This window comes from Leptospira alexanderi serovar Manhao 3 str. L 60 (assembly GCF_000243815.2).
Classification (GTDB): domain Bacteria; phylum Spirochaetota; class Leptospiria; order Leptospirales; family Leptospiraceae; genus Leptospira; species Leptospira alexanderi.
In genome coordinates, this window is sequence record NZ_AHMT02000015.1 from 60,001 (window position 1) to 117,671 (window position 57,671).

At 41.6% G+C, this 57,671-nt stretch carries 42 protein-coding genes and 6 pseudogenes (2 of these 48 only partly in view); 37 read left to right on the forward strand and 11 right to left on the reverse strand.

All coding sequences use genetic code 11. The features are described from left to right. A protein-coding gene (locus LEP1GSC062_RS04155) for a J domain-containing protein (RefSeq protein ID WP_010578565.1) crosses the window boundary here: on the reverse strand, positions 1-220 show its start. The gene continues 410 nt to the left of window position 1, outside the view; only the first 220 of its 630 coding nucleotides appear in the window; its start codon is at positions 218-220; its stop codon lies beyond the left edge, outside the window. A 104-nt stretch (positions 221-324) separates the two neighbouring features. On the opposite strand from LEP1GSC062_RS04155, the gene miaB reads away from it, so the two are divergent. From miaB to LEP1GSC062_RS04170, 3 genes and pseudogenes are all read left to right on the forward strand, one after another. Then, positions 325-1,674 carry a tRNA (N6-isopentenyl adenosine(37)-C2)-methylthiotransferase MiaB gene (miaB, locus tag LEP1GSC062_RS04160; RefSeq protein WP_039941185.1) on the forward strand — a complete coding sequence of 450 codons (1,350 nt, stop codon included), beginning with the start codon at positions 325-327 and terminating at the stop codon, positions 1,672-1,674. A gap of 131 nt (positions 1,675-1,805) precedes the next feature. Beyond that, positions 1,806-3,611 carry an LptF/LptG family permease gene (locus tag LEP1GSC062_RS04165; protein ID WP_425268426.1) on the forward strand — a complete coding sequence of 602 codons (1,806 nt, stop codon included), beginning with the start codon at positions 1,806-1,808 and terminating at the stop codon, positions 3,609-3,611. A 36-nt stretch (positions 3,612-3,647) separates the two neighbouring features. After that, positions 3,648-4,477: pseudogene (locus tag LEP1GSC062_RS04170) on the forward strand (hypothetical protein). Positions 4,478-4,632: 155 nt separating this feature from the next. Here LEP1GSC062_RS04170 and LEP1GSC062_RS04175 read toward each other — a convergent pair. Beyond that, entirely contained in the window at positions 4,633-5,436 is an 804-nt protein-coding gene (locus LEP1GSC062_RS04175; RefSeq protein ID WP_010578562.1) for an FcpA-related putative periplasmic flagellar protein, read from the reverse strand. A gap of 140 nt (positions 5,437-5,576) precedes the next feature. On the opposite strand from LEP1GSC062_RS04175, the gene LEP1GSC062_RS04180 reads away from it, so the two are divergent. Continuing rightward, a complete protein-coding gene (locus LEP1GSC062_RS04180) occupies positions 5,577-6,020 on the forward strand; it encodes a methylglyoxal synthase (RefSeq protein WP_004505577.1) in 444 nt (147 codons plus the stop codon). A 230-nt stretch (positions 6,021-6,250) separates the two neighbouring features. On the opposite strand, the gene LEP1GSC062_RS04185 is transcribed toward LEP1GSC062_RS04180, so the two are convergent. Beyond that, entirely contained in the window at positions 6,251-7,099 is an 849-nt protein-coding gene (locus LEP1GSC062_RS04185; protein WP_020983549.1) for a hypothetical protein, read from the reverse strand. A 163-nt stretch (positions 7,100-7,262) separates the two neighbouring features. Here LEP1GSC062_RS04185 and LEP1GSC062_RS04190 point away from each other — a divergent pair, with 163 nt between their 5' ends. Beyond that, entirely contained in the window at positions 7,263-7,697 is a 435-nt protein-coding gene (locus LEP1GSC062_RS04190; RefSeq protein WP_010576050.1) for a universal stress protein, read from the forward strand. Positions 7,698-7,699: 2 nt separating this feature from the next. On the opposite strand, the pseudogene LEP1GSC062_RS04195 reads toward LEP1GSC062_RS04190, so the two are convergent. After that, positions 7,700-8,262, reverse strand: a pseudogene (locus LEP1GSC062_RS04195) (SelL-related redox protein). A gap of 76 nt (positions 8,263-8,338) precedes the next feature. Here LEP1GSC062_RS04195 and LEP1GSC062_RS04200 point away from each other — a divergent pair. Beyond that, complete coding sequence (locus LEP1GSC062_RS04200; protein ID WP_010578559.1) at positions 8,339-9,052, forward strand: TerC family protein; 714 nt, start codon at positions 8,339-8,341, stop codon at positions 9,050-9,052. Here LEP1GSC062_RS04200 and LEP1GSC062_RS04205 read toward each other — a convergent pair. Next, positions 9,039-9,670 (reverse strand): annotated as a pseudogene (locus LEP1GSC062_RS04205) (acyl-CoA--6-aminopenicillanic acid acyltransferase); the annotation flags it as partial. The gene LEP1GSC062_RS04200 and the pseudogene LEP1GSC062_RS04205 sit on opposite strands and share 14 nt — an antisense overlap. A gap of 73 nt (positions 9,671-9,743) precedes the next feature. On the opposite strand from LEP1GSC062_RS04205, the pseudogene LEP1GSC062_RS04210 reads away from it, so the two are divergent. The 19 genes and pseudogenes from LEP1GSC062_RS04210 (at position 9,744) to LEP1GSC062_RS04310 (ending at position 32,727) form a co-directional block, all read left to right on the forward strand. After that, positions 9,744-11,102 (forward strand): annotated as a pseudogene (locus LEP1GSC062_RS04210) (IS256 family transposase). A 791-nt stretch (positions 11,103-11,893) separates the two neighbouring features. Then, positions 11,894-14,746, forward strand: a complete 2,853-nt coding sequence (locus tag LEP1GSC062_RS04220) for a DNA translocase FtsK (protein ID WP_039941121.1) — start codon at positions 11,894-11,896, stop codon at positions 14,744-14,746. Between the two features lie 289 nt (positions 14,747-15,035). Next, positions 15,036-15,447 (forward strand): annotated as a pseudogene (locus LEP1GSC062_RS04225) (HTH domain-containing protein); the annotation flags it as partial. 154 nt (positions 15,448-15,601) lie between these two features. Then, complete coding sequence (locus LEP1GSC062_RS04230) at positions 15,602-16,447, forward strand: LolA family protein (RefSeq protein WP_020983510.1); 846 nt, start codon at positions 15,602-15,604, stop codon at positions 16,445-16,447. A gap of 26 nt (positions 16,448-16,473) precedes the next feature. Beyond that, a complete protein-coding gene (locus LEP1GSC062_RS04235; protein WP_004497571.1) occupies positions 16,474-17,592 on the forward strand; it encodes a helix-turn-helix domain-containing protein in 1,119 nt (372 codons plus the stop codon). A gap of 6 nt (positions 17,593-17,598) precedes the next feature. Then, positions 17,599-18,918 (forward strand): 30S ribosomal protein S12 methylthiotransferase RimO, encoded by a 1,320-nt coding sequence (rimO, locus tag LEP1GSC062_RS04240; protein WP_010578553.1) that lies wholly within the window; start codon positions 17,599-17,601, stop codon positions 18,916-18,918. Further along, on the forward strand, positions 18,915-19,661 hold the full coding sequence (gene pgsA, locus LEP1GSC062_RS04245) for a CDP-diacylglycerol--glycerol-3-phosphate 3-phosphatidyltransferase (RefSeq protein WP_010578552.1): 747 nt from the start codon (positions 18,915-18,917) through the stop codon (positions 19,659-19,661). Before rimO ends, pgsA begins: the two co-directional genes overlap by 4 nt. Continuing rightward, positions 19,636-20,646: an anthranilate phosphoribosyltransferase gene (gene trpD / locus LEP1GSC062_RS04250; RefSeq protein ID WP_010578551.1), complete on the forward strand. Its 1,011-nt coding sequence runs from the start codon at positions 19,636-19,638 to the stop codon at positions 20,644-20,646. Before pgsA ends, trpD begins: the two co-directional genes overlap by 26 nt. Positions 20,647-20,701: 55 nt before the next feature. Continuing rightward, positions 20,702-21,031, forward strand: coding sequence for a preprotein translocase subunit YajC (gene yajC / locus LEP1GSC062_RS04255; protein ID WP_010578550.1), 330 nt, complete (start codon positions 20,702-20,704; stop codon positions 21,029-21,031). Further along, positions 21,028-21,807, forward strand: a complete 780-nt coding sequence (locus tag LEP1GSC062_RS04260) for an SRP-less Sec system protein (RefSeq protein ID WP_020983509.1) — start codon at positions 21,028-21,030, stop codon at positions 21,805-21,807. Before yajC ends, LEP1GSC062_RS04260 begins: the two co-directional genes overlap by 4 nt. A gap of 9 nt (positions 21,808-21,816) precedes the next feature. After that, entirely contained in the window at positions 21,817-23,745 is a 1,929-nt protein-coding gene (gene secD, locus LEP1GSC062_RS04265; RefSeq protein WP_010578548.1) for a protein translocase subunit SecD, read from the forward strand. A gap of 2 nt (positions 23,746-23,747) precedes the next feature. Further along, positions 23,748-24,686: a protein translocase subunit SecF gene (gene secF, locus LEP1GSC062_RS04270; RefSeq protein WP_010578547.1), complete on the forward strand. Its 939-nt coding sequence runs from the start codon at positions 23,748-23,750 to the stop codon at positions 24,684-24,686. After that, positions 24,686-26,053, forward strand: a complete 1,368-nt coding sequence (locus LEP1GSC062_RS04275; protein ID WP_010578546.1) for a bifunctional diaminohydroxyphosphoribosylaminopyrimidine deaminase/5-amino-6-(5-phosphoribosylamino)uracil reductase RibD — start codon at positions 24,686-24,688, stop codon at positions 26,051-26,053. Before secF ends, LEP1GSC062_RS04275 begins: the two co-directional genes overlap by 1 nt. Next, complete coding sequence (locus LEP1GSC062_RS04280) at positions 26,038-26,643, forward strand: riboflavin synthase (protein ID WP_010578545.1); 606 nt, start codon at positions 26,038-26,040, stop codon at positions 26,641-26,643. The genes LEP1GSC062_RS04275 and LEP1GSC062_RS04280 overlap by 16 nt, the downstream gene beginning before the upstream one ends. A gap of 506 nt (positions 26,644-27,149) precedes the next feature. Continuing rightward, positions 27,150-28,355 (forward strand): bifunctional 3,4-dihydroxy-2-butanone-4-phosphate synthase/GTP cyclohydrolase II, encoded by a 1,206-nt coding sequence (locus tag LEP1GSC062_RS04290; protein ID WP_020983517.1) that lies wholly within the window; start codon positions 27,150-27,152, stop codon positions 28,353-28,355. 590 nt (positions 28,356-28,945) lie between these two features. Beyond that, positions 28,946-29,953: a sulfate ABC transporter substrate-binding protein gene (locus tag LEP1GSC062_RS04295; RefSeq protein ID WP_010578543.1), complete on the forward strand. Its 1,008-nt coding sequence runs from the start codon at positions 28,946-28,948 to the stop codon at positions 29,951-29,953. A gap of 28 nt (positions 29,954-29,981) precedes the next feature. Beyond that, a complete protein-coding gene (gene cysT, locus LEP1GSC062_RS04300) occupies positions 29,982-30,818 on the forward strand; it encodes a sulfate ABC transporter permease subunit CysT (protein ID WP_020983501.1) in 837 nt (278 codons plus the stop codon). After that, complete coding sequence (cysW, locus tag LEP1GSC062_RS04305) at positions 30,815-31,654, forward strand: sulfate ABC transporter permease subunit CysW (RefSeq protein WP_010578541.1); 840 nt, start codon at positions 30,815-30,817, stop codon at positions 31,652-31,654. The genes cysT and cysW overlap by 4 nt, the downstream gene beginning before the upstream one ends. 2 nt (positions 31,655-31,656) lie before the next feature. After that, positions 31,657-32,727: a sulfate/molybdate ABC transporter ATP-binding protein gene (locus LEP1GSC062_RS04310; RefSeq protein WP_010578540.1), complete on the forward strand. Its 1,071-nt coding sequence runs from the start codon at positions 31,657-31,659 to the stop codon at positions 32,725-32,727. A 150-nt stretch (positions 32,728-32,877) separates the two neighbouring features. Here LEP1GSC062_RS04310 and LEP1GSC062_RS04315 read toward each other — a convergent pair whose 3' ends face one another. After that, positions 32,878-34,278, reverse strand: a complete 1,401-nt coding sequence (locus LEP1GSC062_RS04315) for an OmpP1/FadL family transporter (RefSeq protein WP_051201226.1) — start codon at positions 34,276-34,278, stop codon at positions 32,878-32,880. A gap of 97 nt (positions 34,279-34,375) precedes the next feature. Between LEP1GSC062_RS04315 and LEP1GSC062_RS04320 the strand changes: the two genes are divergently transcribed. The 5 genes from LEP1GSC062_RS04320 to LEP1GSC062_RS04340 all read left to right on the forward strand — a co-directional run bounded on the left by LEP1GSC062_RS04320 (position 34,376) and on the right by LEP1GSC062_RS04340 (position 42,810). Next, positions 34,376-35,494 (forward strand): oxygenase MpaB family protein, encoded by a 1,119-nt coding sequence (locus LEP1GSC062_RS04320; protein ID WP_020983544.1) that lies wholly within the window; start codon positions 34,376-34,378, stop codon positions 35,492-35,494. Between the two features lie 3 nt (positions 35,495-35,497). Then, positions 35,498-36,163 carry a transmembrane-type terpene cyclase gene (locus tag LEP1GSC062_RS04325; protein ID WP_010578536.1) on the forward strand — a complete coding sequence of 222 codons (666 nt, stop codon included), beginning with the start codon at positions 35,498-35,500 and terminating at the stop codon, positions 36,161-36,163. A 2-nt stretch (positions 36,164-36,165) separates the two neighbouring features. Next, positions 36,166-41,448: a trifunctional serine/threonine-protein kinase/ATP-binding protein/SpoIIE family protein phosphatase gene (locus LEP1GSC062_RS04330; protein WP_020983575.1), complete on the forward strand. Its 5,283-nt coding sequence runs from the start codon at positions 36,166-36,168 to the stop codon at positions 41,446-41,448. Positions 41,449-41,692: 244 nt separating this feature from the next. After that, positions 41,693-42,337: a pyridoxamine 5'-phosphate oxidase gene (pdxH, locus tag LEP1GSC062_RS04335; protein ID WP_020983505.1), complete on the forward strand. Its 645-nt coding sequence runs from the start codon at positions 41,693-41,695 to the stop codon at positions 42,335-42,337. Between the two features lie 236 nt (positions 42,338-42,573). After that, positions 42,574-42,810 (forward strand): hypothetical protein, encoded by a 237-nt coding sequence (locus tag LEP1GSC062_RS04340; protein ID WP_020983546.1) that lies wholly within the window; start codon positions 42,574-42,576, stop codon positions 42,808-42,810. A gap of 180 nt (positions 42,811-42,990) precedes the next feature. Here the strand turns inward: LEP1GSC062_RS04340 and LEP1GSC062_RS04345 are convergent. Further along, positions 42,991-43,394 (reverse strand): annotated as a pseudogene (locus LEP1GSC062_RS04345) (hypothetical protein). 132 nt (positions 43,395-43,526) lie between these two features. On the opposite strand from LEP1GSC062_RS04345, the gene LEP1GSC062_RS04350 reads away from it, so the two are divergent. Beyond that, positions 43,527-45,509: an acetoacetate--CoA ligase gene (locus LEP1GSC062_RS04350; protein ID WP_020983578.1), complete on the forward strand. Its 1,983-nt coding sequence runs from the start codon at positions 43,527-43,529 to the stop codon at positions 45,507-45,509. Between the two features lie 73 nt (positions 45,510-45,582). Beyond that, positions 45,583-46,599 (forward strand): substrate-binding periplasmic protein, encoded by a 1,017-nt coding sequence (locus LEP1GSC062_RS04355; RefSeq protein ID WP_020983508.1) that lies wholly within the window; start codon positions 45,583-45,585, stop codon positions 46,597-46,599. A 470-nt stretch (positions 46,600-47,069) separates the two neighbouring features. Here LEP1GSC062_RS04355 and LEP1GSC062_RS04365 read toward each other — a convergent pair whose 3' ends face one another. From LEP1GSC062_RS04365 to LEP1GSC062_RS04375, 3 genes are all read right to left on the reverse strand, one after another. Then, on the reverse strand, positions 47,070-47,723 hold the full coding sequence (locus LEP1GSC062_RS04365) for a lytic transglycosylase domain-containing protein (protein WP_039941190.1): 654 nt from the start codon (positions 47,721-47,723) through the stop codon (positions 47,070-47,072). Positions 47,724-48,312: 589 nt separating this feature from the next. Continuing rightward, the gene (locus tag LEP1GSC062_RS04370) at positions 48,313-49,440 is read right to left on the reverse strand and encodes an MBL fold metallo-hydrolase (RefSeq protein WP_010578529.1); all 1,128 of its coding nucleotides are present in this window, start codon (positions 49,438-49,440) and stop codon (positions 48,313-48,315) included. A gap of 23 nt (positions 49,441-49,463) precedes the next feature. Then, positions 49,464-50,294, reverse strand: coding sequence for an SDR family oxidoreductase (locus LEP1GSC062_RS04375; RefSeq protein WP_010578528.1), 831 nt, complete (start codon positions 50,292-50,294; stop codon positions 49,464-49,466). 109 nt (positions 50,295-50,403) lie between these two features. On the opposite strand from LEP1GSC062_RS04375, the gene LEP1GSC062_RS23565 reads away from it, so the two are divergent. Then, positions 50,404-50,559, forward strand: a complete 156-nt coding sequence (locus LEP1GSC062_RS23565; RefSeq protein WP_020983569.1) for a hypothetical protein — start codon at positions 50,404-50,406, stop codon at positions 50,557-50,559. A 1,106-nt stretch (positions 50,560-51,665) separates the two neighbouring features. On the opposite strand, the gene LEP1GSC062_RS04385 is transcribed toward LEP1GSC062_RS23565, so the two are convergent. Continuing rightward, complete coding sequence (locus LEP1GSC062_RS04385) at positions 51,666-52,985, reverse strand: sterol desaturase family protein (protein ID WP_010578526.1); 1,320 nt, start codon at positions 52,983-52,985, stop codon at positions 51,666-51,668. Between the two features lie 673 nt (positions 52,986-53,658). On the opposite strand from LEP1GSC062_RS04385, the gene LEP1GSC062_RS04395 reads away from it, so the two are divergent. From LEP1GSC062_RS04395 to LEP1GSC062_RS04410, 4 genes are all read left to right on the forward strand, one after another. Continuing rightward, a complete protein-coding gene (locus tag LEP1GSC062_RS04395) occupies positions 53,659-54,720 on the forward strand; it encodes a saccharopine dehydrogenase family protein (RefSeq protein WP_010578524.1) in 1,062 nt (353 codons plus the stop codon). Between the two features lie 164 nt (positions 54,721-54,884). Continuing rightward, the gene (locus tag LEP1GSC062_RS04400) at positions 54,885-55,472 is read left to right on the forward strand and encodes a hypothetical protein (protein WP_020983490.1); all 588 of its coding nucleotides are present in this window, start codon (positions 54,885-54,887) and stop codon (positions 55,470-55,472) included. After that, positions 55,448-57,055 carry a TolC family protein gene (locus LEP1GSC062_RS04405; protein WP_010578522.1) on the forward strand — a complete coding sequence of 536 codons (1,608 nt, stop codon included), beginning with the start codon at positions 55,448-55,450 and terminating at the stop codon, positions 57,053-57,055. Before LEP1GSC062_RS04400 ends, LEP1GSC062_RS04405 begins: the two co-directional genes overlap by 25 nt. Positions 57,056-57,075: 20 nt before the next feature. Next, on the forward strand, positions 57,076-57,671 hold the 5' portion of the coding sequence (locus LEP1GSC062_RS04410) for an efflux RND transporter periplasmic adaptor subunit (protein WP_010578521.1). 589 nt of this gene lie beyond the right edge of the window; the window shows 596 of its 1,185 coding nt (coding positions 1-596); its start codon is at positions 57,076-57,078; the stop codon falls past the right edge of the window.

Here is a 57,671-nt window from a genome sequence, read left to right on the forward strand (position 1 = left end):
CATAGTTTAGAGTTTTATCGTATTCTTCTCTCGATTCCGGAGAACTTAAGGTCAGGTAGGCTCGGGTTCCTTCTTCCCGATCCAATTCCCTGGAAGGATTCCAAGGATCTGACTCCAGTTTTTCCAAATACTCCCGATACGCGGTTTCGATTTTCTCGAAGTCGGAATTCCGGGAAACATCCAAAAGCCTATAATAATCCAGTTTGGTATTCACTGCCATGGGATTTTTTGAAAGGAAATTCCGACTTTTTGTCCGATAGGTCCCTTTCTCCTATCTATGGAAAACCCCTTTACAGCCGGTCCTGCAAGCAGAAATTCAGTCCTATGAGCGTTCTGGAACTGGAAAAAAAGACAGGAAAAGTCTATATTGAGACATATGGCTGTCAAATGAATGAATACGACTCCGGAATCGTTTCCAGTTTGATGAAAGACGCTGAATATTCTTCTTCTCCCGACCCGGAGAATTCCGACATTATCTTTTTAAACACTTGTGCGATCAGGGAGAATGCCCACGCAAAAATTTACAACCGCCTTCAGTCGCTCGGATATCTGAAAAAAAGGAACCCGAAACTTGTCATCGGAGTTCTAGGGTGTATGGCTCAGAATTTAGGAGACGATCTTTTCCATCAGGAGCTTCCCCTCGATTTGGTCGTAGGACCGGATAATTACAGAAGCCTTCCCGAACTGATCCAAAGAATTCGAAGCGGGGAGAATTCCATCTCTCTCACCCGTCTTTCGAAAATCGAAACCTACGACGAAATCGAACCAAGGGTCGTCAACGGAATCCAAGCCTTTGTCACCATCATGAGAGGTTGTAATAATTTTTGTACTTTCTGTGTGGTTCCTTATACTCGAGGAAGGGAAAGAAGTAGGGATCCAAAAAGTATCGTCCGAGAAATTCAGGACCTCACGGAGAAGGGAATTCGTCAGGTCACTCTATTGGGACAGAATGTAAATTCTTACAAAGAACAAGGACGGGATTTTGCCGGTTTGATCCAGATGCTCCTCGATGAAACTTCCATCGAAAGAATCCGTTTTACTTCCCCGCACCCGAAGGACTTTCCGGTTCATCTTCTGAAGTTGATGGCGGAGAATCCCCGTTTTTGTCCGAACATTCATCTTCCTTTGCAAGCGGGAAACACGAGAGTGTTGGAAGAAATGAAACGTTCTTATTCCAAAGAAGAATTTTTGGATGTGGTTCGTGAAATCAGAAACATCGTTCCCGATGTGGGAATTACGACTGACATCATCGTAGGTTTTCCGAATGAAACCGACGAGGAATTTGAAGACACTCTCGAGGTCGTTCGTGAAGTGCAATTCGATATGGCGTTCATGTTCAAGTATTCCGAGCGTGAAGGTACGATGGCTCGAAAGAAACTTCCCGACAACGTTCCCGAAGAAACAAAGTCCGCAAGACTTACCAAACTCGTCGACCTACAGACTTCAATTTCCCACGAACAAAATCGCGCTCGAATCGGAAGAGTATATTCCATTTTGATTGAAAACACTTCCCGCAAGTCGGAGAAACAACTCTGCGGTAGAACTCCTTGCGGAAGAATGACGGTGTTTCCTCTTCCCGAAGATAAAAACGCCGTCGATATGATCGGCGTTACGGTTGGTGTTCAAATCGAAAGCGCGACCAGTGCGACTCTGAAAGGAAGGATCCTTGCTTGAAGAATGGCGACAATCGGAAAAAAGCCTCCGCTAAAAAGCGGACGGAACGCGCGTCCTCAACCGAATCGAATTCTCCCGACAAGGAATCAAAGTTAAAAAAATTCTCCGACAACGATTCGAAGACAAAAAAAATTTCCTCTTTAAAGAAGAATGGCGATTCTTCTTCTCCGAAAAAAAACGCAAAGTCCAAGAGCGACACGAGTTCGAGTCGGACGACGGGGGCAAGTCGGGGTTCCGACGATAAAACAACCATCTCCAATCGCGGCGCGAGCTCTGAAACAAAAAGCGGCTCGAATCGGAACACTTCCGGTTCCAGTAGTTCGGCAAACACCGGAAAAGATCTGAGAACCGTTCGTTTGAGCGGCGTAGAGGACCTTCCTCCCGACTTTAAGGTTCATACGGACAAACGTAAGTTTTATATGGTGATTCCGATTTTGAATCGTTATATTTTAGGGGAAATCCTTTCCCCGTTTTTAGTGGCTCTTGCATTTTTTACTATGGTTTATATGGTTCTCGCTCTGCAAAAGATGATCGGTCTTTTTGTGGGAAAGGGAGTGGACCCGCTTCGTCTTTTGGATTACTTCGGTTATCTTCTTGCCAATACTCTTCCGATGACAATTCCGATGGCCTGTTTGATGAGTGGAATCATGGCCGCTGGAAGACTTTCAGGGGATTCGGAAATCACAGCGATTCGTTCTGCGGGAGTCAGCTTCCCGAGAATTTATATTAACTTTCTTGCGTTCGGCTTGGTGATGGCTCTGGTCGTGGCTTATCTGAACTTCTATCTTTCTCCCGAAAATACGAGAAAGATGAACGAGTTCAACAAATGGGTTCTTGCGTATAATCCTTTGCTTGCGATCACTCCGGGACAATTCAGTGGAGATAAAACGCAGGACCTTTTCGAAAAACGCGCCCGCACAATGTATACGGACGGAATGAATTCCGACACAGGTCAACTCAAAGGGGTTCAGATCCGAGAATGGGAAATTTTTCTCGAAGGAAACGAATACTTCAATCTCGGCGGAAAGATGATTCCGATGGGTGGCTCTCGGATCATTCAGATCATCAACGCGGGTAGGGGAAATCTCGTGGAGAAAATCGGACCCGACGGAGAATACGAAAAATCCATTCGCCTTAAAGACGGTTGGATCTTGGAATGGAGCGATGATCGGAAGAGTTTTTCCGTTACCGATTTTAGAAACGGAGATATGGATTATAATATTCCTAAAGGGAAGGAAAAGAAGACCTTGGAGTTAAACGTAAAACCGGAAACCTTCTCTATGCCGGTCCTCTTTCAGATTCGAAATAACATAGAAAGCGAAGGTCTTGAAAAAATTCCGGGACTTGAAACCTTAAAAGAAATGGGTGTAGAGATAAAAGGTTTAGTCGGATTAAAGCAAATGGTGGAGCAGATGAAGATCGATCTCGCCATGGGAGCGGCTAACGGAACTTTGACGCCGGATCAGATGACTCAACAATATTCCGTTCTGACCCAGTTGATGGCTTTGATGCAACAGGGTAAAAAGGTCTTAACGGATTTTAACGTGGAAATTCACAGAAGAATCGCGATGCCGATTTCTTGTTTGATTTTTTTCTTTATCTCATTCCCTTTGGGGCTCGTAGTCAAACGTTCCGGAAAAGGAATGAGTTTTACGCTTGCAGTCGTTTTCCTAATGATCTACTTTACATTTTTTACCTTGGGGAGTACGATTTCCTATAACGATAAGGTTCCTGACTGGATTGGTCCTTGGAGTGCCAATATTTTGATCGCGCTTTTGAGTATCAACGTTATGATCAAAAGAACCGACATGGATCTGCCGAAACCGGTTCAAAAGGTTTTGGATAGAATTTCTGATCAAAAATCAAAATTGACAAAGAGATTGGAAAGTTTAAGTATATGGGGAAAAATAAAAAAGATCATAAAAAGAGGTCCCTGACCTGGGGATTAGTCGGTTAGTGTTAGAATGAATATAATGAGTCAGAAAAACGCAATCATTTGGCATCTTACTTCAGGGAAAGAGTTCCCGATTCAAATTTGGAAACATCCTCGCATTAATATCGAATTGAGTAAGGTTTCTCTCGACGACCTTGGTGCGATTGATTTACTGAAGTCCGATATTCATGTTTTTTCCTTTCCGTAGGTTTGGGGGAATGGAATGAGATTCGAGAATTTATCAGAAAATTCGAACTTCATCCCTACGCAAGTTTAATCTTGGTTTATTCCGACGACGCTGAGAAGATCAGCAGAACCGTTCCTGAAAACAGTAAGATCGAAGTCCTCGAACATCCGGTTCATCCGAGAAATTTAAGACTTATCTTAGATAGGACAATTCAATCCGAATTTTATAAACTTGCCGCAAACGAAATTGGTAATAGTTGTTTGACGAACATCGGATTTTTTGAAGGGGTTTTCGAACTTGCTCAAAAAGAATACAAAGATGCGACTAAAGCGAATGAAGCCTTACAAGCCATTTTGGAATTCGAATCCAAAGTCAAGAAGAACAACGAGGAAATCAATAAAGCCCTGGAAAGAGTGAACGAACTTAAGAACAAGGAGTTACTCGCTCTTCACGAACGTCTGAAGGTTTCCGAGATCTTGGATTCCATGAAAACTCAGGAATTGAAAGATGCTCTTGATTTTAAAAAGGCGACCGAACAAGCGTTAAACTATTCTCATATAGAAGAGATCAAGATGGATAGAATTCTCGAAGCTCAGGATCGTCTTTTTGCATACACTGAAAAAGAGATCAAAGATCTGATCGAAGAGAATCGAAATCTGAAAAAACGTCTCGGAATTCAGTAACGGTTTTTGCAAAGACATAGAAGCGCTCACAAAATCGCGCCGAATCCAGAATTGTTGGCTTTTTTTCAAGAAAATCTAATATTCTAAATTTTGAAACAAACTTATTACGGTATTCTTTTCATGCGTCCGAATGGTAGGGACAAAACTTAATTTTTTTAGTCTTTAAAAAGTTCTTTGGAAAATTCCTGATAATCCGCGGAATTCTTTCCGAATTTAAATTCCGCATATAAGAGTCCGTGTTTTTTCCGGAGAATATCGTATTTTTCCTGAGCTTGGTCGTCCCGATTTTTTTTGGAAAGGCGGTACGCTCTTTCGTAACAATTTGCAAGAAAACCATGGGCTTCCGAGTCTTCGTAGTATTTGTTTCCGATTTGAATATATCTTTCCAAAAGATCCATGGCTTGTAGAAAATTTTTTAAGGCAAGTTGGTGTTTGATGTATTCTCTATAGACGTTTGCCTGTAGATCGCGATACGTTTCGGTGTCCTTGACCTTCGGATTTTGAATTCTTTCCAAAGAATTCATCGAGGAAACTAAAAGATGAATGGAATCCGATCTGGATTTGTTTAGGTCTCTTGCAAGAGATCTTTCAAAATTTTCGCGTCTATTTTTCTTTTGCCATTCGTAACGATCCGCTTCGAAGGTTCGTTGGTCGAATTCTTTCCGTTTCGCATTTACGAGGTCGTTCGTTTTTTTAAAACGATCTATGGAGTTTAGGAAACTTTCTTTCGCTTTTTCGAAAAGACTTTTGGAATTTTCCTCGCTTGCGTCTCCCAAGATGTCCAGGTCTTCGAATTGAAGAGAATCTTTTCCCCAATTGGATTCTCCGTCGCTTCCGTCCGGGATCAAAATTTCGATCTTCTTCTCATTTGGCGCTTGTTCGCTTCTGAGTAAAAAGGGAGAATGGAACAAAAGAATTAAAATTGTAAGAAATCTAAAGTAACATAAAGAATGCTTCATCTGAGATCGGAACAAAGAAAAAGCGCGAAAAAAATCACGGATTGACTTTGAAAAAAATATTCTAGGTCAATTTAGGATTGGTCTGAAATTTGCGTCATCAAAAAATTAGATCGAAAATAAACAAGAAAGAGTGATAAAAAATGAAAGAAGTTTCGGTACCAGCAACCAAGAGGATTGCACTCGTTGCACACGATAATCGCAAAGAGGATTTGGTATCCTGGGTCAAAGCCCATAGGGAAATCCTTTCTAAACATCGTCTATTCGGAACGGGAACGACGGGAAAATTGATAAGCGAAGAAACAGGACTTCCGGTTACCAGGTTTCTTTCCGGACCGTTGGGAGGAGATCAACAGATCGGAGCTAAAATCGCGGAAGGGGAACTGGATATTGTTGTCTTCTTTTGGGATCCGCTTACCGCTCAACCTCATGATCCGGACGTAAAAGCCTTACTCAGGATCGCGGTGCTTTATAATGTGCCCATGGCTTGTAATCGTTCCACGGCTGATTATATGATTAGTTCTCCTCAATTCACGATATCCTACGAAAAAGTTCTTCTGAACTTTGAATTGTTGTGCGAAAGTTAAAACGAAATTTGTGTTCGTCAGGGTTTTAGTGGATAGATTTCAGGGATCAGATTTCAGTGTAGCGTCCTAGAAAAAGTTGTCAGGAGAAGGAGGTCCCATGACAACAATGTAAATCTATTCTTAAAATGTGGGAACTACAACCAATCGCGATTTTACGTACAAATTCTGAAATTGTAGGAATTTCTACTTTTAGAAAATTCTTTCTCATTTTCTCCACGAACTCACGTTAGTTACGCAGACTTTTTTTTCTCATTCGGAAATGTGACAAACTTCAAGTCTTTACGAGAATTTTTCAAAGAATTCATAGTTTGTAAATATAATCTTTTGATTACGGAATGCTTCCAGCCGAACCAACGAGAAATTTCATCGTAGGTATAAATCATTTCGACTCTCAAAAGTTTTTTCCTAAGTTTTTGTTTTGCCTTGGAAGAAAAACTCGCGGCGTTTTCCCGTTTGGAAAAAAGAATTTGATGAGACACTTCCATCCTTTCCAAAAGGGCCAATTCTTGGCTGCGAGCTATAAATCTTTTCTCCATTCTTTCCTTTAAAAAATCCTGAACCGAATTTCCGGATACGGAAAGTATACTTTTCAAAAGTAGAATTTCCTTTCTTTCCAGAAACAAATTGTGTTTGAGTTTGAGTATCAGAACGCCTCTTGGGTCAAAAGTTCGTAAAATTTCTCGCAGGAAAATTCTATCCTGAGGAATCTCCGTTCTATAGTCGGGTTCGTAAACGACCGATCCTGGCAAGCCGTCCGGTTCCAGAAAGAACGGTTCCGTTTTTAAAGATTGAATTTCCTTTTTCCACTGATTCAATATGAGATGCTTTAAAAATACGATAGCATACGCGGAAAAATTTTTGAATCCTCGGGTCTCGTAAAGTTCCGAAAAATATTCTATTTTTTGAATGAACTTGAGCAAAACCTCGTTCCGTCCGTCCTCGCTTAAAGAACATTTACGAACCGCGATTCTACGAATCCAAAAGTGAGCTTGCTCTATCAAAGCTTTCGAATTGCCAAAGTTTTTGTATTCTAAATAAGAATTTATGAATATACGATCTAAGTCAGTTTTTTGTTGCATGGCTAAAAAAATCCGTTTCAAGTCTTACTTGTCCAAGTTTTTATAGGAATCCCTATTCTCCGGTTGTTCAAAATCGAGTCTTACAAGTCTAAAATTCCTAATTTTTTGATTGGAAAACGGCTTTAGGAGGATTACACTTCTTGCGAAGAGAAAGAGAAAAAATATGCAAAGATTCATCAAAAAAATCTTAGTCCCCGTAGACGGTTCGGAGAGTTCCAAAAAGGCTCTGGAAGTGGCAATCGCTATCGCAAAAGCGGCAAACGCGAATCTTACGGTTTTGGAAGTTATCGAAGAATTCGGCCCTCTCCCCGGTTATTACGAAAAAGCTCCCGAAGGAAAAGATAGAGTGAAATGGATTTCGGAACAAAGATTCGAAAAGATTCATTCTCCTTTGGATGAGTCTCCCGACCTCAAATGGGATCGTCTGGTTCTGGAAGGTTACCCCGCGGACACAATCGTAGAAACAGCTTCAAAAGGAAATTATGATATGATCGTAATCGGTTCGAGAGGTCTTTCCGCGGTGGGAAGATTTTTAGTGGGTTCGGTTTCGGATCGGATCGTCCATCACGCGACTTGTTCGGTTACGGTCGTCCGTTAAAACTAAGCGGGTAAAACTCCAGGATTGAATTCCGGTCCCGGTAAAAGTGTCACCCCCGGTAGATTTTTCCAATCGGGATGATCTCCTATATGTCTGTATCTATGTTCCCATACGATACGATCCCGAACCACAAGAAACACTCCGGGCATCTGCAATGTGTTGCTTCCCGGGATTCCGTAAAAATGTCCTTTGAGTGCGGCTCTTGCGGTTCCAATCAATACTTCGGGACTTGCAAGTTGAACTATGTTGGCGGTTTTTAGTTCCAAGTCTTGATAGAATTTTGTTTCGGGATCGGAAACGACACAAGCGTCTTTCCAAACTCCTTCAAAGAATCTTTCACAGTCTCCTAAATTTCCCGGAAAAAAAACAGGATCGGCGGATAAGAAAGACAGGTTTCGAAAATTTCCTTCAAATCGGCAATCGCCTCCCGACTGAAGATACATCCCGAATGTCTTAAAAATACCAAAAGACTGGGACGGGGAGGTAAACAAGGTAGTATTGTCTTATTCCTCAGATGAATTCCGACCGCTTCTCTCGTTTCGAAACTTTCCGGAAGAAACTTCATACCTACAAGTATGCCCCCTTAAATTCCTTTGTAAATCGATTGATTTCTTCGTTTTCGAAAAATTAATTGCATCTGCATGGAACTACTCACACTCGATAAAGTTGTCGCAATTCTGACCCTTACCCTGATGGAAATCGTTCTTGGAATCGATAATATTGTTTTTCTTTCGATCGTTTCCGGTAAACTTCCCAAAAATAGACAAAACCAAGCAAGAAATCTCGGTCTCACGTTAGCTCTGGGATTTAGAATCGGCTTGTTATTCGCAGTCAGCTGGATCGCATCCTTGACTGCGCCTCTTACCACTATCGCCGATTTTGCAATCTCAGGCAGAGACTTGATCATGCTGGGAGGTGGTCTGTTTTTAATCGCAAAGAGTACAAGTGAAATCCACGGTAAAGTGGAAGGAATCGAAGAGGAAAAGCCCAAAAAGGAAAAAATCTCTTTCTGGGGAATAATCCTTCAATTGATTCTTCTTGACATCATTTTTTCCGTGGATTCGATCGTGACCGCGGTCGGGCTCTCTGGCCAGTTTCAAGTAATGGTAGCGGCTGTTATTCTTTCAATGATCGTTATGCTCGTCTTTTCCGGAACGGTCAGCGATTTCATCAACGAACATCCTACGATGAAAGTTTTGGCACTTTCGTTTCTGATCATGATAGGTGCGATGTTATTTGCGGACGGGCTTCACTTTCACATTCCGAAAGGATACGTGTATTTTTCCATGGCCTTTTCACTTGGTGTGGAATTGATCAATATGAGAATTCGTAAGGCAAACGCTAAGAGACTATGATGCCCGCTTTTCGATTCCAGTAAGTCCACTGCAGTCTATAGAAGGGCGCGAATGTTTTTTTAGGTCGATTTTTTCTCAGTTCGATTAACAAATTCTCTCCCCAAAACCTATATTCTTGAAGAGCCGTCTTAACGGCTCTTTTACTCAAAAGATCCAATGCTTGAGTTGGGTTTGAATTTTTTCCAACTTTTTCAATTCCAAAATCCATTCTTTTTCCAAAGCGGCAATCCGAGGTTGCACGAGTCTTTTGGCATCGGGATAAATACGCTGGATCTTTCTGTAGAACTTCTCGTGGGTCCACCAAAGGGAAGTATCCAATTTAGAACCGGGTTGTTCAAAACTCTTTTCTAAAAAACTCGTTCCTGAAAACCCCGCTGGCAGAAAAAAAGAAATGGTAGGAATCGAAGTTCCGGTAAACCAAAAACGGTTTTTAGAAAGATTCGGTTTCAATTCGGCGACTAAAGAAGCTGTAGTTCCGTTAGGCGTAATTGGGCCGGTGGCATGAAGACATACCGAGCCCATATTCGAGGAAGTAGGATAAAAGTCCTCCGTTTGCAACGGTTCTCCTTCCATTCTGAGTATTTCCTTCGCGGCATTTGCGTCTAAATTCCCTTTTTTGAATGCCCGAGGGTGTCATCTCGATTGTGTAAATGACTTGTGAAAAAAGAAAAAGTAACAAGGATAAAGCAGTATGAGCAAACCGAAGAATCGAGCGGAAGAACTACTCGATGAATTAATCAAAGGTAAAACCCCCGAAGAGCTGATCGGAAACGAAGGCCTCTTAAAACAACTCACCAAATCACTTGTTGAACGAGCGATGCAAGGAGAGATGACGCATCATCTTGGGTATGAGAAAAATTCCTCGACTGGAAATAACACAGGCAATTCAAGAAATGGAAAAAGTAGCAAAAAGCTCAAAGGAGACTTTGGGACAATTGACTTGGAAGTTCCTCGAGATAGAAACGGAAGCTTTGAACCTCAGATAATCCGGAAAGGACAGACACGATTTACCGGCTTCGATGAAAAGATCATCTCGATGTATTCTCGTGGAATGACAACTCGAGAAATATCTCAACACCTGAAAGAAATTTATCAAGTTGAAGTCTCGACGGATTTAATTTCTCAAGTAACGGATTCCGTAATGGAAACAGTGATCGAATGGCAGAATCGCCCCTTGGATAAAGTGTATCCGATTCTCATCATGGATGCGTTGATCGTGAAGGTTCGAGATGGCAACCACGTCGTGAACAAAGCCTTCTATTTGGCTTTAGGAATCAATCTACATAATAGAGTGTCCAAAATTCTGCGTCTAAACGGGGATTTGTGCTAAAATTGGCGGTACTCCTTTATGTAGAGATCAGTAGGAATCAATCTACAGGGCACAAAGGAGATTCTTGGGATCTGGATAGAACGCACCGAAGGGGCAAAGTTCTGGCTTCAGATTTTAACCGATTTAAAAAATCGAGGCGTTGAAGATATCTTAATTGCTTGTGTCGACGGATTGAAAGGATTTCCGGATACAATCATATCAGTTTTTCCTAATGCACAAGTTCAACTTTGTATCGTTCCTATGGTTAGGAATTCTTTGAAATGGGTTTCTTACAAACAGAGGAAAGAGTTGGTAGTCGACCTAAAGGCCATCTACAAATCTCCATCGGAAGAAATTGCTAAGAAAAGCCTTGATGATTTTTCAACCAAATGGGACAGTCAATATCCGATGATCAGCAAGTCTTGGAGAAGTAATTGGGATTCGGTGATTCCTTTTTTGGCCTATCCACCTAACATTCGTAAGGCGATATACACTACAAATGCTATCGAATCCATGAATATGGGCTTAAGAAAGATTATCAAGAATCGGGGTTCGTTTCCGAACGATGAGGCGGCAATCAAGCTTCTCTATTTAGCTTTGAATAATATGTCTAAAAAATGGACCATGCCGATTCAAGATTGGGATGACGAGCGATCCTTAGAGAGCCGAGTCGCTCGAGTTCAAGCGATGAACCAGTTTGCGATTCTTTTCGGAGATCGATTGAAATTGGATTCGTTTTAAGAAAGTTATTTACACAGGATTGCTGACACTACCACGCAAATCCGACTTTTAGATGCAGATTGACGCTCTATTATACAACTCTTATTAGAAGCTATCTCACCTTTATCTTTGTTTGAAACGTTGATTCCAATTATTCTAAGATGTTTTTGAGATAGCTTCTAGTTTTTAACGGCTCTCATTTCTATAAAAAAATAAGCTAACAAAGTCGGTTTGTTTGCAACGAGCTTGAATATTAAGTTTATTAAATTTCTCGTTTTTTAATGTAAATGAAACTCTTGCGACGAAGTATTGATTTGAATGTTAGTCAATTGATTTTCCTTCCATGTCCATCTTGCCTGTTTTACGAGCATATTCTTTCTTGAAATAGTTTTCTTTTATTATTTCTATTTTTACCTTAGAACCAATCCCAAAACCTCAAAAAGTATCCTAAACGTCCGGCAAGTTTCTAAAAAAATGTAGTAGCTCCATAGAAACTGTCGTATTGATGGTTTTTCCCGTCGTTTAAAAATACAGTAGTTTCCACATTCCTATTTTGGTTTTCCGGTCGGCAGTATTCAGATACCACGGACTTACAACCTTGATTTTTCTGTCGGAGTTCCGACGGTTTTCCAAAACGTTCTGTGTCGGATGCGTACACAATTCAAGTGAAGGGAATGATTCATGGTTTCAAAAAATAAAAAACGTAGGATTGAATTGACGCAAAGTCGAAAGAAAATCGGTTCTTTTTTTACTTCCAAAAAATCGAAATTAAGTCTCTTTTCTTTTTCGGAATTTATCCCGATAGAAAAAATATGGAATCCAAAGACCTCAAATCTACCTGGAATTTGCAAAATGGAAAGATGATTCTTCCTTATGTATTACTCTTTGCCGGGATTATACTGACTTTGTCTTTGGGTTCCTTCGATGCGGGAGAGCATGGGGTAGAGCGCAACTTTTTTGGGCGATTAGGATTCTATATTTCTTATGGAATGTTTTTTATGTTCGGAGCGGCCTCGTTTTTGCCCGGATTTTTTATGATCGGTCTCGGGGCGCTTCGACTTGTCAAAGAAGGATTGGAATTAACGAATCGACTTTTGTCTCTTCCCATATTTTTATTATGTTTCGCCATAACCCTTCAAATCACCGGACATGTTTCTACGATTCCTTTCGCATCCCAAGGCGGGTTTGCGGGGCAACTTCTTTCTTCGGGTTTGGAATTTGTTTTCGGTACGACCGGTAAGGTTCTCATTCATCTCATTTTTTATTTTTACGGTTTAATACTTTTGTTAAACGAATCACCTCTTCATTTCGTGGGGAGGATTCTCGGAACGGCGGGGGCAAAATACAGGAAAGGATTACAATACGGTTTCGGAAAGAGTGGAGAAAATCTCGGATCTCTTTTTCAATCGGCGGTTGAAAAATTTCAAAGAAGGAGAACTAATCTTCCTTGGTTTTCTGCTCATACAATACATTCTCCGAAACAGTTTCAGCAAGAGACACTTCCTCACAAACAAACTCAGGGACAAAAAGAAACATCTCCGTTACGGGATGCGCTTCATTCCACTTTTGGAAAAGAAGGTAGGCTTTCCGATCTATTATCGAAGGTAGATGTGAGTTCCATGGTGACTTCGGAAACTTCTCGGATTCGTTTTCAAAATCGGGGAGCTTTTACCGGAAACTTCGAAGAACAGGGTAAGGTGTTTCGTTTTCAATCCGTTTCTCCTTCCCTTTCGGAAAAAATTCGGGAACAAAAGACCTTTCCGGAAACATCTTCCGGTTGGGAAATCATAGATTTTAGAACTTTCGATTCTTCGGGTATAAAACCTAATGTTACGTTAGTCTCTCCTTCTTCTAAGGAAATCGATTCTTCCGATTCGAGCAGAAGAAACGAATTGGATCAAACGGATCGTTTTGTTCCATCGGAAGAAATACGGGACAAGGAGGAAGATTCGTTCAAAGAAACTGGAACGACCGGGAATTCCGGATTCGAAAAAGAATTTTCTAAAGAAGAACGCATTACTTTAGATTCTAAAGAAGTTTTGGAGGAATCTTTCGAAGAAAAGAAAATCTTGGATTCGGAATTCTCTCAGGGGGAAACTTCTCCCGAAAACATAGAAACCTCCGTCGCTTCAAAATCTCGGAATGTTTCCTTGATGGATCATACTGATTTGTCCTCAAGTTTTTCTTCGGAAAAAAAGGAAGATAAGATAGAATCGGCTTTGCCATCTGTGACTCTCGTTCCAGAAGTCCGGTCCAAACGTTCCGTCTATCACGTTCCTCTTAAAAGTTTGAAAACGACTACTACGAAAATTCAAGATCCTTTATTTAAGATAGAATCGGACAAAGTAGCGCGTAAGATCGAAGAGATCATTCGCCAATATGGGTACGAATCTCAAGTCGTTTCTATGGAACGTGGACCGATCATCACACGTTATGAACTCTCTCCGCCTTTGGGAGTCAAACTCGGAAGAATTACTTCCCTTTCGGACGAACTTCGTCTTTATCTAGCGGTAAAGAATATCCGGATCGTAGCTCCGATTCCGGGTAAGTCCACGATTGGGATTGAGGTTCCGAACAGCATAAGAGAAGACGTGTTTCTCGGAGATATTTTACATCAAAATTTAAGTCTTCGTCCGAAAAAGGATCTTTCCATTCTAATTGGAAAAGATATTTCCGGAAAGTTAGTCGGCATCGATCTAAATAAACTTCCGCACTTGCTTGTTGCAGGAACGACTGGTTCCGGTAAATCAGTTTGTTTAAATTCCATGATTTCTTCTTTGGTGGTACATCTTTCTCCGGAAGAAGTCCGTTTTATCATGATCGATCCGAAGATGGTGGAACTCACTTTGTATGAGGATATCCCACATCTGTTGATGCCCGTTATCACCGATCCGAAAAAGGCGACTCGTGCCTTAGCTTGGGCGATTCAGGAAATGGAGGCCCGGTATCATTCCGTTTCCAAACTCAAATGCCGCGATTTTAAAACGTATAATGAGAAAGTGGAACAGGGCGCACATCGGGACGGCTACAAAAAGATGCCGTATATAGTCATTTTTATCGACGAGCTTGCGGATCTGATGATGGTTTCGGGTAAGGATTTAGAAGACGCGATCACTCGAATCACTCAAAAATCCAGAGCGGTGGGGATTCATCTTATTATGGCGACACAGCGTCCGTCCGTGGACGTGATCACCGGTCTCATCAAGGCCAACTGTCCTGCACGTATGGCTTTTCATGTGGCTCAGAAAACGGATTCTAAGATTATTTTGGATCAAAACGGCGCGGAGTCCCTTTTAGGAAAAGGAGATTTTCTTTATAAGTCTCCGACCGCCGCGGATTTGATTCGAATTCAATCTCCGTATGTTTCGGAGGAAGAGATCGAGAAGATTGTGGAAGAGGCGCGCAAGTTCGGCAAACCTTCTTATGTGGATTTCGATCTGGACGAAGAAACGGAAAGTTCGACGGTGGATGAAGAGGACGAACAACTTTTCGAACAAGCTTGGGAGATCGTTCGAACCGATCGTAAAGCTTCCGCAAGTTATTTGCAACGAAGAATGAGGATAGGTTACAATAAGGCCGCACGTTTGATGGAATTGATGGAAGAACGGGGATATGTCAGCCCTCAGATCGGTTCGAAAGGAAGAGAAATCTTAAGAGCGGGTTGATCGGATCGTTTCCTTGAAACTACAATCAGATTTTTTGATTTAGCCCTGAGAATTTTTTCGCATAATCGTTGTTCATTTGTGTAAAGATCCGCCCGATTGTGCTTCGAGAAAGGGTGGTTTAGACGATTGTCGTTTAAAATAATTTCCCAAAAAATAACGTTAGACGACATTTATTAAAATATTAGGATAAGTATGAATTATCTATAAAAGAATTGTTGAAAAATTCCATAGTTCAGATTAACAAAACCGCTTCAACTGTCCATTTCAATGAAACAGAAATAGATGGGGAATTAATTTTTCAACAACTCTAAAGGTTTTGAAAGAATCTAATCGACCTCTAACTCATATTGAAATATGGGAAATTGGAAAAGAAAAAGGGTATGATATACAGGTAAGTTCTAAAGGAAGAACTCGTGGCAACTATCGCGGTTAGAATTTACGTAGATATTCGAGATAACCCGAATTCTCCTTTCATTAAGTTAAAACTCCGCCCAACCAAATTTTTTTTAAGGGAGTTGATGTCGAAAGAACTAGAAAAATTAATTCAATCTGACGAAGGTAATTCCACTTCAACAAAAAAGAAAGAGTTAAAATTTGCCGAAAGAGATCTACATAAATATCTTTCTTATTATCTTTACAATTACCATTTTATATATTCTAAAACTATTTTTCATGAAAATTCAAATAAGAAAATTTTTTCGCATAACTTCGTCCGGTGAAAAAAATTGCAGAAATGTCCCGGCATTGTTTCGCGCAAATAGGCTACGAGCTTCTCAACGTTGCCGATGACAAAAACCCGGACTTGTGCTCTCTAAACCCGGTCCGGATTTTCGGTTGGATTTCACAGAGAGCCGCATGGGCAATCCTTCGAACGAAATTGTCTTGGAATCAAAATTCGACAGATCGGGGTCGGCCCAAATTTTAGAAAGTGACAAGGTTTCCAAGGTATCCGATGTTAGTAAAAAAATCCCGGGAGATCCGGTTTTTCTCATGAAAAAAACAATCATTCTCTCTTTTTATATTTTATTTTTAGTCTTAGAGTCCTCTCTTCTGGCGCAACCCGCGCATAATTGGAATTCTCCTTCCGAAGTCGTTAAACAGGTGAAGAAGAAGTTCAATGATCTGAATTCCTACAAGGCCAATTTTCAGATCCAAACCGTTTCCAATAGAAAGAGCAAAAATATGAGAGGGGTCTGTCTTTACAAAAAAGGCGGAAGAATTCGATATCAATTTAGTGATCCTTCCGGGGATGAGATCGTTTCCGACGGAAAAACTTTGTATATCTATATAGCCCGACTGAATGCAGTGGGAAAACAGGATCTTACACTCAATAAATCGAATAAATCCGGTCCAATCTTTTCCAGTTTTACGGATGAAGGCCTTTCCAGAATTTTTAGAAAGTACCACTATAAGTTCGATTCGATTGAACAACCGCAAACTTCTTCCAAGGATGGACGTAAATACTTCGTACTCAATTTGGAACAAAGGGAAAAAATAGGCGGTTTCGAAACCATGCTCCTTTACGTGGATGCGGAAACGTATTTTATTCAGAAAGCGGTCGCAAGCGACGGAAGAGGAAAGGAAACTACGGTCGAATTTTCCAACTTGGAAATCAATCCGGATCTGGAAGACGGACAGTTCAACTTTCATATCGGCGGAAACGCAAAAATTATAAACAACCCGCTTGTGTCGGAACAATAACCCTAAGTTCTAGAAGGAGAGAAACTTTGAATCAGAAAAGAGTAGGGCAAATTCTCCGCGAGGCGAGAGAAGAAAAAAAACTCAGTGTCAAAGATGTAGCAAAAGAAACCAATATCTCCGTGAAATACATTCTTGCGCTCGAGACCGAGGATTATTCCCAGTTTCCGGGTGAAACTTTCACCATGGGTTTTTTGAAAAATTACGGAAGTTATCTCAAGCTCGATACCGGACAATTGATCAACTTGTATCGGGGAGAAAAGATCGAAGAATCCCAAGCCCCGCTCGAAGAGCTGACTCGTCCGACCACTTCGTATTATACGAAAATCAATGTGGATAAGAACAAGATTTTTACGATTGCGTCCGTATTGATCATCCTTATTTCTGCATACCTCATCATCGATAGTTTTATAGACCCTTCTTCCGGGGACGATGCAGTAGAGGAATCCGGTAAAAAACTGGATATCCCCGAAAACATCGATTTCCTTACCCGCTCCATTCCGGAAAACCGAAGCGAGTCCTTTATTCTCACGCCCGATAAAGGAGTGAGTTTTTCCGTGAGCAATCAACAGTGTAAACTGTTTATCGACTCCGTGGAAAAGGGAGGGGCCTTAAATACGGCGGTCCTCGCATTTAACGTATATCCCGAACTCACCGTGTATAAATTCCGTCTGAATGAGGGGCAAGAAAAAGTCCTGAGTTATACAATTCCGGAAATTTCTAGTCTTAGACGTAATGTTCGAATCATCGCGCAGGCCGTGACTGAAAATTCCGCAAAAGTTCTTGTAACGTTAAGCGAAGAGGAACAAAAACAGGAAAACAAGAACAATACGATAGACAACACTAAAACGTTAGGCGACGTTCCAATCCAAGTGACTCTGTTTTTCAACAAGGTGAGTTATGCGGAATTTATCATCGACGGTCAGATGGGATTTAGAGGTCTTGTCCAAGCGAATGAAACCAAAAGTCTAGAGGCAAAAGATCGTCTTGAACTGAAAGTGGGAGACGGTTCCGCCGTGGAGATGATTCAAAACGGAAAACCTAAGATCACCTTAGGGCGCCCCGGAAAACTCGTGAAGAAAATATTCGTGAAAACGCAGAACCCTTATGATAGTACTCAGTCCATCATCAAGGAGTTGGGAGAATAGGATTTTTTGGACAAGAAGTTCTACATCACCACTCTCGGTTGTCCCAAAAATACCGCGGACTCAATGAGCATGCATCATTCTCTTTTGGAAGAGGGATTTACTCCGGCCACTTTTGCGGAAGAGTCCGATTTTCATTTCATCAATACTTGCACTTTCATTCAATCGGCTACGGAAGAAACGATTCAGACAATTTTGTCTGCGGCCCAGGTCAAAAAACAAAATCACCAGAAACTGGTCGTAGTAGGTTGTTTTGCGGAACGATATCCGGACAATATCAGTTCTGAAATTCCGGAAGTGGATCTGTTTTTCGGAACGGGCAAATATGCACAAGCTGGTAAAATACTGCGGGAAAAATTTCCGGACCTTTCCCCTCCGAAACGCGAATTCAACGATAGTCTATTAGAAAGATTGAAACTATCTTCCGGGATCGAAAATTATTCCAAACCGTACGCCTATGTGAAGGTTTCCGACGGTTGTAACCGTGGATGTTCGTTTTGTATTATTCCTTCCTTTCGAGGTAAGTTTCGGGAATCTCCCGTGGAAGATATTCTTCGGGATACGGACCGTGCGATCCGTGCGGGCGCTAAAGAAATTTGTCTGGTTTCCCAAGACACCGTATATTACGGAAGGGATTCCGAAGTCCTTTTGGATATGGTCCGCAAAGTTGCAGAGATCGATTCTCTGGAAATTTTAAGGCTCTTGTATTTGTATCCGGATAAAAAAACCGAAAAGTTGATTCGTCTAATGGGAGAAACTCCGAAAATCGCTCCGTATCTGGAATCTCCTTTGCAACATGTATCTTCCAAAATTCTGAAGTTGATGAATCGAGTCGGGGAGAGTTCCGCTTTCAAGGATCTTTTTGCCTTGGCGAGAGAGGTCAAACCCGGTCTCGAAATTCGGACTTCGTTTATCATCGGTTATCCCGGAGAAGAACCGGATGACGTGGATCAGGTTCTGCGATTTATTGAAGAAACGAGACCTGAAAAGGTAAATCTGTTTTCCTACTCTCCGCAGGAAGGAACCAAAGGCGCGGAGTTAAAACAAACTGTTCCTGAAAAAGAAAAATCGAAACGAATCAATCTGATCCGGGATGCGCACTTGTCGATCTTGGAGGAGATTCACGAATCTCGTATCGGTCAAACTTACGATGCGATTGTAGATTCTGTCGAAGACGGCCAGGCCGTTGTCCGCAGATTCCAGGACGCCCCCGAAATGGATGAGGTCGTGTATGTGGACGACGTTTCCCTGATTCCGGGTATGATCGGAAAAGTACGGATTGATTCCTTTTACGAATACGATATGAACGGAACCTGGATTTCTAAATGAATAAATCTATTTTCAATATTCCTAATCTTCTCACGATACTTCGCGTCGTAGCGGTCCCTTTTTTCGTATGGTTTCTATTCCAGAAAGAGCTGGAATATCATATAGCCGCTCTTGTACTTTTTTCCGCGGCTTCTCTCACCGATCTGATCGACGGTTATCTTGCCCGAAAATGGAATCAGGAAACCGAGTTCGGTAAATTTCTGGATCCTCTCGCCGACAAGATCATCGTAACGGGTTGTTTTATTACGTTTATATTTTTGCAGGAACAAATCGAGTTTTGGATGGTTTGTCTGATCATAGGACGGGATATGCTTATCACGAGTCTTCGTTATTTGGCGATCCGTCAGGGACAGTCGATCCGAACTACGATGCTCGGAAAGGTCAAGACCGCATTTCAGATGGGGGCCATCCTTTTGATCCTCATATTTTTTATTTTGGTTTCGAGCAAAAAGAGAATTTTGATCAACGAGGCATATGCTTCCGGAAAAACGAGCGGTCTCACAGTGTTTGAGATCGCTACTGGAAACGCGGTTTATTTTTTCCAAAATCTGGACAAGAACGCCGGACTTGGAGACGTTATTTTCGGTTTGGGAACTTTCGTTCCTTATTGGGGAATGCTCATTACTACCGCGATCACCGTGATTTCCGGAATTCGTTATCTCGTAACCAACAGTAAGGTTCTTCAACCTTCCCATATCAAAAGGATGTTTCAAAAAAATGGAACCAAGAGCAATCGTTCTTAAACTGATCGAACGCAAACATCTCAGCGCCGAAGAGGCCGAATCCTTTATGAATCGTGTAATGAAAGGAGAGGTTTCCGAAATTCTTCTTTCTTCTTTCGTAACCGCGATGCGTGCCAATGGGGAATCTGTAGATGAGGTTCTCGGTTGTACACTCGCTCTTCGTAAGAATGCGCTCAAACCCAAGACAGTATTTCCTTTTGATCTTTTGGATACCTGCGGAACCGGCGGGGACGGCCAAGGCACGATCAATATCAGTACACTTTCCGCGATCACTCTTGCTTCTTTGGGAGTTAAGATTGCCAAGCATGGAAATCGTTCCGTATCCTCTCATACTGGCTCGAGTGATATTCTCGCTCGTCTTGGATATCAGACCGAAACGACTCAGGAAGAAGTGGAAGCACATCTCATAAATCACGGGTTTACATTTTTATTCGCGCCGATGTGGCATCCGTCTGTGAAGTATGCGGGGCCGGTTCGTAAAGAACTCGGATTTAGAACCGTGTTCAATATGATCGGTCCTCTTTCCAATCCGTTTTCCCCGCAATTTCAGATCATCGGAGTTTACCAGCCGGAATTGATGGAACTGTTCATTAAGGTTTTACAATCCCTAGGTTTAAAACGGGCTTTGGTTTGTCATTCTCGGGATGGTCTGGACGAATTTTCAATCTTTCAGACCACAGATTATACTCTCTTAGAGAATGATGTTATCAGTCGTCATTCTTTTGATCCTATGACTCTTGGACTTTCTTCCTTAAAAAGAGAGGAAGTATACGCCGATTCCAGTGAACATGCGGAAATTTTGGCCAGAAGAGTTTTGAATTCCGAGCCGATCGCGGGAACACACGCGGTGGCTTTGAACGCGGGAGCGGGGCTTTTTGTGATGGGAAAGGTAAAAACAATCGAACAAGGTTATAGAGTCGCTTGGGAGGCCCTCCTTTCGGGAAAAACAAGAAAGTATTTCGAAGATTTAATTTCCAAAGAGTAAACGGGAAAAATACTGGTAAGAGTTTGACAAAAAAGACCGAACAGGAAAGTAAATCATGACTTTTAATTTCAGCATATTACTACAACTGGCGCAGGCCGCCGGAGAAGGGGATAAATCTCCTTTTTCCACTTTGCTTCTGATCCCGATTATGCTCGTGATTATGTATTTCCTGGTCATCCGCCCGCAGAGGAACGAAGAAAAGAAACGTAAAGAGATGATCGACAGTTTAAAAAAAGGAGACGAAGTGATTACTTCGTCCGGAATTCACGGTAAGGTCGTAGAGATCAAGGACAACAACGAGGTTGTCGTTCTCAGCATCGCAAAAGATACGAACGTATCCTTTACCGCGAGTACCGTTTTAAAAAAGAAACAAGCAGATAAATGAAAAAAGCCGCGGTCTCAATTCTGATCTTTGTATTTCTGGGAAATTTGTCTTTGTTTTCTCAGGATGGGGAAGAAATCGATTTTTTAGAAAAGGTTTCAGAACCCAAAAAGAAGACCGTCGGTAAAAAATCTTCAAATTCTGGCTCTTCGAACGGTTCTAAGATTTCCAAAAAAAAGGAAAAAAGAAAATTCAAAAAAAAGAAGTCTAAAAAGTTTTCTACTGTTCCGACCAATCCAGAAAATTCAAAGAAAAATACGGAGCCGGATAATAACGAGGGCAACTCTTCCGGAAACAATACTTCGAACGGTTCTCAGAATAACGGATCGAATTCTTCCAATACATCGAATTCCAATACACAAACCAAAGAGTCCGGTAACGTAGATGGACAATCGCTTGAGAGCGCTTCCAAAACCGGTTTGGGAGAACTACCCAAACCGTATTGGGTCAACGAAGAGATGAAGGTTCGCCCGAACAATCTGCCCGGTTATACCTCTTCTGTCGAATCCGAAACGTCGGAGCAGGGAGCTTCCTTTAGGAGTAGCCTTTCCGAAATATTGAAGTTAGGCGAAGACAAAAAAAAGGAAGAGGAAAAAAAGAAAGTTCAGGGAGGACAAAAGTCCGGTTCCTTTACTGGTTTTCTTTCCGAATATAAAAAACCAATTATCATTGTAGTATTTATTCTATTATTTGCTTTGTATCGATTGAAAGCGGGCAAATCGCGTGGCAATTCTAGTCGCAGATCCCCGGTTACGATCAATAAAATGAGAAGAGATTAGGAGTTTCCCTTGAAATCTGCGACATGGATTTTCCTGCCGCTTACTATTGTTTTAGTGGCTACGGTAATACTTTATCCCAACTTTGCGACTAGGGAGTTGGAACTTGCGATCAAAAAAGAATTTATTTCTCTCCCGCCAGAGCAAAAAAAGGCGGCTCTTTCCCGGTTTGAAGAACGTTGGAATCGGGAATACAAACAATCCGGCTGGACAATGACTCCCGCTCCGACCGCTTTTCAGGACGAAACTTATTTTTTGGTCAAAGGTAGATTCATCACTTCCGCGAAGATCAACCAAATCTCTCAGGAAAATCCGGAGCTGATTTTGGAAGCCAAAAACAAACTCCGTCCGACTTTCGTGGAGGAATGGATTACCAAAGGACGTCCTCTTACGATCAAACTCGGTCTCGACTTGCAAGGCGGGATGCGGGTCGCTCTGAAAGGGGATTTTGAAGACTACGCTTCCAAACTTCGTGAAAGTTATATTAAAGAAATTGAAACTTTACAAAAGACCGTGGCGGATCCTTCTGCCGACGAAAAGGAAAAGAAAAAGGCCAAGGATCGTCTGAGCGAGATTGAAAGTTATTTTGAACTTTCTCCGAGCCGAAAACTTTTGGAACTGGAAAAGGCGAAACTCATCATAGACAACCGTCTTACGAGCCAGAACCTCACCGAACCTCAGGTGCGGATTCAAAAGGATCAGGATTCCATCGAGGTTTCTCTTCCCGGTGTGACTAACTCTTCCCAAATTCTGGAAATCATCCAGAACACCGAAACCGTGGAATATCGACTGGAAGAACCCGAGAATTCGGCGGGGAACGGACTTACCTACGCGGCAATTATCCAGCAGGAAGAAAATAAACTTCTCGAACTGAAAAAAAGAGAAGAAACCGATATCGTTCAATATCAGAATATTGTAAAACAGAAATTAGGTAAGGCGGAACAGGATAAATTTCTACAAGCCTTGGAAGATAAGTATAAAATTCCCAAAGATAAGTACAGAATTTTCGCCTATTGGGCGAGGGGAAACAATCAAAATTCTCCTTTACTTCCGAGACGGTTCATCGTTTTGGAAAAGGCGATCGCTCTGGACGGAAGGGATATGAGAGATGCAAGGCCTTCCTTTGAAAACAATTCCTTCGGTTATATCGTTTCGTTTACATTGACCAGTTCGGGAGCCGAAAAGTTCTTCGAGATCACTTCCCAAAACAAAGGTAGAAATTTAGCTATTGTTTGGGGAGACAAAGTGGTTTCCGCTCCTACGATTCGAGGTGCGATTGCGGGCGGTGTAGCGCAGATCGACGGTTCTTTTGCCAAAGAAGAGGCGGCGGATCTTGCGAACGTAATCAGTGAAGGAGCGCTTCCAATTCCTCTCCGAGTTTTGGAAATGAGATTTATCGGACCCACTCTCGGGATCGAATCCATCGAAGTTGGTATGAAGGCGGTTCTGATCGGATTCGTTCTTGTCATGTTCTACATGATTTTGATTTATCGTCTTTCCGGTTTGGTGGCCAATGTCGCCCTTTTTGCGAACATCTTAATCCTCAGCGCTCTCCTTTCCTTGATGGGATTTACTTTGACTTTGCCAGGTTTTGCCGGAATCATTTTGACCGTGGGTATGGCGGTTGACGCGAATGTGATCATCTACGAACGGATCAAAGAGGAATTGCGGGCCGGTAAATCCGCTGCGGTTGCGGTGGCGCAGGGTTTTGACAACGCATTCTGGACGATCATAGACAGTAACGTAACCACGTTGATTTCCGGAATTTTGATGATCCGCCTCGGAAACGGTCCTATTAAAGGATTTGCGATTACGCTTTGTTGGGGGATCGTTACTTCTCTTTTTACATCCTTGTTCTTAAGCCGTTTGGTGATGGATCTTTTGGTCAATAAGTTGGGAGTTCAAAGACTCCAGCTCGGCTTTAAAAAATTGGAGTATTGAGAATGTTTGATTTTATAAAATACAAATACGTTTCCATCGGCTTTTCCTTGGTTCTGATCGTATTCGGTTTTGGTTATACGTACTTCGTTCACGGAGGGTTTGCGAATTCTTTGGATTTTAATGGGGGACTTAGGACCGTAATCGAATTCGATCAAAATACGGACCGTAAAAAATTGGAAAGCTATTTTACGGAAAATAAGATCGAAGCGGTGCTCTTACTCTTGGATAAGGAAAAACATCACTATCAAATCGATATCGGTCTCGGTTCTCTAGATTTCATTCTGCAAAAGTACAGGGAAAAGAACGGATTGAAGCCTACGGACAAGGTGGAGCTTTCCGGCATTGACGCCCTTATCTCTATCCTGATTGCGGATTTTGGAATTGATAAAAGTAATATACTCAGCGCCAATCAGGTCGGTGCAATCGTGGGAGGTGAACTTTCTTCTACCGGAATCACTCTGCTCGGACTTACAATGGCGATTATTCTTGCATATATCAGTTTTCGATTTCAATTCAAATTTGCTTTGGGAGCGATTGTGGCCTTGACCCACGATTTAATACTGACTGTTGCGTTTATCGGATTTTTCCAAATCAAACCGAGTGTTCCGATCATCGCGGCTCTTCTAACCCTCCTCGGATATTCGATCAACGATACGATCGTCGTTTTCGATCGAATTCGGGAGAATGCGTCTGGAAATTTGGATCAAACTTTCGGTCAGACCATCAATTCTGCGATCAATCAGACTCTGGGAAGAACATTTAACACCTCTTTTGCGACTCTGATCTCCATTGTTGCGATCATCATTGGAGGAGCGACCGAACTTTTCGACTTCGCTTATGTACTCACCTTCGGGATCGTTATCGGAACGTATTCTTCCATTTTTATCGCGGCCCCTCTCGTGGATATTTACGACCATATTGTACGAAAGGTTCGAGGCTGATGACCCCTCTCCCGGAAAAATTTCGGGAGGAATTGCGTAAACTTTCCTTTTTATCGACGGGCGAAAGTTCTCCGAATCCGCCCGTTTCTTGTCTTATCACGGACGTTGACAACACGCGTATCCTTGCCAAAGGTAGGACTTCTCCAACCGGAGGACCGCACGCGGAGAGAAATGCATATTACGAATTTGTAAAGAATGGATTTTCCCAAAAACCGCATAACGTTTGGGTGACTCTGGAACCTTGTACTCATAGTGGAAAAACCCCTCCTTGTTTGGATCTGATTTTAGAACACAAACCGAAGACACTTTACTACGGCCGAAAGGATCCGAACCCGCTCGTTCGGGAGAACGAAGGATTGGAACTTTGCCAACGGGGAGGAATTCTAGTTGTGGCCGAACCTGGTTTGAGGGAAATCGCGGAGGAAAGTTTGTTCGGATTTGTTTCTCGGATCGAAAGAAAAAAGCCTTCTATGATACTGAAGACCGCACTTTCCAAAGAAGGTTTTTTTTCCTCCAAAGATAAGTTTCCGATCCGTTTTTCAGGAAATATTTCTAATCACTTAACGTCGATTTTACGGGCAAAGTGCGACGCGGTGCTCGTCGGGCCGGGAACCTTGTTCCGCGATAACCCCGGTTTGGAATTTCGGATCGGAGAAAACAATGGACTGGATATCAGCCGCGGGTTCGAAGCGGAATCCGACTTGGAAAGGGCGGGTGTTTTGAAGTTCGAGTACGGTTCTTCCTTTAAGGGAGAGTTGAAGGATTTGGATCATGTTGCGGGAAAAAATCCGGGAAGTACAAATATTCCTAATAGAAACGAGGGATTTTTCGGGGCTTCCTACTTCCTGAAGAATGTCCTAAAATATGGATTTGAGCCGGAAATTTTGGAGATCCACCGGAAGTTCCGGGAACGATATCAACCGTATCGTGTTTTTGTTATATTCGAAGAAAAGAATATACCGAAGGGATGGATTGAAAAGCAAAAGGAGATCAACGGGAAAAACGGTTCTAAAAAATGCATTTTTCTCTTCAAAAGAGGGGCATTTTTTGAGGAAAGAACCAGAGAACAACTTCGATCCCTCACGGAAAAGGAAATTTATACCTTCGATCCGGAAACACTCGCGGAAGAATGTTTTGCATTTTTGTCTTCGATCGGAGTGAACCTGTTGCTTGTGGAGGGGGGAAATCTGATGTATGAAACGTTCTCCTCTAAAATGTGGGAGAACGATCTCATTCTGAAAATTCGATCTTCTCGTTCCGTTTCCGATGGGATAAAACCTTTGTTTGTTACGAATGCGGAGACCTTATTTTGGAAAGCGAACGTAGGAGAAGATATCTGGGAGGCGCACGGATGTTTACGGGTTTAGTGGAAGCCACCGGAAGGATTCTTGAAATTCAAGAAACAACCGAAGGAAGAGATTTTTTAGTGGAGACGAAGTGGACTCGGCCGGATCTCAAATTAGGCGATTCGATTGCGGTTAACGGTTGTTGTCAGACGGTTACCGAGTTTTTTGAAGGAGGAAACCGTTTTCGATTCTACGCCAGTTTTAAAACGTTAGAACTTACGAACTTCAAATTTCTAAAAAAAGACGCAGAAGTCAATTTGGAACGAAGTGCCCTTCCGACAACCCGTTTGGGAGGACATCTCGTGAGCGGTCATGTGGATGGGATCGGAAAAGTTCTCAGCAAGGAAGAAAGAGAAGGGGGAAGTGTGGTTTGTTATACGGTCAGAAACGATCTTTCCCTTTCGAAATACATCGCACCGAGAGGGAGCATTACCGTGGATGGGATTTCGTTGACTGTCGTGGATTCTCGTTCGGATGAATTCGATCTGGTTTTGATTCCCGAGACTCTTAAAAAAACGAATGCTAAGTCTTGGAGTTCCGGCACAATTCTCAACTTAGAAATCGACCTTGTGGCGCGTTATTTGGAACAACTTCTGAAATCTAAGGAATAGTTTTTGGTTTGAATGTAATCTAAAAATTCTCTAGCTTGATCTTAAATGTCGCGTAACATTTGTAATTTGTCGTCACGGAGATCTATGAGTCGAAAAAGCCTTGAGTTTTAGGATATGTTACAAGTTATTTTTGAAATAGATGTTGGAGTGTGATACCCTAAAAGACCTCGGATTTTGTTTTGTAATGGGCGGCCTGCGGATAGGAGCCGATTTTTAAGGACGGGTCTCAAATGATCCAAGATTCTCTATTTGGGTTCGAGTTTTTTCGTTTTCTTGTTAGGAATCGTTTTGAAAATCCATATCGTACGTTTTGTTTCGAGATTATTTCTCCATAAAAACGACTTGCAAGAGACTAAAAGTTCCTCTTTCACTAGACTCAAAGAAGTCTTATTTTAAAGAATGTAAGGTCTAAACGTTATATCATTTTTGACAAGCTCATGATAAGTTCGATATTTAAGTTTCTGTAGCCAAATTTCAGTCCAATAGAAGAGATGGTAAGAAGATCTATGATTCAACCCATTGAGAATGCAATTGAAGAAATCAAGTCCGGAAGAATGATTATTCTTGTGGATTCGGAAGACCGGGAGAATGAGGGGGACCTTGTCGTTGCGGCTGAATTTGCGGATAAGGAAAAAATCAATTTTATGGCTACGTTTGGCCGTGGTCTGATTTGTATACCAATGGAAGCAGAGCGTCTCAAAAAACTCGGACTCAACCGAATGGTGGACGATTACTCCTTGGGAGATAAACACGGGACTGCGTTTACGGTTTCGGTTGATGCGAAACATGGAACTTCCACCGGAATCTCTGCGCAAGACAGAGCGATTACGGTGCAAACTCTTTTGGATGATAAAACCGTCTCCTCTGATTTGATGCGTCCCGGACATTTGTTTCCTCTTCAGGCAGTTCCGGGCGGGGTTTTAAGAAGGGCGGGACACACCGAAGCGGCGGTTGATTTATCGAAACTTGCCCGTTTGTATCCTGCGGGTGTTATTTGCGAAATTATGAACGATGATGGGACTATGGCTCGTCTTCCGGATCTGGAAAAATTTGCAGAGAAACATGGACTGAATATTTATACGATCGAAGATTTGATCCGTTATCGAAGAGCGAAGGAAAATTTAATTCGCCTTGAAGTAGAATCCAAATTACCCACCGAATACGGAGACTTTACGATCCGAGCGTATTCTACTCTCATAGACGATAAGATTCATGTCGCTCTCATCAAAGGTGACATCAAAAAAGAAGAAACCACAATGGTTCGTGTTCATAGTGAGTGTCTGACCGGGGACATTTTTTCGAGTAACCGATGTGATTGTGGTCCGCAACTACATTCCGCTTTGGAAATGATTTCCAAGGAAGGAAAAGGTGTGCTTCTTTACATGAGACAGGAAGGAAGAGGAATCGGTCTGATCAATAAATTAAAGGCTTATAATATTCAAGATAAAGGATATGATACTGTCGAAGCCAATGAAAAACTCGGCTTTGCTCCGGATTTAAGGGATTACGGAATCGGAGCCCAAATTTTGAGAGAGATCGGTATCGTTAAAATGAAAATTTTAACGAACAATCCTCGTAAGATTATCGGTTTGGACGGTTACGGTTTGGAAGTTGTGGAAAGGGTTCCGATCGAAATCCAACCGGGTTCGGACAATCATAATTATCTGATGACCAAAAAATTAAAACTGGGGCACATGCTCGGTCTTGGTTGAACTTAGAACTTGTCCCCAAATTTCAAAATGTAGGAACCTTACTAGAGTGTTCCTACAAATAAAGTCTATTCGAAAACAATAAATTGCAAAGGGACGGTTTCTGTGGGAACTCCTACGTTTTATTACGGATTTGATTTTAAGGTTTGGGATAGGCTTTGAGTGTTTGAGTTTTTCATTAACGTGAGTTCGCTGGTTGAAAATGAGAAAAAATTTTCTAAAAGTATAGGAGTCTCTACTTTTAGAATTTGTTCGTAAAGTCGCGATTTGTTGTAGTCCCACATTTTAAGAATAGATTTACAAAGTTCAAATTCCAACTTCCGAATCATGGATTTCTTACGACCCTGCTCACGTTACATTAGAGTTGTTGAAAAATTAATTATCATTTGTTTTTGTTTCATTGAAATGGGCGATTGAAGGGGTTTGTTCATATCGACTATTGAATCTTTCAACAACTCTATTAAACAATCCTTGGCTTATAAGCTTACAAATTTCTTTACTTTTAGAGAAGATTTAAGAATATTGGATCAAATTATCTAATAAATTAGATTTTTTTTTCGTTTTGTTGTAGGGTTGTCCGAGGAGAGATCGAAATGAAATTCAAATCTTTAAAAATTCCCTTCGCATGTGTATTGTTCTTTGTTTCCTTTTCATTGTTTTCAGAAACCAAACTTTTAAACGTTTCTTACGATCCGACTCGGGAATTGTATTCTCAGATTAATAAACTCTTCATCGCACATTGGAAAAAACAAACCGGAGAAGACTTAGTCATCCGCCAATCTCACGGAGGTTCCGGTAAACAAGCAAGGGCCGTTATCGACGGATTGGAAGCGGATGTAGTAACCTTGGCGCTTGCGCACGATATCGAAGCGATTGCGGAAAAAGCGAAACTTCTTTCCACCGATTGGGAGAATTTGCTTCCCCATCAAAGTTCTCCCTATACTTCTACGATCGTATTTTTAGTCAGAAAAGGAAATCCGAAAGGAATCAAGGACTGGGACGATCTCGTAAAACCCGGAGTCGGAGTAGTTACGCCGAATCCTAAAACCGGAGGCGGGGCGCGTTGGAATTATCTCGCGGCCTGGGGTTACGCGAGAGAAAAATACGGGTCGGAAGAAAAAGCGAAAGCCTTTGTAAAAAGTCTTTATGCGAATGTTCTCGTTTTGGATTCGGGTGCAAGAGGTTCCTTAACTACGTTTGTTCAAAGAGGAATCGGAGATGTTCTCATTTCTTGGGAAAACGAGGCTCATTTGGCGCTCCAAGAAACCGCAAAGGATTCGAGCGTTGAAATTGTATTTCCATCTGTGAGCATTTTAGCCGAACCTTCCGTAGCCGTTGTCACGAAAAATGCGGAAAAACACAATACGCTCAAAGTCGCCGAAAGTTATTTGAAATTTTTATACACTCCGGAAGGCCAGGAAACGATCGCGAATCATTTCTATCGACCTACGGATAAGAAGATCGCGTCCAAATATAAGAGTTTATTCAAAAATTTGAAACTGTTCACAATTCGAGACGTTGCCGGTTCTTGGAAGGAGGCTCAGGAAAAACACTTCGCGGATGGCGCTATCTTCGATCAGATTACGGCTAAGACTAAATAAAAAACTCTTAAGTTCGAATGGAGAAATCGTGCCTACTTTGAATTTTAGAACCAAACCCTACGGAAAAACCGCTTTCGGTATTACGTTAGGCGTTACGATCACATACCTAAGTTTGATCGTCATCATTCCGTTAGGCGCTCTTTTTCTGAAAAGTTCCGGAATCGGCTGGGAAGGTTTTTGGAAACTTCTTACTCATGAGAGAATTTTAGCCGCCCTTTACTTAAGTTTCGGGGCCGGAGCCGTTGCGGCGATCATCAATTTGTTCATCGGATTTTTGTTCGCATGGGTTTTGGTTCGTTATCGTTTTCCCGGAAAATCCTTGCTCGACTCTCTTGTGGATCTTCCTTTTACATTACCGACCGCGGTTGCCGGAATCGCGCTCACTGCAATTTATACTCCGAACGGAGTCATCGGAAAACTTTTCGAACCTTACGGAATCAAAATCGCATATACTCCGGTCGGAATCGTGATCGCCCTCATATTCATCGGTTTTCCTTTTGTAGTAAGAACGGTTCAACCCGTTTTGGAGGAATTTCCTAAAGAGCTCGAAGAATCTGCGTATTGTTTAGGCGCCAATCGCTGGCAGATTTTTAGAAAAGTAATTTTTCCGGAACTCTTTCCTTCGCTCGTTACGGGAACTGCGATGGCATTTGCGAGAGGAATCGGAGAATACGGTTCCGTCGTTTTCATTTCGGGAAACCTTCCGGGGAAAACGGAAATTCTACCCTTGCTCATCGTTACGAAGTTGGAACAATACGAATACGAAGAGGCGACCGGAATCGCATTTGTCATGCTCGTAATCTCTTTTAGTATATTATTATGTATCAATATTATTCAGACGGTTACCGCAAGGAGAAAGGGATGAGACAGGAATCTTTACTCGTTCGAAGTATTCTTATCGGAGCGGTCTTTTTTCTGACCGGATTGATTTTGATCCTTCCCATCTATACGGTCTTTCACGAGGCGTTTTCGAAAGGCCTTTGGGCCTACTTGGAAGGAATTCAGGAACCCGATACCGTGTCTGCTCTCAAGCTGACTCTTTTGGTGGTTTCGATCGCGGTGCCTTTGAATACGATCTTCGGAGTCGTTTCCGCATTTTCATTGACCCGTTTCGAATTTCCGGGAAAGAGTTGGCTTCTTACGATCATAGATTCTCCGTTTTCCGTTTCGCCCGTGATCTCCGGTTTGATCTTCATTCTTCTTTTCGGAAGGCAAGGTTGGTTCGGGCCTTGGTTGGAAAAAATGGACATCAAAATCGTATTCAACATTCCGGGGCTTGTTATCGCGACCGTTTTTATCACTCTTCCTTTCGTTTCGAGAGAACTCATTCCCTTACTCGATTCGACCGGAATCGAAGAAGAGGAAGCGGGACTTCTTTTAGGAGCTTCCCCGATCAAAGTATTTTTTAAAATCGTAACGCCCGGAATCAAATACGGGTTGTTATACGGAATCATTCTTTGTAACGCAAGAGCGATGGGGGAATTCGGGGCTGTCTCCGTTCTTTCCGGTCATATCCGAGGACAAACGAACACATTACCTTTACAGATTGAAGTTCTATACAACGAATACAATTCGGTGGCCGCTTTTTCCGCGGCTTCTCTTCTCGTTTTTTTATCTTTAGTCACCCTCGTTGCAAAACAGATTTTGGAAAGTAAGATCAAAATCACCAGAAAAGAAAAATTGCTCCAAGAGGAGATATAGTAATGGGTATCGAAGTTAAGAATCTCGTAAAACGATTCGAAAATTTTACCGCCATCGATCGTCTTTCTTTGGAAGTTCCTGCGGGAGAGTTAGTCGCTTTACTTGGTCCTTCCGGTTCCGGTAAAACCACTTTACTTAGGATTATCGCGGGACTTGAGGACGCGGACGAAGGCCAGGTGATTTTTGAAGGTCTGGAAGTCAGTAAGAAAAATGCGAAAGATAGAGGTGTCGGTTTTGTATTCCAACACTACGCGCTTTTTAGACACATGACGATTTTTGAAAATATCGCCTTCGGTTTGGAGGTGAGAAAAAGATCGGAAAGACCGAGTAAGGAAGCAATCCGAGACAAGGTGATGAGTCTTTTAAAGCTCGTTCAACTTGAAAATTTTCATAACCGTTATCCTTCCGAATTGTCCGGAGGTCAAAGACAAAGGATCGCACTTGCAAGGGCACTGGCGATCGAACCTCGTTTTTTATTGTTAGACGAACCGTTCGGAGCTCTGGATGCAAAAGTCAGAAAGGAGCTGAGGAACTGGCTCAGGCGCCTTCACGACGAAATTCATATCACGAGTGTCTTCGTGACCCATGATCAGGAAGAGGCTTTGGAGGTTTCGGATAAGGTGGTCATTTTGAATTCCGGCAAGATTGAACAGGTCGGAACTCCGGACGAAGTTTACAATCATCCTATAAATTCTTTTGTGTTTCACTTTTTAGGCGATGTGAATCTTTTTCACGGTAGAGTGCAAGGCGGTCAAACACAGCTCGGAGAAATCAAGGTGGACACTCCCGAACATTCCGAAATTGAAAGCGCATCCGCAGTCGGTTACGTGCGTCCCTACGACGTGGAAATTTTGAGAGCGCCGATCGAAGCTCAAACGATTCCCGCGGAAATTCAATATATTCACTCGACCGGTAGAACCGTAAAGATCGATCTCAAACGTTTGGATACGGGTTCGATCCTGGAATCACAGCTCAATTCTTCGGAGTTCCAATCTCTCAACTTGCTTCCCGGCGAGACGGTTCATATCCGTTTCAAAAAGGTAAAGGTTTACGTTGAAGATTACACGATCTAATTGGGTTTTGGTCGAAAGGACTGAATTTTTTCCTAGGAAAATAACATACGATTTCTTACTTCGAAATTCACGTTTAAAGAAAGTAAGTTTTTTCGAAACGGAAACTAGATTTTACGATAAGTTCTTTATAAATTTATTCGGAACTTTTCTTCAATCAAATCGGTAGGAAGCGCCGAATAAAATCGCGGGTACATCCGATTGCAAAGACTGGGAATAATTTAGAACTCGAATATCGTTCGGACCGAACACCGAATGCAATACCGCCCAATCGTTTCCTTGATTTGCGATTATTTTTTTGGAGAACAAATAATTAACCGCTAAGTCGATGCTCCATTTGCCTAAAAGAAAACTAATTCCCAGAGTCGAGAGTTGTTGAACCATGATGCCGGCCTGTAAGGCGCTTATTCCTTCCGATTTCACTACCCCCGTGTTGTAACGATAACCTCCTCTGTATACAAAAGAATCCGTTTTGTATTCAAGGCCGACTGCGGCGGCCCAGGAATCGTGATAGGCGATATTTTGAGAAATCGTATTTGTCTTTCCGAAAGGGGTCGGAAACCAAGGGTCTTCCAATGTCTGTTTAAACGTCTGATTGTAGGAATTGTAATTGTAATAAAGAAAATCCAAACCAACCCGTAAATGTTCTCCGCCGAAGGAAAAACCGAGCCCGTGTTTTTCGGGGAGATTAAAAGTGGCGGATACTCCTGTCCTTCTATAATAATTCGCGTCGTTGATTCCTATCTGTATTCCTCCATCCAAAGGAAGAATGTTTCTAGCCTGATAAGAATACGCAATTCGAAACCGCTTCGTGAACGTATAAGAAAGTCCGAATATAGCTCCCATAGAATACGCGTTTCGACTCCTATAATCGAAACCTTGACCCGGAATTTCCAGAGTATGAGTGATATCGTAAAGTTTTTGATAAGCGATTTGTTTGGAGTAGATCGTTTCAATTCCGAGACCCACTGAAAGATTTCCGAGTCGATACGCGAGCGCGTTCGTCATCTTTACGACATAAAAGGTGGTCGACAGATCTTCTTTGATTTTTCTTGAGTCTCCGATCGGTCCCGGAATATCCAAACCGGACCAATCTCTCAGAGATTGGCCGTTGGGAGTCACTCTGAGAATTCCGTTTACATGACCGCTTCCCCCTCCTGGAACATAAATCCCCGTTCCGTAGTTCAATCGGTCCGTGATCGGAACGTTCATTCCGAAGTAGGGCAAGGGCGCAAGAATATTATAATTTTGAGAATTACTATACGCGGTTTGCGGATCCGCATCCATAAGTCGATCCGTATATTTGGAACGAATGTAAGGAAGACCGATTCCGAATTCAAGGCCGCCTTTTTGACTTCGTGTGAGATTTGCGGGATTGGTCGCTACGTCCATCGGAGAACCGCCGATCGCAAGATTGACTCCCGCCATTCCGGCGTATCGGGTGTTGTGGGATGGTTGGAAGATTCCCACGCCTAACAAAGGACTTACGAATACGATCCCAATCAAAGGTGAAATTTTAAAGCCGAACAAAGAAGGGAGTTTCTCTTTTTGCATCGGTAAACTCTTTTCAAATTTAGAATTCTGGAAAGTTATTTTTCTTTTCACATTTCGGAGGTTCCGTAAACTTTGTGACTCGAATGAGGAATGTTGAATGCAAAACTTTACAAAATATAGATCCGTAACCGACGTTTATGCAGATCAGGTCATTCAGGATTATTTTCAATCCGACGAAAAAGAAAAACTAAAAAGTTTAGTTTTATTCAATATACTAACGCAAAATTTCGGGCCTATACCGACGTCGTTTCCTTCTTACTTTAAGGAATACTTCGAAAAGACGAACGTTCTTCCCGAATGGACCGATTTTAAAAAGGTCCGGATTGCGGAACGGATCTTCGCGACGTATGGACCTCAGATCCTTATGATTCTTTGCTGTAAATCTTTACCGATGGCATATACTTGCGGCAACGGAGCGGAGGTTCTTGTTCATACGGGAAGACTTGTGGAAGAGAACGGTTCCACGCAAAAAGTATTTAGAAGACTGATGGAAACGACACAATTCGTCGTATCCGTTTTACAGGAAGGCGGACTTTCCCAAGGAGGGCAGGGAATTAGAGTCGTGCAAAAGGTAAGGCTCATGCACGCGTCGATTCGTCACTTCATAATCGAATCGGGAAGATGGAAAGAAGAATGGGGCAAACCGATCAATCAACAAGACATGGCTGGCACCTTACAATCCTTTTCGAGTTTGATCTTGGAAGGTCTTATGTTTTCCGGAATTACGTTAAGCGAAGAGGAAAAAAACGCGTACATTCACCTATGGAAAGTAGTGGGACATATCTTAGGAGTGATCCCCGAATTGTCTCCGGACAATTACGAGGATTCTTACGCACTCGGACTCTCTATTTTTCAAGATCAAAGAAAAGAATCCGAGGCCGGTAAAATTCTCGCGAAATCACTTTTGGATTTTATGGAATACATGCTACCCGGAAACTTATTGGACGGAGTACCGTTGTATTTCCTTCAAAACTATTTAGGGAAAGAAAACTGTGAGATTCTGGGGCTTCCTTGCAAAGAGGAGGAAGTGTTAGGTGGGATCATAGAAAAAATCATGTTGGACTTTGATGAAACCTTAAGCGAAAATGATCATTTTCAAAAACTTGTCTCTCATTTTTCATCAAAGCTTATCTTAGGAATGGACAACTTCTATTACAAAGATAAGAAGGCAAAATTCGAAATTCCGCCTTCTCTGAAGGGAAACTGGGGAGCGTAGTCAATGGGATTCTGGGAAAAGTTCCTAACCGATCCTTATTACCTGGGAAAATTCACTCTTGTTGAAAATATCTTTTTATTTTCGGGAGTGATCCTATGGGCATACGTTTACTTCGCATTGATCGTGGACTCGAACCGTAAACAATTCGTAGAGATGCCCGTCTTCATTGCTTGCGGAAATATCGTCTGGGAATTTCTCTGGGGTTTTGTCATCCAGGAGGATATGGGAATCGTTTTGAATTGGGGTTATAAAATCGCATTCCTTTTGGACGTTCTGATTTTTTACAACATATATAGATTCGGTCAAAAGCAGTTCAAAATTTCCATTAGTATATCAGAATATAGATTTTTACTCCTGGTCTTACTGCTTTCTTGGGGGGCCTTGATCTATACTTACTATGCCAATCGTTACGACCTGTTCACCGGATCCAATTCCGCATATATACTGAACCTATTTATTTCGGGCATGTATCCGGTTTTGTTTCTTTCGACGAATGATAACAGATTATTTTCTTATCCGATCGCATGGTGTAAATTTTTAGGAACCGTATTCTTTACGTTATTTTTGTTTCTCTATTTCCCGAAGGAATATTTCGTTTTATGTTTGGGTGTGTTGGTTTTTATAGCGGATGCGTATTATGTTTATTTATTCGCAAAGACTAGAAAATAAAAATGTCTACTCGAACGGATCTAACCGCCTTTCAAACGAATGAAATCCTACTGCAAGATCATGTCTCGACGGTTTACAGAGGGATCTTAAAGGGGGAATCCGAAACAAAAATTCTTAGAATTCAGAAAGAAAAAACTAAAGAAGAGGATTCTTTCTATTTTTTGAACGAGTACGAGATTGGAAAGCTGATTTCCGACGATCATATTTTAAAGCCCGAACGTATATTAACGATTCAAGATAAATACTGCCTCGTCTATGAAAATCTGAAAAGTGTTCTTCTGTCGGATTATATATCTGAGGTCGGTCTGTTAACCGTGGAGGAATCGCTTCAAATTGCACTTTCGGTTACGGAAAATGTGGTTCGTCTACATTCGCAGGGGGTTCTTCACAATCAGATCGGTCCTAATTCCTTTTTTTACGACGTTGGTACTAAAACCTCCGTTCTTGCTTGGCTCGGCTCCTCTTCTTTGCTCATAGGCGAAAAAGGAAATCCTGCCCCTTTACAGATATCGTCTACGTTACTCGCTTATTGTTCTCCGGAACGGACCGGAAAGCTCAATCGTTCCGTGGATTTTCGATCGGACGGTTATGCTATCGGAGCTTTATTCTATTGGCTTTTAACGGGTAAACCTCCTTTCGAATCCGACGACCCATTGGAAATCATACATTCTCACATAGCTCGCGTTCCCATTCCGGTATCTGAAAAAAGAAAAGAGATTCCGGTTCCAATTTCGAATCTCGTAATGAAATTACTTTCCAAGATGCCCGAGGAAAGATATTTCTCGTTGGAAACCTTGCAGTACGATTTGCAGCTTCTTTACGATTCCGTTCGGTCTCAAAGAAGCATTTTGGAATTTATCCCCGGTTTTACCGAAAAAAAAAATAAGTTCCGAATCTCCGAAAAGTTATACGGAAGGGACAAGGAAAAGGAAATCATAGAGGAAGCGATTTCTTCCGTTTATTCCGGAGTAAAAGCATCCATTCTGATCAAGGGAAAGTCGGGAACCGGAAAAACCTCCTTGATTCAGGACACGATTCTTTCTAAAGAATTGAATACATTACGAAGTTTTAAAGGAAAGTTTGAGGAAGACAAAAGGGAGATTCCTTATTTTGCTCTCAGACAGGTTTTAGTCGAATTATCCAATCATCTTTTAACCCAATCCGAATACGAAATTCAGTCCTTTCGAAAAAAAATTCAGGAGAAACTCGGAGGTAATATCCGACTTTTGGCCCAACTCATACCCGAGATCGAAAATCTGACGGAAATCTTTCCCGTTCCGTCGGAACACCAGAGTCAAAAGGACGATCAATTTTTATTCATCGTAATCCTAAGATTTTTATCCGTCTGTTTCAACCGGCGAAATCCGGCCTTACTTATATTAGACGATATTCAATGGGCCGATCCTGCGTCTCTTGCTCTTATCGAGTTCATATCCAGACAGACCGAATGGGAAGGAATGTTGTTCGTATTTATTTCTAGGAACGAGGAAGAATATTCCAATTTCTTAAACTCTTTTCGGGAAAGTATTTTGAATTCGGAAATTCTTCTTCAAGAGATCTCCTTGAATCCACTTGATCAAACTATGATTCGAAGTTATGTGATGGACAGTTTGGATTTGAAAGAGGAAGATTCGGACAAACTCACAGAAATTCTTTATCAGAAAACGAACGGAAATCCATTTTTTCTCAATCAGTTTTTCAATACGCTTTATACGGAATCCTTTATACGATATCAGAAGAGTTCGGGGATTTGGAGTCTGGATTGGGATCAGATTATCAAAAAAACCGTGACCGAAAACGTTTTGGATCTTCTCACGGAAGAAATTACAAGACTTCCGGAGGATACGCAAAAATTCCTAAAGGTAGCGGCGTGTGTTGGAAATCTTTTTGATTTGGGAATTTTGTATCGGTATTTTCAGGACACTCCGGAGATTGTCGAGACTGGAATTAGGGAATGTATTAAACAAGGAATCATCATATATCAGGAATCGCAGGTAAGCCTTTATCCGGTTTTACAAATATTAAAAAAAGAGAATGCGAAAGAACTGGATAAGGATAGAGTTTTCGAAGGAATCACATTTCGTTTTTCGCATGATAAGATCAATCAGGTGATCGGAGAATCGATAGTTCCGGGTCAAAGAGCCGAAATTCATAAAAACCTAGCCTGGCTTTTGATCGAATCGGATCGACTTTCTTCCAAACAAGAACGGATCTTGGAGATTGCAAACCACCTGATCAAATCCCAAAAAATTCTAAGTTCGAAAGAAGAAGTCGAGATCTTCAACCATTACATCATCCTCGCCGGAAATTCGGCCAAACTTGCCGCGGCGTTTAACACCGCTTATAACCTTTTCACTCTTCTGAAAAAAAAGATCACAGAGGAATCTTGGAAGGATAAAAAGGAGCAATGCTTTCAAATTTATAAGTCTTTTGCCGAGTCCGCGTATTTTCTTTCTAAAACCCTCGAAGCGGAGGATGCGGTTCAAGTTCTGCTTTCTCGATTGCAAGATAGGATCGAAATCGTCGACGTTTATCTCATGCAATTGGAAGTGATGAACGCAAAGAACGATCTCGAAGGAGCCTACAAAGTCGGTTTAAAAGCGCTTCAATCTTTGGACGTCGGATTTCCGGAAAAACCCGGAATCATGGTTCTCATCTTCGAATTCTTAAAGATGATTTATTATCAAAGAGGTAGGAGTCCGGAACAATTACGGGAAGCGAAAAAAAATCAAGATCCTTATAAAATAGAAACCATCAACATCCTTACGAATATGTTGAATTACGGAAAACATTCCGACGGTAAGTTGTTTGTATTCCTGTTTTTAAAATTGATGAACATCACTCTAAAGGAGGGAAATTCTCCGGTGAGTTTTTTCGGTTATGCCGGATTCGGTTCTCTTCTTTTTGTGGTGACCGGAAATTTTAAAACGACACTTCGATACTGGGATCTCGGCGAATATATCGTTCAGATTTTTAACGCGGATCGCATTCGTGGCAGATATCTGTTCGGAAAGAATATGCTCCTTGATTACTATAGATATCCTTTTTCCAAATTGGTCTTACTCGCCGACGAGGCGTACGAAAAGTGCATTCAATACGGAGATTATCTTTGGGCCGCGTTCTCTTTGATCGCACATTCTATTTATCATCTGTATTCTTCGGATACTTCTGAATCGTATCATGAAATTCTAATTAAAGATGCGAAGCGGGGAGAACAACTAGGTTACGAGACCGTTTATACGGTCGTCGCAAGTTCCGATTTCTTGATTCGAAGTTTGGCAAATCCTTCCAAGCAGAATTTGATTTATAAGGATCAGGAAATGCCCGCGGAGGTTTTCGAACGGGAAGTTCTAGTGCCGAACGCGAACGGAACCGCAAGCGCTTGGTATGCGGTCTTGAGAGGAAAGGAAACTTATCTTAGCGGGGAATGGAAAGAGGGGTTGGGAGTTTTCGAGAGATTTGCAAATGATCTGGAAAGGTCCAGAACGATTTTCATCTATTCCGAATACAGATTCTATAAATCTCTTCACTTGATTCGCTCTAACGAATTGAAAAGGAGGTTAAGTTGGCCGGATTTATTCTTTATCAAAAGATCAATCTCCTTGTTCAAAGTTTGGTCGAAAACTTTTCCCAATAATTTTCAATCTTACTATTATATTCTAAAAGCGGAATATAATAGATATAAAAAGGATTTTGCGAATGCGGAGATGTTCTACGAACTGGCATTATCTTCTCTTCAGGAAAAAGAAGGTAATCTTAGAAAAGCGATCGTTCACGAACACGCGGGCGTATGGGAACTTGAAAGGGGGAGAAAACATTACGCAAATTATCTTTTAAAGGTTTCGGAAAGACAATATCGAACCTGGGGCGCTACCACGAAAGCGAATCAAATTCAGGCGATGAGGCGACACGAGGAAGATGTGGGAATACTTCTCCGCATGAAGGAAGAAACTCTTTGGGATACGATCCTGAAGTCCGCCGAAAAACTGGATTTTAGAAGCGTTTTAAAGTCTTCTCAATCCATTTCTGAAATTATAGAACAAGACGAGCTTCTAAAGAAATTAATGCGAACAATCATGGAAAACGCGGGAGCGACTCGAGGATTTTTGATACTTCCCAGAAAAGACGGTCTATACGTGGAAACGGGACAGGATATCGAAAGAGAGGATATTCTTCCTCGATCTCTGATTTTGGACTACGCTACGGATTTGCTACCGATTGAAATCGTCTATTATTGTTATCGTTCGGGACAAAGAATACTTTTGAACAATACGTCTTCTAAGGAATCTCCGCATTCTTTGAATTCTTATATCGGAGCGGAACAACCGAAGTCGCTTCTTTGTCTGCCTATCACGAAACAAGGAAGAATTTTGAGTGTTCTTTATCTGGAAAACAGACTCACTTATGACGTGTTCGACGAACATAAGTTGGAAATTCTCGAAATCCTATCTTCACAGGCCGCAATTTCATTAGAAAATGCTAAACTATATGAGGATATTACAAGTTTAAACGCAGAGTTGGAAAAGAAGGTGGAACTTCGTACACAAGAACTCATGCAATCTTTGGAAATTATACGGAAGGATCTTTTGTATTCCAAAAGGATCCAACGTAGTATTTTACCGGAACATCCGGTTCTTCCGGGAATTCTTTATTCGGTTTCCTATCGGCCTATGGACGAGGTCGGAGGGGATTTCTACGATCTTTTCGAAATTCGTCCCGGAGTTTACAGATTTTTCGTGGCGGATGCGACAGGGCACGGAGTTCAAGCCGCTTTGATTACTATGGCAATCAAGAGCGAATATGAACATCTAAAAAAAGTCCAAAAAAATCCTTCTTCTCTATTAGGAGGATTGAATGCAGTTATTCTTGAAAAATTTAAAACCTTATATCTCACCTGCGTCGTCGCGGATATAAACGTAAAAAATCATACTTTGGAGTATTCGTCCGCTGGTCATCCGCCTCAGATCCTTTTGAGAGAGGGAAAGACGGATCTCTTTCATAAAACCGGGGCGATTCTCGGACTTAAGAAAGACTTCGTATATTATATCGAAAAAGTAAAATTAAAATCTGGCGACCGAATTTATCTTTTTACGGATGGGATTTACGAACAATTTAATGCGACTAAAAACGAATTCGGCGAAGCGAGGTTCTTAAATTCGATTGTTTTATCCTCTTCTTTGAGTCCCGAAGACCAAATTTCCAAGGTTCAGAAAGACTTGAATCTATTCCTGCAAGGAGAGCCGATACAGGACGATTTGACTCTTATCGCCGTGGAAATCGTCTAACGTAGATTTCAAAAAAACTCATATTCGAATTTTGCTAAGGGAGTTGAGAAAAATTTCTGTTCCGAAAAAATTCAAGTGTAAACTCCGGACTTGAACTAGGAAAATTCTGATGATAAGTTTCTTCGAGGATTTGTCGTATAATATGGACCTTTTGTGGATAAGACCGGACTCCCGAAAATGAAAAATGGAATTCAAATTTTTTCTTTTACTTTAAAGCTGTTCCTATTTTTTGAATGTAACCGATATGAACTCTAAAATTTCAGAAATTAGAAAGAATTACAGTTTATCTTCTTTGGATATGAAAGATATCGGAGACGATCCGATTTCATTCTTTCAAAAATGGTTTGAGGAAGCCGTCTTGTCGGAAGTTTTGGAAGTGAATGCGATGGCTCTTGCTACGGCGACCAAGGAAGGAAAACCGAACGCAAGAATCGTTCTTCTCAAGGGAATCCTGGAAGACTCGTTCGTCTTTTGTACGAATTATGAAAGTAAGAAAGGACGGGAATTGGAAGAGAACCCGAGGGCTTGTCTTGTTTTTTTTTGGTCCGAGTTGGAACGTCAGGTACGGATCGAAGGAAGCGTAAAGAAAGTTTCTAGAGAAGAATCGAACCTGTACTTTCATTCCAGACCCAGAGGATCCCAGATCGGCGCGGTTGTCTCTCCTCAGAGTTATGAAATTCCGAATCGTAAATTTTTAGAAGAACGCTTTGAAGAATTTTCGAAACTATATGAAGGTAAGGAAGTGGATCTTCCGGATCATTGGGGAGGTTATGCGGTTCATCCTGACCGAATCGAATTTTGGCAGGGACGTTCCAGTCGTTTGCACGATAGAATTGTGTTCGAGAAAGATGAGGATTCTTCTTGGAAAAAATTCAGAGTCGCTCCGTAACATTACTCGGTTCGATTAATTTTAGGATTCTTTTAGCAAAAAGCAAGATATCGGATTAAAGTCTTTGTATTGATATTACTCATCCCTACATAATAGAGTGTCCAAAATTCTGCGTCGAAATGGGGTTTGTGTCAAAATTGGCGGTACTCGTTTATGTAGAAATCAGTAGGCACACATCTAATAATCTAGATAAGTGATCTTTGATTGGGATAATAATAAAAACGAAGTTTTAAAGTTTGAGCGAAATATTAGCTTTGAAAAGGGTATTTATTAAAATTGAATCTGGATCAGTTTTAGATATTTTAAAACATTCGAATATGAAAAAATATCCGAATCAAATCTTAATCATTGTGGAAATTGACAATTATGCTTGGGTAGTTCCGGCGATTGAAAATAAGGATATTTTCTTCTTTAAAACAGTATATGCATCAAGGAAATACACTAGCATATATCTGCTGGAGATAAATTTATGAAATATAAACTTAATATTTCAATATTCCAGAATTTATCGGACTTGTCGTCTTTGTAAGTAAAGTAGTGTTTCATTTTAGTTTCGTTTCGACCAGTTATTTGGCGGTAAAATTAAATTTTACTAAAGTTTGTTTCACGTTTTTTATAATCCGATAATTTCCCAAAATGGATTTGAGACAAATTCAGACACAAAGATTCAAAAGGTAAAGAATCAAAACGATCGCAAAACCGAGACTGAAAAAAAACCTATTTTTACAGGTTGTGTGTGAGTCTGATACCCCGAGAGAAAAATGTGAAGAGATAAGAATCCGACAGCGATTGTTTCCGCAATTAAGGTCGCTATCACCGGAGGTTGGGGCCCGAAGAGCAAAATCAGAATCGCAGGAAGAAATCCCAAGAAACTCATAAAAGCTCCGGTAGTGATCCACATCATTAAGATCAAACGAGATTGTCTTTCTTCTCGGAGTTGAAAGAAACCGACTGCGCCTCCTACGATCAATTGATGAATCAAGCCGTGCAGAGCATAAATGATTCCGGACGCGATAAGGATGATTTCGGCGAAATGGATGTGTTCGAATGAGCTCAATGGAGATTCTCGTTTTCGGATTTATTTTCTCTAAGCATATACGGAGTGTTCCGTTTCTCAATCAAAATTCATGTTGACCCGACCTTTTAAAAAAATGTAATAGAGAACGAAAAAACGGAATCGAGTTTTTACATGCATCAACAATTATGGGCGCCTTCCACCACTCGGATCGAATCTTCCAATTTAAGCCGATATCAAAAGTTTCTCAGGGAGAGAAAAAACCTTCATTTTTCTTCGTACGAAGAACTCTGGGCTTGGTCTGTAAAGGATGTCGGAGTTTTTTGGGAAAGTATTTGGGAGTTTTCCGAAATCGTTCATTCTAAAAAGTACGAAATCCCGTATCGGACCGGGCTGAATTTTACGGATTCTAGATTTTTTTTGGGAGCTAAGCTCAATTTTGCGGAGAATCTGCTCCGAAGGACTGATTCCTATCCAGCTTTGATTTATAGAGGAGAAGACGGTTCCAGAAGAGAAATCAGTTATTCAGAATTGCGCTCTTACGTGGGAGCTCTCGGAAAGGATCTGAAAAAAAGGGGAGTGATGCCCGGGGATAGAATCGCGGGGCTGATGCCGAATGTTCCCGAGACTGTGATTGCAATGCTCGCAACAACTTCCATCGGAGCGATTTGGAGTTCTTGTTCACCGGATTTCGGAGTCAAGGGAGTGTTGGATCGATTCGGGCAAATTACCCCGAAGGTTTTGTTTACCACGGATCGATACGCGTTTAAGGGAAAGGATTTATCTCTTGCGGAGAATCTGACTCAAATTCTTGCGTCCATTTCTTCGCTCGAAGCGGTGATCGTATCGGACTACAAAAAAGGAATTCTGCATTTTAAAAATCAGACGGACACGGAACTTCCGGAAGACTATCCTAAAAAGAATATTCATTTTTTGGAAACTATTCTTCGGGAAAACCAAGGAGCCGAACCGGAATTCCATCAAGCCGATTTCGATCATCCGGTGTATATCATGTATTCATCCGGAACAACCGGACTTCCGAAATGTATGGTGCAGGGAGTAGGCGTATTGATCAATCATTGGAAGGAGTTGGTGCTCCACTGCGATCTCAAAGCCGGAGAAAGAATTTTTTATTATACGACATGCGGCTGGATGATGTGGAACTGGCTTGTAAGTTCCTTATCCGTAGGAGCGACAGTCGTCTTATTCGATGGAAATCCTTTTCATCCCGGGCCGGAAATTTTATTTCGTATCGCTTCCGAAGAGAGGGCCGATGTCTTCGGAGTGGGAGCGAAATACATTCTTACTTTGGAAAAGTTGGGCTTTGAGCCGAAGGATTTCGATCTTTCATCGATGAGGACTGTGTTGTCTACTGGTTCTCCTTTAACTGAGGCGGGTTTTCGATACGTATATCAAAATTGGAAGAAGGATCTTCAACTTTCTTCGATTTCGGGAGGAACCGATCTTAACGGTTGTTTCGCGTTGGGGAATCCAGTTTTTCCCGTTTACGAAGGAGAGATTCAGTCCAGGGGTCTTGGAATGGACGTAGAGGTCTGGAATGAATTCGGAAAATCCGTGGTTGAAGAAAAGGGAGAACTTGTTTGTAAACAACCTTTTCCTTCCATGCCTCTTTACTTCTGGAAAGATCCCGAAGGAAAAAAATACGAATCCGCATATTTTGAATCTTTTCCCGGAGTTTGGTGTCATGGGGACTTTGTGGAACTTAAGAAAAACGGCGGTCTTGTCGTTTATGGAAGATCGGATGCGACCCTCAATCCGGGCGGGGTGAGAATCGGAACCGCCGATCTTTACAGTCTGATCGAAACTTTTTCCGAAGTCGCCGATTCCGTCATTATAGGTCAAGATTGGAAAGAAGACGTAAGGATTGTTTTATTTTTAAAGATGGCTCCCGGAAAAAAATTAGACGATTCTCTCATTCAAACCTTGAAAAAAGAAATTAAGGAAAAAATTTCTCCTAGACATGTACCTTCTAAAATCCTTGCGGTTGCTGATATTCCATATACGATTAATATGAAAAAAGTGGAGATTGCCGTCAAAAGAACCGTTCAAGGCGAATCCGTAACGAATAAGGAAGCTCTTAGTAATCCGGAAAGTTTAGAATATTATAAAAATCTTTCAGAGCTCGGAGAAGATTAGAGTTGCTTTTGGGTTTGAATTCAAAATGATTCGGACTAAGTTTCGTTCGGCTTTGTATGAGAGGATTATTATAGTGAGTCAATGGGAATTTTCTGAGGATCTGTTTGAAATCAAAACTTCCCGATCGTATATCCGATGGATTTTAGTTCCGTTTTTAGGCATTGTAAACCGTATTAAAAATTCTATAAGAGGAATTTCGATAAAACCTTTTCTTTTCGTTTTTTTGGTGGTTCTTTGCGATATAAACGAAGTGGGATATTCCTTGGAAGCGGAGGAAAACACATTCAGATTTTATAATTTGTCCCGGCTTAAAGAAATTTTGGAAAAGGGGGAATTGAGAGTCACCGGTGATTCCGCCTACGAACCTTTTTATATTGTAAACGCAAAGGAGGGTTATCCGGGTTTTGATTACGAGTTGGGAAAAGCTTATGCAGACTTTCTCGGAGTAAAATATAGATTCGTTTCTTATCAGGAATTCAATGAATTTGCGGATGCAATTAAAAAAAAGGAAGCGGATATTGCATTATCCGGAATCTCAAGTAATCTTGAAAGATCCAAAAAAGTGAAATTCAGTAAGGCGTATTTGGTTTCAACTCCCGCCGCGTTGATTCGAAAATCCGCGCTTCCTCCTCCCCCGGAAGGAAACATTATCACGACTCAGAATTTCAGAAGTATCCTCGATTTAGCGGATGTGAATGGAGTTACGTTTGCGGTCAGATCTTTTTCCAATCGTCACGAATATCTTCTGAAAAAATTCAAGAACAATCGTATTTTTACTTATGGAGATACTCTTGCCGCTTGGGAAGCGGTTAAGAATGGAACGGCAAATTGTTTAGTCGCGGATTCTTTCTATATCAAGGGACTTTTACTCAAGGACAAATCAATTGCTTCCAACTTCCGACCCTTACTCGAGCTTGTACAAAGGGAAGATATCAGCGCGGCATTTCCGTACGGAGATCTAGTGTTTATTAGGAATTTTGAATTCTTTCTTGAGGAGTTGGAGCGAACCGGGATTCTTCGGGAGTTAGAGGATAAATATTTCAATAAATCGGATTGGGTCCTGTCGAATGATCTGAAACGCGATCCGTAGAGAGCGTTTCGCTGAGTTAACGCGATCCGTAGGGAGCCCATCACCAACCCCACAAATTAAGAAGGCTTTTGGGATCATAAGGATCAAAAACTGATATTTTTCAAGTGTTCCGACGTGTTAGTGATTAGGGGGTTAGATTTTAGTGGATAGGACTTTACATTACATACAATAAAACGCAAGTGTTCCGACAAAAATGAGACTTTTTACTTGCAAGGAGTATAATTTTCTGATAGAGAAAAATTTCCCGAACCTTTCCACCTCCACCCCCACCCAAAAATAAGGGTGGGAACTAAGTTTCACGGGGGATTTTGTCGTAATTCCGACAAATTGATCTTGAGATCCCATTACTTGTGGGTAAGGTGATGGTAGGGAGCCGAGTCGCTCGAGTTAACGCGATCCGTCGAACGACCATAGAACGGGATAACCACATCGAAAGCGACGGTTCTTTAAAGAAGTAAGGATCGGAAAATTTATGGAATGGAATTTGCAATTTTTTCTCTTAGTTCCAAATAATGGGATTGGTTGGAAAGAATGATTTCGTTGTATTCAGGAATCCCACCCCAACGATCGACCGCACCGGGGCCGGCGTTGTAAGAAAGGAGGGCCTTAGCGGTATCTCCCTTTCTCAGATCCAACAGATAATTCAGATAAGAAACTCCAAGGTGGATATTAACTTCTGGTTTGTGGAGATCGTTCAGGTTGATTTTCCAACCTTCTTTTTGGGAAAGCCAGTTTGCGGTTGTAGGCATAATTTGCATAAAACCACGAGCGTTCTTGGGTGAACGGGCCGTTGCTTTGAACTGGGATTCTAGATGAATGAGGCCGATCAGTAGGCTCACTTTGTCTGTGTCGGAGCAACGAAAATTACAGGATTCTATATTCAGTCTTCTGGATTCTTGGAGAATGACTTGGGAGAGTTTTTGGAGTGATTCCGAGGAAAGGGATGGTCGGATCTCCGAGATGTAGGCTTGAATGGTTGCGATTTCGATAGATTCTTCATCCAGAATGTTTTTCTTTTGATTGAGCGCTCCCGCAAGTGGTACCAAAAGCAATTGGAAGCCGAAAGGTAAGAGCAGAAAAATTACATATCGAAAATGAAATTGGGTCATTCTGCGAAAATTCATCACTGTAGTACCACCGAGAATTTTAATTTGTGCGTCGCACAATGATATTTTTTTGGCACTGCACTATGAGTCAAGTATTTCCAGTGATTTTAGAGAGGTTAAGAGACAGAATTTTGGTCGGAATTATGTCCAAACTGGATGGATAATCCGGTTTCGTTTGCTACAAGCAGTTATCAATGACTAACAAAAAGAAAAATGGCCATGTGATTCTCGAATCATAGGCTGGAGTTCCGACCATAACTTCTGGAAAAAGTTGCCAAGAAAAGAAAAACGGTTTCTATAATACTTTTAAACAAATTTAAACCGCCCAAAAACAGGCTGTTTTTCTTTACAACTATGTCAGATTGCATCAACACTCATTTCTTGAATTTGTTCGTCAGGTTTCATAATATGCGCCAACATAGTTTTAGGACTTTGTATGCCTAACCCTCGCAACTCGAAGCGTCGGAACTCTGGCGTTTTCTTGGATAGTTTATAACCTTCAAAACGATCTTTTCAGTTTTTGGAATCTTTTTTCCAAATTTGATAATACAACGTGAGTTCGGTGAAACCTATTGTATAAAAGTTAATCTTTTGAATGTAGGCGTCACTAACGGACTTTCTCCCACCAGGCTTCGGAGACAAAGGTCGTTCCACCGACGACAACTTCTCCCGGTTTCGGAGTGACTAAGTCGATTTGGTATTGTTTTGCGGATTTTACAGTTCGGAGAATCGGTTCGTCCCAGTGATGAATCGCCAGATTGAATGTTCCCCAATGAATCGGAAGCATTCTTTTGGCTTTTAAGTCGAGATGTGCCTGAACCGCCTTTTCCGGATTCATATGAATTCCTTCCCAAGTGATATCGTAGGCTCCGACCTTAATCGAAGTTAGGTCGAAGGGACCGAGGCGTTTACCGATTTCCGCAAAATGCGGAGAATAACCGGTATCCCCGCTATGAAAGAATTTATTTTCAGGACCGATGATGCTCCAAGAAGCCCAAAGAGTGGATTTGCCATTCAAGAGTCCTCTTCCGGAATAGTGAACCGCAGGAGTGCAGACGATCTCAACTTTACCGACATTTCCCTTTTCCCACCAATCCAACTCGATGATTTGATTTTCGGAAATTCCCCAATGTTCTAAGTGAGCGCCGATTCCCAAGGGGACAAAATATTTCGTTCCCTTGGAAGCCAGATATTTGGCGGTATTCATATCCAGATGATCGTAATGGTCATGTGAAATTACGACCGCATCGATTGAAGGAAGATTCTCCAGAGAAATCGGAGGCGGGAAAAATCTTTCCGGACCCATACTCTTGAACGGAGAAACCTTATTTGAAAATACTGGGTCCGTGAGAATTCTCACTTCGTCGATTTCGACCAAAACGGAAGCATGACCAAGCCAAATCGTTCTTAATCCCGGAGCCGTGTTTGGAGAAAAACTTTTTGGATCCGGATAGATCACCGGAATCGAAGAGGGAGGGGTTCTTTGTTCGTTTCCGAAAAGTTGTCTCCAGATGATATTTGTATAAGTTCCGGAAACAATATTGGGAACGAAGGGATCATTTTCGAATTTTCCATCTTTGTACATTTTAGAGGTTCGCATTTTTTCGAGTCGTTTTCCTTCCGGAGTTCCTCCGAAAGAACTGAGACAACTTGTTTGTAAAATGACTAAAATAAAAATTCCCAAAAAAAGAATCAGAGATAAGAAAGAAATTTTTTGAATTCGATTTCCGAACATACGACTCACTCCTAAAATCGAAATTACGCTACCTTCGTGGACTTGAGCAAGGCAAGTTTAATTATTCTGAAAAAAATTCGATCAGAAAGAAATTTACGTAATCCTAAAAGAGCGATAGCGTCTGTTCCTACAACATAACGAAATCGTTTGGAAGGACTTTTGGCGGCCTTAAAAATTACTTTAGCTACGGTTTCGGAACGGCTGGCCATCATTGCATTTTCCATATTTTTGAAAACCGTTTCGGAGAATTTTTTATATTCTTCGGGAGCTTTCTCGGAAGTGGACTCGGAAGAACGACTGATAAAATCAGTGGCGATCGCTCCCGGTTCGATAAGTTTCACGCGGATTCCGAGAGGATGTAATTCGTATTGAAGCGATTCTGTGAATCCTTCCAAAGCCCATTTTGTAGAATGATATAGGCTATAAAGGGGGATTGTAATTCTTCCTCCCATGGAAGCGACGTTAATGATTAGACCTTTTCTTTTTTTTCGAAAGTGAGGAAGGATTTTTTGAATCACATCCATTGCTCCAAACAAGTTCGTATCAAACTGTCTTTGAATTTGTTCTTTAGCGGCTCCTTCAAAAGGGCCTATGAGTCCGTATCCGGCATTGTTTACTAAAACGTCAATTTCGCCGAAGGTTTTGATTCCTTCTTCGATTGCTTTTTCAATCGTGTTTGGTTTGGTTACATCGAGTTTTGTGCAAAGTAGATTGGGAAGATTTTTCAAATCCCGAGCATTTTCAGGATTTCTCATTGTTGCGATTACGTTCCAACCTTTGTTTTGAAAATATATTGCGGTCGCTTTTCCGATTCCGGAAGAGGTTCCGGTCATTAAAACCGTTTTTTGTTTCATTTTGATCTTTTCCTTTGTGATGACTTTGGGTCAATTTATGATAACTTAAAGTCATTGTCAATTGAGACTTGCTTCTTGGATTGGGGATTCTCTAAAGGAAAATCGGAGAATGATTCGTTTGATGGCTATCGCTTCCGCTCTTTTAGAAAAGAATGTGGTTTATGAAAGCGCTCTTCGGTTTAAGGATTCCGTTCGTAGGAGTGTTCTCGAATCTACTCCGGAACTTTGCTGGGTTCCAAATCGGAAACTTCCTCATGTCGCTTGAGTTTGTGCGTAATCAGAACGCTCTTGCGATATAGTTGCAACTTTTATAATGTAAGATTGAGTGCACAATTCGTACTCCAAGGAATTCCGTAAAAAATTTCCAAGAAACGTTCGGGCATTTTGATTCTCAAGTTCTCTTTTGGGTTGAATATGGGAACTGATTTGATTTTCAATTCGGAAGAAGTGAATTCGGAATAAAATCGAAATGTAATCTTTAAGACGTTTACCCGGCCTGCTACCGAGTTTTACTGATCCCTATAAAATAGAATACAGTTAATTTGAGCATTTAGACGCAGAATTTTGGACACTCTATTAACGTGAGCTCGATATAACAAAATGCGAAAGCGATTATATGTTTCGACCCGTAGGGAGAAACATTGAGTTAAATTCCGAAGGAATTGGAGCGAAAAGCGCGGTCGCGAGCTGCGACGACGACCCGCAGAGCGACCTAAACACCGACCCAGAACGCGATCCATGGAGAGCGTTCTGCTGAGTTATACCTTTCGCGATCCATGGAGAGCCATAACCAACCCCACAAATTAAGGAGGCTTTTGGGATCATAAGGATCAAAAGCTGATATTTTTCAAGTGTTCCGACGTGTTAGTGATTAGGGGTTAGATTTTAGTGGATAGAACTTTACATACAATAAAACGCAAGTGTTCCGACAAGAATAAAGCTTTTTACTTGCGAGAAGTATAATTTTCTGATAGAGAAAAATCTCCAGAGCCTTTCCACCTCCACCCCCACCCAAAAATAAGGGTGGGACGTAAGTTTCACGGGGGGATTTTGTCGTAATTCCGACAGATTTATCTTCGGATCCAAGTATTTATGGGGTAAGGTTATGATAGGAAGGTGTTTGCTGAGTTCAGGAAAGCTCTGCGCCTGAGTTCAGGGAGTCGTTGCACTTTAGTTTCTTATTCGCCCAAACTTTCTTACGACCCTGCTCACGTTAATTTAGGGCCTTGTTGGAACAAACTTTCGACCAAAAGACAAAAGGGGCTTTGTCTTGCTCCTTTTGTCTTTCTAACAATGACTTTCCACTATGTTCCAATTGATTATGTTCGCTCTCCTGTTCGATAGGATATCCGAACGTAAGTCTGTGAGTTTTTAAGCGGTCCTCTTTAGAATTTCCTGAACTGGATTGATTTCCTGGATGAAAGCAAAAACGCTTCTATGGCTTAAAAACCACATCATGGAAACCACACCTAGAACAAGAGTACCTAATGTGATATTCATTTCTTCTGAAAGCGCGTAAGCGCCGAAGACTAGAATCGCCATACGGATCGGCTCCGCAAAAAGAGCCCAGCGTTTTCTTTCCAAAATTCCGCCTATCGCCAGCAAAGAAATTAAGGTAATCAAACTGATGACTCCTATGTTGAACCAAGAAAGAGATCCTATCTTGACGAGCATTCCGAACGCCAATGCTACGGAAATAATAAACCAAACGAGAGAATACAGACTTAATCCTTTGGGAAGATCAATATCATATTTATGGAATGTATTTGGGCGGACTTCGGGAATCGGATACTGACCGCCGAGTTCTTCCGGTCTCCAGCCGGGAAGGGCGAAGAAAACCTTGATCTTATCCGACCAACGAGGAGAACGCCAAGCGAGTTCGATCATTTCCCACCAGTAGTGAAGGTTAGCCCAAATCGGATTAAAACTACGAAGAGGTTTAACGGTTCCGTAAACCGGTTCTTCCGATTCTGGTTCAAAGGTTCCGAACCACTTGTCGAAAACGATCAACGTTCCGCCATGATTTTTATCGATGTATCTTGGGTTGATTCCGTGGTGAACTCTATGGTGAGAGGGAGTGTTAAAGATCGCCTCAAACCAACGAGGAAGTTTATCGATCGCTTTTGTGTGAATCCAGAATTGATAAATCAGATTGAGTTGTCCGTTCAGAATCATAACGATCGGAGAAAAACCGATTAGGGCTAAAGGAAGATAAAACACCCAGGTAAAAAGTCCGTGAAGACTTGCCTGCCTTAAAGCAACCGTAAGATTATATTCCTCACTTTGATGGTGCACAACGTGTCCCGCCCAAAGAAAATTAACCTCGTGACTCAGACGGTGAGCCCAATAATAGGCTAAGTCGTAACAGATAAAACAAAGGATCCAAACTGCTACGACAACGATCCAGGCCCAAGTCGGAGAACTCAGTCCTAACATAGCTCCGGGAATAACTTCGCTTGGCCAAGAAGGAAGGTTGAAGATTCTAAAATTTTGATAAATATAAATGTAAGCGGCTAAAGTAATTGTTTTCGAAAAAACTCCCACAACCTGGCTTGCAGTTCCCGTTGATAGATCGTTGATCGAATCGTTCAGTCGGTAGAGTTTTCGCTTGTGATACGCGGAAAATCCAATTTCCAGAAAGATCAATAAAAAGAAAAATGGAATTGCGATCGTGACAAGATTGATTTCCATAACGCCTCTAATAAAGTTCTTCTTTAAGATTGTTCCTCAATGCTTTCTTGGTCAATTCAAAAACACCCGCTAAGTATGATCGTTTTTTCGTCACAACCGTTATAGTAAATCGAATCATCCTAAATTGGGATGTCGTGTAATAAATCCGATGGAACTTCTTTTGGGAAAAAGTGATGTATGGGGAAAAAAATCGGAAAGAATGGTTTTACTGACCCTGACATAAAGGAGTATCGTTAATTTTAACGCAAATCCCCGTTTAAAGGCAGAATCTTGGGAACTCAATTATATAGAAATCAGTAAAAGCGCATATTTGCACTTCAATCTTTTTTAAAACTTAGGGCCAATCGGTTGATTCGAAAGCTTTTTCGTAAACTCCATGTTAGCCGTTTTCGATATATTCGGAATGAGAGGCGAAAGCGCTTGAATGATGATATGTGATTCTAGTGTTTTTGTATGATCCTAGATCCGTTTTGGATATAGGATCGAAAACTAGAGAAGTGCGTCCTCGAACGGATTTTGGTCGAAGTCTATCTGATTTTAAACGATGATCAAGAAGTGAAATGAGGTCGGACCGTTTCAAAGTCAGTTCTCGGAATAGATTCTTGGATCGTATCTTGTGAAAATTTCCGTCAAAACTTGACGAATTCTTCCGATTGAGAAAAATCTGGCCTTTATGGCGGCTAAGAAAAAGAACTGGCTTTTATATGGAGCAAACGGCTACAGCGGAGAATTGATCGCAAGAAAGGCTGTTGAAAGGGGACAAAAACCTATTCTTGCAGGAAGATCCGAATCGAAGATTCGTCCTCTTGCGGAAGAACTTGGTCTCTCATTCAGGATTTTTTCTTTGGAGAATCCAAAAGAAGTTCAGGCCCAAATCTTGGATTGTTTTTTGGTTTTGCATTGTGCCGGTCCTTTTATAGAAACTGCACTTCCCATGGCGGAAGTTTGTATCGAATCCGGGGTTCACTATCTGGATATCACGGGAGAAATTTCCGTATATGAAACGCTTTATTCTCTATCTTCCAAAGCGCTTGCAAAAAAGGTAATGCTTCTTCCGGGAGTAGGCTTCGATGTCGTACCTACGGATTGTCTTGCCGTGATGCTCAAGGAAAAACTTCCCAAGGCACATACTTTGGAACTCGGTTTTTCGGGTTTTACGGATATTTCCAGAGGAACCTTAAAAAGTATGCTCGCTCAACTTCCTCACGGAAGTAGGGTAAGGAGAAACGGAAAGATCGAAACGATTCCTCAATTGAGTTTGAAAAAGGTCGTGGAGATCAGTGGGAAATATGCGGAGTTTTTTGCGATTCCCTGGGGAGACATTTTTACTTCTTTTATCTCCACCGGAATTCCGAACATCACGGTATATTCTTCTTTGCCTGAATTTCAAACTAAAATTCTGAAACTGTTACAGCCTACGGCTTTATTTTTAAAAAACTCTCTGATTCTCAAAGGAATGCAGAAACTCGTAGAACTGACCGTCCGAGGCCCCGGTGAAGAAAAAAGAAAAAATGGAACGGTTCTTCTTTGGGGTGAAGCTTGGACCGAAGCGAATTCGAAAAAAGTTTCGATTCGAATGCGTTGTGCGGAAGTCTACGAGTTTACGGTCGAATCCGCATTAGCGGCCGTTGCCAAAGTGGAGAAAGGAAAATTCCAAGCTGGTTTTACGACTCCCGGTAAAGTATTCGGTTCCAAATTCGTATTAGAAATTCCTGGTACTAAGATTTTACCTTAAATTTCGAAAGTGTTTGTCAACCGACCGTTCTATTCGAAAGAAAATATCGATTCACTTCCGCGTTTTGGAAATAAACTCCAAACACAAATACATTTCGTCACTACACTTCGACTTTCGGATTGATTTTCAGAGACTGGGCACATTTGCTGTTTGAGGACACAGTAATGAACTTTCTTTCCAAACGATCTTTGCCCCGAAAAATATGCAGGATATACTTTTTCTTAGGTTTGACTTTTTCCTACAGTTTGATTTCGGGACAGGAATCCGAAACGAACTTAAAAAAAATGGAAATTCGGGCTGGAAAGATCTTTCTTGCGGGTCACACAGGAGATCATAGTAAGGATACGGCCGAAATTTTACTTTTGATAAAAAACCTGGTGGGGGATACGGTAGGGAAAAATTTTTCAAAATTACCGGACAGGGTTTCTCCAAAAGACGGATTGCTCTTGGATCTGAAAGGAATTTGGACCCGAGAAGAGATCAAAAAGGAACTTTCCAAAAAAGGAAATTATTTCGAGACTTATTTTTTCGAGCGGGAACTCCTGAAAAAGCAGAAGAATTCTGAAAACGTAAGAACGGTTCGGGATTTGTTTTTGCTTTCGGGGGGAATCGAGGTCGAGTTTTATTATGAAAGTATAACGGAATGCGAATTGAAACTTAAATTTAAAGATAATATACAACTGGAGAAGGAACTCATCAATCCATACTTTAAGAAAGTGCAGGGGAAATGGTATCTTCACAGAATGTTTTAAGAACTCCAAGAGGAGAATCGTTTTTTAAAAACGAAGTAAGGAATTTTCCGAAGCAGTATCGGGATGAAGTTGGGGCTTTGAGTCGTTTTAAGCTTTCGATTTTCTTTTTGGGGAAAACGGAAAGTCGAAGAATGCGCGGGTTCAAACCTGGAAAGTTCGCGAATACAATTTTTGTTTTCGGTTTTCTCGGATTTGTTTTCCCATTGTCTTGGATTTATCCGGAAGTAATTCCTTTCGAACCTCATTTTGTAACGGAAGAGAAAAAATCCGAGTTTGACGAAAAAAAGTCTCCAATTTTTCAAGAAGAACAAACGCAAACGGAAGTTGGGGCCAATCCGATTCCGTCTTTTTCCGGAAAGATCATAGACTGGGATGTGGAAAAACTGACGGAGTATGCGGTTTCCAACAATCCTCTTTACCTCGCGGAAAAACAAAATATGAGAATCGAGAGGGGAAAAGTGATCACAGCTTCTCTCTACAGAAATCCGACCATACAACTCCAACAGCAGTTCATCGGAGTCCCCGGAGGAGGGGGCTCGTCCGGTCCACAAATTCTCGGAGCCAACGGCTCTCAAGGAGGACATATGGAAGTGGCGCCGGCGCTTTATCAGGATTTGGACGTATATGGAGTGGTTTCGCTTCGTTCCAAGGTGGCAAAAAAATCTTTTGAAGCGGTTTTAGGAGAATTTGACAACTTTGATAGGCTTTTTCGGCTCAGGCTCAGACAGAACTATTGGGCTTATATCTTTCTTACAAATTTAGTAGATTATAATAAAGAATTTTATGAAAATTATAGTGATCTTCTGGAACTTACGAAATTTCGAGTTGAAAAGGGTGACATCTCTCCTCTCGAATACGAAAGACTCGAGTTGGAAAGAATTCAGGTAGAAAAATTCTACCGCGACGCGCTTGTTCGTAGACAGCTCGTGGAAAAAGAACTTCGAATCCTTTCCGGAATTCGGGAAGCGGAAGGAATCTTTGCGTTTAAAACGGAAATGAGATTTAAATCCTTGGAAGATTTGGGACTCAGGCTCAGAGATTCCACGATTACCACGGTCAACCGTCCCGATATCGCCGCACTTGAAGAAAGAGTCAAAGAGAAAAAGCTTAACATTGATCTACAGAGAAGGGAAGCTCTCGGTTATGTACAAGTCGGGGGAGAATGGAGAATCAAAGGCAATGAACACTATGCGGGCGTTTTTGCGGCCATTCCTCTTCCTTTAAACGACAGAGGTCAGGGTAAGGTTCTTTCCGCAAAAGAAGAACATAAGAAGTTCGAACTTGCACTTGAGGCAAAAAAAAGGGAAGTCGACGAAGAGATCGAGGCTTCCAAGAAGGAACTTCTTGCGAGAGAGGATCTTCTTGCAAAGTACGAAAGAATTAATCTGTTACAAAAAAACAAACAGTTAGAGCAAAAATCCAGGATAGCGTATGTCCGCGGCGCGTCCGATCAAGTAACCTTTCTCCAAGCCGAGAAAAATTATCTTACGGTTCTCAGAGATTATTACGAAGTGTTGTACCTCTATTACAACGCGGTCGAAATATATAAGGCGGCGGTCGGAAAAAAAACGGAGAGGGAATAAATCCTATCTCGGAGATTCGTATGATTTATTTCATAAGACGATACAAGATCATTCTCGTTCTTCTCGCGGCCTTAAGCGCCGGATATTTCGGATACAGAAAATTCTTCTTAAAAAAACCGGATGAGAAAAAGCAAACCGTCGTCGATAAAAACAGGTTTACCGTATCCGAAGAAATATTAAAAAGACATCCCTTAACGTTTGTCGCTTTGAAAGAGATTTCAGCGGTCGATGAGATTGCTCTTCCCGGAAGGATTTCTTACGATCCCGAAAGTATGGCAAGAGCCGGTTCGACGGTCGAAGGGAGAATCAAAAAGGTTCTCGTGAGAGAAGGGGATCGTGTGAGTCAGGGTTCTCCGCTTGCAATTCTTTCTTCCGTGGTGCTTGGAGAAGTAGAGGCTTCTTACGTGAAAGCGAGGGCTAGTCTCGAAGCGTTAAAGTTGCAAGCCGATCGTGCAAAAGAACTTTTCGATATGAAGGTAACTTCCGCGAAAGATTACGAGTTTGCGAATATGCAATACAAAACGGCAAAGATCGAAGTGGAGACAACTCGGATCAAACTTGAAAACTACGGACTTACTCCCGCGGAAATCGCGGGGATTGAAAGAGGGATTTACGT

What these genes read in the sequence shown, in the direction of transcription:
- miaB (WP_039941185.1), top strand. Translation starts at nt 325, where the DNA reads ATGAGCGTTCTGGAACTGGAAAAAAAGACAGGAAAAGTCTATATTGAG.
- LEP1GSC062_RS04175 (WP_010578562.1), bottom strand. Translation starts at nt 5,436, where the DNA reads ATGAAGCATTCTTTATGTTACTTTAGATTTCTTACAATTTTAATTCTT.
- LEP1GSC062_RS04180 (WP_004505577.1), top strand. Translation starts at nt 5,577, where the DNA reads ATGAAAGAAGTTTCGGTACCAGCAACCAAGAGGATTGCACTCGTTGCA.
- LEP1GSC062_RS04185 (WP_020983549.1), bottom strand. Translation starts at nt 7,099, where the DNA reads ATGCAACAAAAAACTGACTTAGATCGTATATTCATAAATTCTTATTTA.
- LEP1GSC062_RS04190 (WP_010576050.1), top strand. Translation starts at nt 7,263, where the DNA reads ATGCAAAGATTCATCAAAAAAATCTTAGTCCCCGTAGACGGTTCGGAG.
- LEP1GSC062_RS04200 (WP_010578559.1), top strand. Translation starts at nt 8,339, where the DNA reads ATGGAACTACTCACACTCGATAAAGTTGTCGCAATTCTGACCCTTACC.
- LEP1GSC062_RS04220 (WP_039941121.1), top strand. Translation starts at nt 11,894, where the DNA reads ATGGAATCCAAAGACCTCAAATCTACCTGGAATTTGCAAAATGGAAAG.
- LEP1GSC062_RS04230 (WP_020983510.1), top strand. Translation starts at nt 15,602, where the DNA reads ATGGGCAATCCTTCGAACGAAATTGTCTTGGAATCAAAATTCGACAGA.
- pgsA (WP_010578552.1), top strand. Translation starts at nt 18,915, where the DNA reads ATGAATAAATCTATTTTCAATATTCCTAATCTTCTCACGATACTTCGC.
- trpD (WP_010578551.1), top strand. Translation starts at nt 19,636, where the DNA reads ATGGAACCAAGAGCAATCGTTCTTAAACTGATCGAACGCAAACATCTC.
- yajC (WP_010578550.1), top strand. Translation starts at nt 20,702, where the DNA reads ATGACTTTTAATTTCAGCATATTACTACAACTGGCGCAGGCCGCCGGA.
- LEP1GSC062_RS04260 (WP_020983509.1), top strand. Translation starts at nt 21,028, where the DNA reads ATGAAAAAAGCCGCGGTCTCAATTCTGATCTTTGTATTTCTGGGAAAT.
- secF (WP_010578547.1), top strand. Translation starts at nt 23,748, where the DNA reads ATGTTTGATTTTATAAAATACAAATACGTTTCCATCGGCTTTTCCTTG.
- LEP1GSC062_RS04275 (WP_010578546.1), top strand. Translation starts at nt 24,686, where the DNA reads ATGACCCCTCTCCCGGAAAAATTTCGGGAGGAATTGCGTAAACTTTCC.
- LEP1GSC062_RS04280 (WP_010578545.1), top strand. Translation starts at nt 26,038, where the DNA reads ATGTTTACGGGTTTAGTGGAAGCCACCGGAAGGATTCTTGAAATTCAA.
- LEP1GSC062_RS04290 (WP_020983517.1), top strand. Translation starts at nt 27,150, where the DNA reads ATGATTCAACCCATTGAGAATGCAATTGAAGAAATCAAGTCCGGAAGA.
- LEP1GSC062_RS04295 (WP_010578543.1), top strand. Translation starts at nt 28,946, where the DNA reads ATGAAATTCAAATCTTTAAAAATTCCCTTCGCATGTGTATTGTTCTTT.
- cysW (WP_010578541.1), top strand. Translation starts at nt 30,815, where the DNA reads ATGAGACAGGAATCTTTACTCGTTCGAAGTATTCTTATCGGAGCGGTC.
- LEP1GSC062_RS04310 (WP_010578540.1), top strand. Translation starts at nt 31,657, where the DNA reads ATGGGTATCGAAGTTAAGAATCTCGTAAAACGATTCGAAAATTTTACC.
- LEP1GSC062_RS04315 (WP_051201226.1), bottom strand. Translation starts at nt 34,278, where the DNA reads ATGCAAAAAGAGAAACTCCCTTCTTTGTTCGGCTTTAAAATTTCACCT.
- LEP1GSC062_RS04320 (WP_020983544.1), top strand. Translation starts at nt 34,376, where the DNA reads ATGCAAAACTTTACAAAATATAGATCCGTAACCGACGTTTATGCAGAT.
- LEP1GSC062_RS04325 (WP_010578536.1), top strand. Translation starts at nt 35,498, where the DNA reads ATGGGATTCTGGGAAAAGTTCCTAACCGATCCTTATTACCTGGGAAAA.
- LEP1GSC062_RS04330 (WP_020983575.1), top strand. Translation starts at nt 36,166, where the DNA reads ATGTCTACTCGAACGGATCTAACCGCCTTTCAAACGAATGAAATCCTA.
- pdxH (WP_020983505.1), top strand. Translation starts at nt 41,693, where the DNA reads ATGAACTCTAAAATTTCAGAAATTAGAAAGAATTACAGTTTATCTTCT.
- LEP1GSC062_RS04350 (WP_020983578.1), top strand. Translation starts at nt 43,527, where the DNA reads ATGCATCAACAATTATGGGCGCCTTCCACCACTCGGATCGAATCTTCC.
- LEP1GSC062_RS04365 (WP_039941190.1), bottom strand. Translation starts at nt 47,723, where the DNA reads ATGAATTTTCGCAGAATGACCCAATTTCATTTTCGATATGTAATTTTT.
- LEP1GSC062_RS04370 (WP_010578529.1), bottom strand. Translation starts at nt 49,440, where the DNA reads ATGTTCGGAAATCGAATTCAAAAAATTTCTTTCTTATCTCTGATTCTT.
- LEP1GSC062_RS04375 (WP_010578528.1), bottom strand. Translation starts at nt 50,294, where the DNA reads ATGAAACAAAAAACGGTTTTAATGACCGGAACCTCTTCCGGAATCGGA.
- LEP1GSC062_RS23565 (WP_020983569.1), top strand. Translation starts at nt 50,404, where the DNA reads ATGATTCGTTTGATGGCTATCGCTTCCGCTCTTTTAGAAAAGAATGTG.
- LEP1GSC062_RS04385 (WP_010578526.1), bottom strand. Translation starts at nt 52,985, where the DNA reads ATGGAAATCAATCTTGTCACGATCGCAATTCCATTTTTCTTTTTATTG.
- LEP1GSC062_RS04395 (WP_010578524.1), top strand. Translation starts at nt 53,659, where the DNA reads ATGGCGGCTAAGAAAAAGAACTGGCTTTTATATGGAGCAAACGGCTAC.
- LEP1GSC062_RS04400 (WP_020983490.1), top strand. Translation starts at nt 54,885, where the DNA reads ATGAACTTTCTTTCCAAACGATCTTTGCCCCGAAAAATATGCAGGATA.
- LEP1GSC062_RS04405 (WP_010578522.1), top strand. Translation starts at nt 55,448, where the DNA reads ATGGTATCTTCACAGAATGTTTTAAGAACTCCAAGAGGAGAATCGTTT.